This window comes from Bacillus aquiflavi (genome assembly GCF_019915265.1).
Classification (GTDB): domain Bacteria; phylum Bacillota; class Bacilli; order Bacillales; family Cytobacillaceae; genus Bacillus_BT; species Bacillus_BT aquiflavi.
The window spans coordinates 3,344,940-3,402,610 of record NZ_CP082780.1 but is presented as its reverse complement, the minus strand read 5'-3'; the positions used below and the strand labels follow the sequence as shown (position 1 = coordinate 3,402,610).

The window sequence follows — 57,671 nt, the reverse complement described above, 5'->3', positions numbered from 1 at the left end:
AAAAGCACCCAATTTACATGAAGCACGTTATTTAGCACGACAAAACAACATCAATCTTACAGTTAAACCGTTATTAGACCCTTTTGATGAATGGTAAATCTATCAAAATATCACCTAATGGGTGTTTAATATAAATCATGCAATCATTTAGGAGGTAGTATTTCAATGCCGAGAAAATCACGGAAACAAATGCTTAAACCTAAACCAAGAAAACGTAAAAAACGAAAGGAGAATAAAAATGACCCAAAAAGAAATGCTCGCTGATATTATCGTTAAAACACTTAAACCATATTTTGAACGATTAGAAAAGATTGAACATGAATTGGCACAATTAAAAGCTTCAAAAGGAGGTGATTAATAAATGCCAAGACAGCTGAAAAATGCAGACATTGATTTTATATCATATGTTGACCGACCAGCTAACAAACGGAAATTTTTTATGACTAAATCAAGGGAGGAATTTCAAATGGATATTAAACAATTACAAAAGGTATTGGAAGATGCTATTAAACCATTGGAACAAAGAATTGCACAAGTTGAAAAGGCTCATGGATTAAATCAATCTCAATCAATCGTAAAATCACAAAAACAATCAAATGAAGGTGGTGTATTTGATGACCTTTTCGAACCACGAAAAGACAACATTAAAAAATCCAACGAAGAAACACAAATTTTCCAATCATTAGATGACCGCCTTGGACTTCCAGAAGTTGTTGAAAAAGAAGAAGATGGAGACTTTGTAGCAGGACGTGATTTTACAGATGTTCACGGGGAACGAGCAGAACAAAAATTCAATAATGGGGAAGTTAATTTCTTAGATTGGGATCCAAACCATAAAGACGAAAATGATACTACAAAAAATATGTATTAAGGTGGGGATAACATGAATAACCACCAAACGCTTCAAAAAATGAAAACATTAAAGCATAATCATTCGTTCCAATTAAAACATCAATTAGACCGTGGAAAATACAATCCACGAACTCGGTCTTGGGAAAAAACATTGCCGAAGGATAAAATCGAAAAGGGAAATGCTTTTTAATCATGCCCATGATGGTTAAAAAATAAAGTTATTATTGCTTAGGGCCCAATAATAATGATATTTCAAACAAAGGAAGTGGCAATAACAGCCGCTTCTTTTTTAGTTTTCAAATGTAACAAAACATGAAAATTGATACATTACCTATTAGAAATCGCATAGGAACAACATTCTTGATAATGATTGATTTATAAGATGTAACAAAATGAATGTTTAATCTACATATGAAGTAATAAAAAATCAAAAAAAAAAGAATTTTCTGCAAAGTAACCTTCACTTCCATTTTTAGATGATTTAGTATCTAACCAACGATAAATATTACCTGATAATAACCAATCAAAAACTAAATGGGAGATGATTTAAAATGATGAAAACAAAATTAACTGTGGTATCTAAAAATGCCAAAAACAAAAAGGAAATCACTATCATTGTGGACAACGAAAACAAAACTGCTTTCAACGAAACTACCCAAAAGGAAATCAAACTCGACTCAATCCGCAAAAATTATGAAATTATCGCAGAAGAACCTGTAATTGAAGAAAATGCTGTTGAAACAATCGAAGAAACAACACCAGAACAAAATACTGACGATACTAACGAAGTTAAAAATGATGATGAAGTAAAACACGTTGAAAACGAAAAATCAAATGCTGACGAAACTAACAACGAAGAACAAAATGAAGCTGAAGCTGAAATGGAACCTTTTCCATTCGATAATGTAACTGTGGAAGATGATGTTCATAAAAAACATGGCGAAATCAAAATTGTTTCATTTACTTACAATGGATATTCTGTCAGCCTCCACTTTTTCGCTGACAAAAACAACTGCCTAAAATTAATCAAACGTGGCGCTAAAGTTTGGGTAACGGGTGAAAAGAAAATGGCGGTTAATACAACATCAATGAAAAAGGCATTAACTGAAATTGGTATTTTAGACGAAGATATGCAACGTGCAAAACAAACAATATTGGAAATCAAAAAGGCGGGCTAATTGCTCGCTTTTCCATATTAATCTATTAAAACGGGAGGAAATCACAATGAAACATATTTTATCTTTAATGATTGAAAAGAAACAATTAGAAAATCAATATGGTTGGAGGTCATGTTTTGATGTTCCAGAACAATACGACAAGATGGAAAATCTATCAGTTGAAATCATGAACAATCTAAAAGAATACGAGAAACACCATACAGATATTTTTGCAACTAATTTATATGATGTTTTGGACACGATTGCTTTTGAAATCGTAAATGGAAACATATCAGAAGAAGCGGAAGTTATGTTTTATACCCAAGATGATTATTTGGAAACTTATGTATTAGGCAATTTCAACGAAGAACAAATGGAAGTATTTGATAAATTATTTTATTACATGAACTCAGACGACCGAGCTGGGTGGTTGAAATCAAATTACATTAACAACGATCCAAACGAATACACAGATAACCTCGTGAACTTTGTTGTAGTTGTCATTGAATAACATTAGGAACGGTGTAGCTCGTTTGCTACGCCGTTTTCTTCATCAATCAATATAAATACATTCAAAACAATTAAAAACCGATAGCAACGAAATCTATTAAATTCTAAAATGGGAGATGATATATTATGGCAGTACAACCAATCAGAGAAAAGGATAAAATCGAACAAATGAAAACCGTATTAATGCACTCATCATATAGGGATTATTTTCTGTTTTGTTTTGGCATTAATACTGGGTTAAGGATAAGTGATATTTTGCCAATGAAAGTGAAAGATATTAAAGGTAAAACCCATATCATTTTAAAAGAAACGAAAACACGAAAATCCAAACGATTGAAGCTTACTCCAGTTGCTCAACGATTGGTAGAAGATTATGTTGAAGGATTGCATGATGAAGATTACCTATTTCCATCTAAAAAAGGCGGAAAACCAATTTCACGGGTACAAGCATATCGTGTTTTAAATGCAGCTGCTGAAAAAGTCGGAATAGGTGAAATTGGAACTCATACATTGAGGAAAACATTTGGTTTCCATTTTTATCAACAATATAAAGACGTTGTACTGCTCCAAGAAATATTCAATCATTCAGCACCTTCCGTAACATTACGATATATTGGAATAAATGATGATATTATGGATAAAGCCATTGATGGTTTTGGATTATAGAAATTTGATTGAGTATCGGGTAATATTAACATATAATGAACTCGAGGTGGAAATACATTATTAATACAATTTGCTAAAAGTTCGTCATTTACAGCAGAACACTCCTTTTTCTTATGGTTCGTCTTTTTCTTTACGGTTTGTTTCAACGGTTATTCTCGAGAAATGTGTCCATCATTATTGATGGGCTATTTTTTTTTTATGCAAAAGAAAAAAGCACTTCCCAATATGGAAAGTGCAATTCAATGAGGAGTTGAAATAAAAGCCCAACATAATGTTGGTTGTTAGCAGAAGCATCCAAAAGAACAAGTTATTTTGTTCAATTAGATTATATAATATTTATTTGCCAATTGTTAGAGATTAATTTGTATCATTTTATGAAAATCTACCATTTGAAATGTTACATATAAAACACGACAAAACAGCGAGAACTGTTAGAAACATTGAGCTAATCAAGTTTTTTAAAAGGCTAATCATGTATCAATTCTATCATTTTGTTACATTAAAAAAATATCTGCCATGTAAATATGCCCATTTTATAGTACAATAAAATGAAGTATAATAATGGGGGAATAAAAATATGACATTAACAATCGAGCAAGAATTGCGAGAATTGGCAGACAGATATGCAACTCAATTAGAATTAAAAGTAAAAGAACGTGTAGAAGATATGAACCAAGATGATAAATCGCATTATTTGATTTATCGAGTGTTAAAAGTAACCCTTGAAGAAGGGGAAATGATTGACGTTTACCAAAATAAAGGACGTTTCCTTTATAAATATGCTGGTTCATTCCTCGAAGAAGCGGCTACATTGTGTTTTGTTCATAAATTTGGAGAAAAGGCTCAAAAGGTCAAAATACCTAATACAATCGGACAAAGACCAAAAACATTTGAAATTGATTGTTTAGTAGATGAAGATGCCCACGAAATTAAGTGGAGAGATGCAACAACTGATGGAGACCATATCACTAAAGAACATACAAGAATCCAAGTTATAAAAGATGCTGGTTTTGTTCCTATTCGTGTTATGTTCTATTACCCAAACAGAAAAAAAGCTATTAAAATTCAACAAACACTGGAAACATTATATGAAGGCGTAAACGGACAATATTATTACGGGGACGCTGCTTGGGACTATATCAAGAAAACTACTGAAGTGGATTTAAAGGGTATCCTTCAAAAAATAGCTGATGAAAATACCCAATGAAAAAAGGAGTAATGTATAAATGACTGTATTATTAGGCGACTGCTTAGAACAACTACAGAACATACCAGAGGAAAGTGTTGACCTAATTTATTTAGACCCACCGTTTTTTACACAACGGAAACAAAAATTAAAAACACGGGATAATTCCAAAGAATATTCATTTGATGATAGTTGGGAGTCAATCGAAGATTATAAGCAATTCATTAAAGACCGTTTGGAAGCTTGTAAAAAAGTATTAAAAAAGACGGGTTCTATATTTTTGCATTGTGATAAATCTGCTTCTCATTATTTAAGAGTGGCATTGGATGAAGTTTTCGGCATGAATAACTTCCAAAGCGAAAACATATGGACATATAAACGGTGGTCTAATTCTAAAAAAGGCTTATTGAATAATCATCAAAACATATATTTTTATAGCAAATCGAAATCATTCAAATTTAACACGATTTATACCGATTATTCAGCAACAACTAACATAGACCAAATATTGCAAGAACGTGTTAGAGATGAAAATTCAAAATCCAGATATAAAGTTGATGAAAACGGACAGGTTGTATTGGGCAAAGAGAAAAAAGGAGTTCCTTTATCAGACGTTTGGAACATACCATTTTTAAATCCAAAAGCAAAGGAACGAACTGGCTATCCAACTCAAAAACCTATTTTATTGTTAGAACAAATAATAAAAATTGTAACTGATGAAGGAGATACCGTTTTAGATCCTTTTTGTGGTAGTGGAACAACATTAGTAGCGGCTGATTTATTGGGCAGAAATTATATTGGAATTGATACTTCAGAAGATGCAATCGAACTAACAAAGGAACGATTAAATAACCCAATCAAAACATCATCTCATTTGTTGGAAAAAGGGGAAAAAGAATACCTAACAAAAGATGAAACAGAATTGGCAATCCTTAATAGTTTAAATGCTCTTCCAGTCCAAAGAAACAAAGGTATTGATGGATTTTTGCGAGAATATTATAAAGAAAAACCTGTACCAATTAAAATTCAAAAACCAAACGAAACATTTGAGGAAGCATTGGACAGTTTATTGTTTGCCAGCCAAAAACGTAGCTGTGTTTTAAAAGTATTGATTAAAACAAAACATGAAGATAATTTATTAGATTTCATTACACAAGAACAACCAGATGAAAACCTCATAGTAATTGATAGTTACGATTTAATAATTAAAAATTGGATAAAAAGTCATGGTAATGTAGAGGAATTTGTTACCCAATAAAAAGGAGACGCCCATTTTGATATGAGCGTCTCTTATAATTTTACCGTTTACGTTTAAATGATTGGTTTTTTGTCATGTTTTCTACTATTGATATATCGCTAAAAACATTTTTTAAATCATTTGAATACAATCGGACATATTTCTGGGTTATATTCAAAGTTGAATGGTGCAATAATTTTTGGAGTACTAACGGATTACCGCCTTTTGAAATATAATTTTTAGCAAAAGTATGCCTAAATCGGTGTATTCCAGTTTTAGTTACCCCTCTGGAATGGTTATATTTACTGATTGATGATTGAACAGCCCGAGTTTTCATTTTTTCTCCCGTTTCAGATGGAAATAAATAATCATCTTCTTGTAAGCCCCAAGTTTCAATAAATCTTTGAATGTTTTTAATCATGACATTTGATAAAGGCGAATAATTGATCTGTCGGTTTTTATTGGATGTTAAAATGATTAATCCATTATCGAAATCAATATTTTCTATTTTTAAATTGATAACAGTATTTAATCTGTTACCAGTTTCAAGCATATAAGCAACCATCAACCAATTTCTCCATTCTACAAAACCACATTTTCTGAAATTGGGGGAACTTAAAAGACGTTTTATTTCATCTTCCGTATAAGGTGCTTTTTGTTCTTCATTTGTCTTAATCAGATGAATTTTAAATGAATTTATATATTCTTCATTCATGCAATAATACAAAAAGGCACGAACATGGCGAAGGTAAGTATTGATTGAAACATCTTTTATATTTAATTCGTGTAAGTACAAAATGAAATCATTAACAACATCTTTATCCAATTCGGAACAATAATTGATATTTTGTTTTTCCAAAAAGTTAAAAAAGTGGATTGTGTTTTTATCATATGAACTAATCGTTCTGGGTGCTAAGTTTTTTAATTTGTTATGAAATTGAAAGTCCTCAAATACCTCCTTTATTGTTTTTTTGTTGTTTGAACGTGTAAACCTTTTTCTCATACTACATCTCCTTCCCAAAAAATAAGAAAATCGGGGGAGGAAATATCAGAAGATTATACAATAAACTTTTAGTATTGACGTTGGAGAAAATATTTAGTAAGATATAGAAGTCGCGATTGGAGCGACAAAACTTTTGAGAGCCATTAGCTCAGTCGGTAGAGCATCTGACTTTTAATCAGAGGGTCACAGGTTCGAATCCTGTATGGCTCACCATTTTGACGGCCCGTTGGTCAAGTGGTTAAGACACCGCCCTTTCACGGCGGTAACACGGGTTCGAATCCCGTACGGGTCATTCTATTAGTTTAATATAAAAAACTTTAGGCTCGGTAGCTCAGTCGGTAGAGCAAAGGACTGAAAATCCTTGTGTCGGCGGTTCGATTCCGTCCCGAGCCATCAATTAGTCTAAAAGAGCACAGCTATTGTGCTTTTTTTCTTTTTCTATCAGATTGAAATTTCAGATTGAAATTGTTTTGTAATAGAACAGAAATAAAAGAGGAAATGTTAACTAATCCTTTGGATGTAGTTTTACTTTTTTTTTTTGAATGCTCTACACCGCAAATTAAACCTTTCCGCAATAGTATTTAACTCCTATGTTTGTTATCTTTCAAAGTTTTCATCGTCATTCCATAACCTTCTATTAATGATACATTTGTATTACATTACGGATACGAATCATTTTTATTACTAGTTTTATGGTAGAGTAGTTTAGTGTAAAAACTAGTTATAAAGTTCTATATGGGTAACCTTTTTTAGGAGGATAGTTATGAATGCTTTGAAAGAAAGCTTGTCTAAAATAAAAGACAAGACATCTATAGCAGTTGCCACTGGCTTAGCAGTGTTTTCTCTAACATTTGCTTCTGAGGCTGCTATTGCAAGTGAGGAAAACTTGAAGACAGTTTATCACGTCTATGTTGATCACGAGTATGCCGGAGTTACTTCAGATAAAAAAGTAGTGGAATCGTTAATTCAAGACAAAAAGAATGAGCTTAAAAAAACATATGAACAATACGAATTTGTTGTCGGAAACGACATAACTTACATACCTGAACAGGTCTTTAGATCGACTTCACAAAATGAAGAAGTCGTTGAAAAGGTAAATGAACAAGTGAAGCTTCTAGTAAAAGCTGCGGCAGTCGAAATTGATGGTAATCGTGTTGTTTATGTAGAGGATGAACAAGCAGCTCAAGATGTAATCAGAAGACTTAAGCTATATTACGTATCTGCAGATGAATTAAATGGAGTCGAAGCAAGTAAAGCTTCAGATCAGCCTTTACCACCGCTCAAGCAAAATGAATCACGGCTATTGGACATTTCATTTTCAAAAAATGTGTCAGTATCTGATGGAGAAACATCATTAGATCAAATCATGACTGTGGACGAGGCGGTAAATTTACTGCAAAAAGGAACTTTACAAGAAAAAACATATGAAGTGAAAGCAGGCGATGCTTTAGAAAGTATTGCCGCTCTTCATCAGTTAACTACAGCTGAGCTTGTTAGTTTAAACCCAGGTTTGACAGAGGAAGCGGTTATAGAAATTGGGCAGCAACTTAAAGTGAAAGCACACGAGCCTTACTTTCACGTGATGATGACGAGAGAGGTAAATGAGCAAGAAGCAATTCCTTTCCAAACAGAAGTCATTGAAGATTCTTCGATGTATACAGGCGATACAAAAGTAAAGCAACAAGGTCAAGAAGGTATACGGGCTGTGACGTATACAATTACTCAACAAAATGGAGAAATAGTAAATAAAGAAATAACAAAAGAAAAAGTAATAAAAGATGCAGTTAATCATATTACAATAAAGGGTACAAAATCAGTTCCATCTCGTGGTAACGGTCAGTTCATTTGGCCGACAAATGGAGGCTATATTTCTAGTTACCAAGGTCAGCGTTGGGGTAAACTTCATAAAGGAATAGATATAGCTAGACCAAGCAATCGGACGATTAAAGCCGCAGATAATGGTGTTGTTGTTTCTGCAGGCTGGCATGGCGGATATGGAAATAAAGTCGAAATTGATCATAAAAATGGTTTTCGTACTGTTTATGCTCACCTTGCCTCAATTAATGTAAAAGCGGGACAAACTGTTTCAGCTGGGGCGAATCTAGGAGTGATGGGTTCAACGGGAAATTCAACAGGAGTGCACTTGCATTTTGAAGTCTACAAAAATGGAAAGCTTCAAAATCCAATGTCCTATTTACGTTAACAACTTCAAAGAAAAAGGTGAAAGTCTCTAGGTACAACTCTAGGGACTTTTTTCCTTTTTTTATAAAATTTTATGGTAACTTGTCTTAATAGATGAATTCAAAAAATTCTCATGGTAAAGTAAAATAAGTGAAACCTTTCATTAACTTTAAAATGATTTTACGAATTTCCGTTATAATAGATAAAAATAGACGTGTATAAATAAACAAAAAAAGGAGAAGAGGAGAAAACGGTATGGATAAAAAGATACTCGTAGTTGACGATGAAAAGCCAATCGCTGATATATTGCAATTCAATTTGAAAAAGGAAGGGTACGATGTTCATTGTGCCTATGATGGAAATGAAGCATTGAAAATGGTAGAAGAACTTCGACCTGATTTAATTCTGCTAGATATTATGCTTCCACAAAGAGACGGAATGGAAGTTTGTCGCGAAGTACGAAAAAAACATGAAATGCCAATTATTATGTTAACAGCAAAAGACTCGGAAATTGATAAAGTTCTTGGACTTGAACTCGGGGCTGATGACTATGTCACAAAGCCTTTCAGTACTCGAGAGCTGATCGCTCGTGTAAAGGCTAACTTACGTCGTCATCAACAAATTACTTCAATGAAGCAAGAAGAGAATGAGTCAAATGAAATTACAGTCGGCTCTTTAGTCATTCATCCAGACGCTTACATCGTGTCTAAACGGGGTGAAACAATTGAGCTTACTCATAGAGAGTTTGAACTTTTACATTATTTAGCGAAACATATCGGACAAGTGATGACAAGAGAGCACTTGCTGCAAACTGTCTGGGGTTATGACTATTATGGAGATGTTCGCACTGTCGATGTAACAGTAAGACGACTGCGGGAAAAAATTGAAGATAATCCAAGTCATCCTAGTTGGATTGTTACAAGAAGAGGAGTAGGCTATTATTTACGAAACCCTGAACAGGAGTAAAGACAATAATGAAAAAAAAAAAGTTTTTTTTCCCGCTCAATTCATTTAAAGTTTGTTTTAATTTATGTACTGCTTATATTAATTGCGATGCAAATAATCGGAGTTTACTTTGTACAACAGCTGGAAGATACACTTGTCACTAACTTTAAAACATCATTGCACCAGCGGGTAAACTTACTTGCATATAGCTTGAAAGAAGAAATGATTAAAGAACGGGATGAAGAGTCACCTTCGTTAGAAGAAGATGTGCGCAAGCTTTTAAAAGACTTTAAAGCAGCTGATATTTCAGAAGTTCGTGTAGTTGATAGCCGCAGCCGTATTATCGGTACATCTTCCCAAAATAAACAAGATATTATCGGGCAACGAACAACAGAAATATTAGTAAAAAGAGCTCTTGCGGTAGGTCAAGATTATGATCGTGTTTTTATCGATCCAAACACAGGCCATAGAATATGGGTTCTTTCAAGTCCCATTAAGTCAAATAAGGAAGTCATCGGTTCGATCTACTTAATTGCTAAAATCGAAACCGTATTTGAACAAATGAAAGTAGTCAACAGCATCTTAGCGAGTGGAACGGCGATAGCACTTGTTATTACTGCGATTTTAGGCGTGCTGTTAGCGCAAACGATTACAAGGCCAATTAGTGATATGCGCAAGCAAGCTCTTGCAATGTCTAAAGGGAATTTTTCTAGGAAAGTTAAAGTATACGGTTATGATGAAATTGGCCAATTAGCGCAAACGTTTAATAATTTAACGAAAAAGCTTCAAGAAGCACAAGCAACGACAGAAGGGGAACGTCGTAAGCTTTCATCTGTTCTTTCTTATATGACAGATGGCGTTATTGCTACAGATCGAAAAGGTCGGGTTATTTTAATTAATGAGCCTGCTTTAGAGATGTTGAATGTTTCACGTGAAACTGTGCTGTCTAAACCGCTGATTGAGTTATTGGGATTAAGTGAAGATTATACTTTTGAAGATTTAATACAAGAACAGGATTCTGTTATTTTAGATTACAGTACGAATAATGAGCCTTATATTTTACGGGCAAATTGCTCTGTCATTCAAAAGGAAACAGGATTTGTGAACGGATTGATCACTGTGCTTCATGATATTACCGAACAAGAAAAAATTGAAATGGAGCGGCGTGAGTTTGTTGCGAACGTGTCCCACGAACTGCGAACACCGTTAACGACGATGCGAAGTTATTTAGATGCGCTTGCTGACGGAGCATGGAAAGATCAAGAAATTGCACCGAAATTTTTAGAGGTGACTCAAAATGAAACAGAACGGATGATTCGACTTGTAAATGATCTTCTGAAATTATCGAAAATGGATAGTAAAGATGAGGCATTAACAACAAGCTGGATTGATATTGTCTCTTTTTTCAATCGAATTATTGATCGTTTTGAATTAACGAAAAACGAGACGATTACTTTTAAGCGGCTGTTGCCTAAACATTCAATTGTCATTGAAATTGATGAAGATAAGATGACCCAAGTAGTAGATAATATTATTTCTAATGCACTTAAATATTCGCCTGAAGGTGGACAAGTTACGTTTCGGATTATTGAACAGGAAGAGCAAATTGTGCTTTGTGTGACAGATCAAGGAGTGGGCATACCGAAAGAAAATATTAATAAAATTTTCGATCGATTTTACCGTGTAGATAAAGCACGTACGCGAAAGCTTGGAGGAACAGGATTAGGTTTAGCGATTGCTAAGGAAATGGTGTTGGCACACGGTGGAGATATATGGGCGACTAGTAAAGAAGGGAGAGGGACGACTATTTCTCTTAGTTTGCCGTATGATCGTTCAAAAGAGGATGATTGGTCATGACATATGAAAAAATTAAATCAATCATTTTGGCGCTATTAGTTCTCGCCAGTATTTTTTTAACGTGGAGCCTTTGGACGTATCAGCCGAACTATGAAACAATGAAAAAGACAAATTATATTGAAGAAGTTTCCTTTGGCGATAAACGAGAAATTGCAGATATTATCAAACCAGAAAAGGTCCTTTACCATAAAGAAGAGTCAGACTTTGGAACATATGATGAAGGCGAGATTGATAAAATTACGACTGAATTATCAGAGTGGCTTTTCTATAAATTAAAGGATATTTCAATGTCTATTAAGAAAGAGGACTTTTCTGAATTAGTTCATGGCGCCGGAAAAGTTGAGATCGTTTTTCCTGATCTTGTCCCGATCGATCAATATAAACATCTACTTAACTTTTATGATCGCAAGCTACCGAATTTTGAGTTTGATCGAATTGTAATTGATATCGAAAATTCCCAAAAAGAAGAAGGGACTGTTTATTTCATTGCCGAAAACAAAAAAAAGGTCTATGCAAGTGATGTCAGTTCTTCTTTAATCAGAGGATTTGAAAGAAATTTTTATCGTGGAGCAGATAGACACCCGCAGTATATGGCATACGAAACCGAAAATAAAACGATTTTTTTTCCTAAAGAAGAACCAGTCCTGCCTCAATTTAAGTATGTACCTGAAATTCTTGAGCCGGAGTTATTAAAAGATGCGCTATTTACAGATCCAAGCTTTGTTCAGAAGACATTTTTAACATCAGGAGAAGAGTTTACTGATGGTTCAAGCATGATGACTGTTAGTTATGAAAATCGCTTGCTTTCCTATGTGAATCCAGCGGAAGAGAGTGATGATCCGTTCACTTCAAGTGAAATTATTCAACGAAGTATCAAGTTTGTGAATGAACACGGGGGATGGACTGATCATTATCGATTTGTTGATTCTAGTGGGCAGTCGGTTACTTTCAGATTATATGTAAAAGGTGTTCCTGTCTTTAATGATTGGGGGACGTCGGAAATTATTCAAGTATGGGGGAAAAATCAAATTTACAAGTACATTCGCCCGTACCTTACCCTTGATATTTTGCTTCCTGCTGAAGTGTTAGATGTAACATTGCCGCCGGGGAGTAAAGTAATTGAACATTTAGAAGCGATTGAAGGCTTCAATCCTGCCTCCTTAGATGACCTTGTACCCGGATATAGAATGATCAAGGACGCTCAACAGCCAAGATTAATCATTTTAGAACCATCATGGTATTACCGATACAATCATACTTGGGAGCGGGTCTCGATGGAAGATCTGGGAGGGTTGAAGTATGGATTGGAATAAAATAAAAACGATTTTTATCATTACCTTTTTAATTTTAGACATCTATTTAATCTATCAATATTTTGAAAGTCGAAATGCCAATCAATATGAAATTATGACGCAAACATCTTTTGAAGAAAAATTGCAGGCTGATGACATTAAATATGTTGATTTGCCTAAAGAAAAAATAAAAGCAAAATACATTAGCGCAACGCCAAAAGTGTTTAAAAATGAGGAACTGATCAATTTGGATGAAGGCGAGATTACGATTCATGACGGAACAACGTTACATGTCACTTTAAAAGAACCCATCAAAATCAATAAATTTGACTCCGCCGAATTAACGACTTTTGTTAAGGGAAAGATCATTAACGGTGATCAATATAAATTTTGGAAAAAGAGTGAAACGGAAAAAACAAACACTTATTACCAGTTTTATAAAGACCGGCTATTTTATAAAAATAAAAAAGGACGCCTTACCTTTTTTTTAAATGATGAAAACGAAATTATTTCATATGAACAAACATTGTTAGTCGATATCGAAGAGATTAGTGGCAATGAAGAAATTGTTCCGCCATTACAGGCAATAGAGACACTTTACGAACAACAAAAGCTCAAACCGAAAAGTAAAATTACAAAAGTAGAGCTTGGATACTATACGTTTGTTCAATTAACAGGTTCACAAGTGTTAACACCGACTTGGCGTTTTGTGATCAATCATGATGAGGATGTATTTGTTAATGCTTTTGAAGGGCAAATATTTCAAGTAAATTCAGATACTACTGTACTGGAGTGAATAGTATTGTCTTTGCATTTTAGTGTTCTCGCAAGCGGAAGTACCGGGAACGCCATTTACGTAGAAACAGATAAGCATTCGTTTTTAGTTGATGCTGGATTAAGCGGCAAGAAAATCGATGGATTATTCCAACAAATTGATCGTGATCCTAAAAAGTTATCAGGTATTTTAGTCACTCATGAACATAGTGATCATGTGAAAGGGATCGGAATTGTAGCAAGAAAATATCGCCTGCCCATTTATGCTAATGAAAAAACATGGAAGGCAATGGAAGGCGCAATCGGTGAAATTCCGTTAGAGCAAAAGTTCATTTTTGGGATGGAAACAGTTCAATCATTTGGAGCACTTAACATTGAGTCATTTGGCGTCTCACATGATGCTGCTGAGCCAATGTTTTATACCTTTCATTATAATGAGAAAAAGCTTGTGATTATTACTGATACCGGTTATGTAAGCGATCGGATGAAAGGCACAATTTCTAATGCAGATACATATGTATTCGAAAGTAATCATGATGTACAAATGTTACGTATGGGCCGATATCCATGGAGTATAAAACGGCGTATTTTAAGTGATGTCGGCCATGTTTCTAATGAAGATGCGGCGATTGCGATGAGTGAGGTTATCGGAGATCGAACGAAACGAATTTATTTAGCTCATTTAAGCCAAGATAACAACATGAAAGAATTAGCACGAATGTCTGTCAGTCAAACATTAAAAAGTCAAGGGATCGTTGTTGGAGAACAAGTGAACTTGTATGACACAGACCCGCTCATTCCAACGTCGTTAACGGCGGTCTAGGCAATATTTTTTCATTTATTTTTCAAAAAAAAAGTAATGAATTGAAATGTTTTTATTTAGAATTTTTGAATTGAAGGAGTATAATATTGTTGTGTAAGGAAGAATAACTCTTAGCTATCGTTCTTGTAAGGAAAGGATTGGTGCATTGTGGGTTATTATGATCAAAATGACGAAAATCGTTATAAGGTTCAAAAGGGAAATCGAGGAGGCTATTTTCTTGTCGGAATAGTTGGTGCATTACTCGGTGCGATCTTAGTCGTTGTCGCTATTTCAAACTTTGATATTTTACCGTATGATGTGAAACCAAATGAAAATTTACAAGCAGCTGATGAAAGGGCTGACCAACGAAAAAATCAAGGGAATCAAAAAACAATCGCTGTAAATGTTGTCTCTGAAATTACGAAGGCTGTTGATAAAGCCGGAGATGCTGTCGTAGGGATTACTAATATTCAATCGGTTGGATTTTGGAACGAACGTGACGCACAACAACAGGCTGGCACAGGCTCAGGGGTTATTTACAAAAAAGAAGGAGATAAAGCTTATATCGTCACAAACCACCATGTGGTTGAAGGGGCAAGCGAGATTGAAGTGACGTTAACTGATGGGACGAAGGAGCCAGCAACGCTTAAAGGCAGCGATATTTGGACAGACTTAGCCGTCCTTGAGATTAATGGAAAAGCAGTTCAAAAGGTCGCAGAGTTTGGCGATTCCGACACGCTGAAAACTGGAGAGCCGGTCATAGCGATAGGAAATCCTCTTGGAGCGATGTTTTCCGGTTCAGTTACCCAAGGAATTATCTCTGGTCTAGAGCGGACAATCCCTGTCGATATTAATCAAGATGGTATCGTAGACTGGCATGCGGAAGTTTTACAAACAGATGCAGCTATTAACCCTGGTAACAGCGGTGGAGCTCTCGTTAACCTTGATGGTCAAGTGATCGGGATTAACTCAATGAAAATTGCACAGCAAGCTGTTGAAGGAATCGGCTTATCTATTCCAATTAATTACGCACTACCAGTTATTGAAGATCTAGAGCAACATGGAGAAGTAAAGCGTCCATATATGGGAATCGAATTAGAATCAGTAAACAATATTCCTGGATATTATCAACAGGAAGGATTAAAGCTTCCGAAAGACATCAACTCTGGAGTTGCGATTATGAAAGTTGTGCCAAATTCACCTGCCTCTAAAGCAGGCTTAAAGGAATTTGATGTTATTGTTGAGTTAGATGGCGAGAAAGTAGAAGACGTGATCGACTTACGGAAACATCTTTACAATCGCAAGCAAGTTGGAGATAAAATGTCAGTGAAGTTTTATCGAAGCGGCGAGCTAAAAGAAACAACGATGCAGTTAAGCGGAGAAAGCTTCTAGCTTTCCTCTGTGGATTGTGGATAAATAAAAGCAGGAGCGCAAAAAAATTGCTTTCCTGCTTTTTCTTTTTTTGATAAGCTTAGTTGTGGATAAAAAGCTCATTATTGAAATGAAAGGAGATCTCCATGATTTACTGCTGTGAAGAACATATAGAACTAGCGTTAGATATAATTGTCGATGAATACGAAACAGCTCCGAAAATGACAAAACTCTCTGAAGAAGAAAAGTTATCAACAGGGTGTGAATATTGTAAAAACCAGGCTATATATCTTGTAGGGAACGAATGATCTCATACAAGATGTGGACAGTTGTTGTGGATATGTGGATAACCCCTGTTGATAAGCTGTTTGTAAATTGTTTGTAAAGTGAGGATAACTAATGAACATCTCAATCATCTCAGTTGGGAAAATAAAAGAAAAGTACTTAAAGCTTGGAATGGAAGAATATAAAAAAAGGCTTTCAGCCTATGCAAAGGTAGATATAATCGAAGTACCTGATGAAAAAGCCCCAGAAAACTTAAGTAAAACCGAAATGGAACAAGTAAAGAAAAAAGAAGGCGACCGCATCCTAGCCAAAATCGATCAAGATTCATATATAATCGCCTTAGCGATAGACGGGAAAATGAAATCTTCCGAACAACTAGCAGACAGCCTAGACAAACTCGCGACATACGGCAAAAGCAAACTCACCTTCGTCATCGGCGGATCACTAGGACTAAGCAACGACGTCCTCAAACAAGCCGACGAAAAACTATCTTTTTCAAAAATGACCTTCCCCCACCAGCTCATGCGACTCATCCTCCTCGAACAAATCTACCGTGCATTTCGGATTATGAGGGGGGAACCGTATCATAAATAGAGACAAAAAAAGTTGAAGATAAGGTGGTATTTTGTTGTCGGGAGCGGGTATGGGTTCTGTATAACCAGCCTCATTATCCGTTTCACGATACAGCAGATGAATAAGTGTAAAAGTCTTTGATATATTAACCTCTGTAAAATCGAAATCCAGTTCAACCTGATGAATAGTTCTTGAACGATTCTCCAGTTGTCGTATTGAAATTTTACCTACGAGTAGCTGGAGCAACTGCTTTTTTTCTCCTCTTGAGGAGCGTTGGTAGACTTCTACGCACTGACCATTTCTGAAGAAGCATTGAAAGAACTGCATAGTTTAAATCAACTGTATAAACTTGATGTATATAACAAGATGCCCGTTTTAAATGACATAGACAATCTTTTGCAGGTGGAATATAAACTGATAAATTTACACAAAACCCATTGCGGAAGCGTATCAATTGAACCTCCAACTTATGATTTCTCCAGATCAGATGATGTTAAGAAAATGCTTTTGTCCGTACTGAATAAGAGGATGCCGTATTACTTAAATTTCCACTATCGGAAAAAAGCAAATCTCCATGATCATGTGCTGACGGTCGGTTCAGGTCGGAGCAATATCTCTTATCGCACTTCAGTCAAAAATGCAAAATCATTAGCATTTGTAGAGCTGTATTTTGATTCATCGAGAGAAGATGATTATGAGGAATTTACGAAGATGGAACAAACCATTCGTCAGAAAGTGCATCCGCAAATTCAGTTTAAAAATCGGAGAATCGGTGTTTATTTTCAACCATTGGAAACGTATGAGGAAACGTTTGAAAAAATTGCTGAGATATTTGAGCAATTTATACAATTCTTTAGTCCATACACTTATGGAAGGGAAGAAATAAGAATTGTAGATAAAAAAGCAGGTGATAAAATAATTGTGGATTTAATGTTTTTCCCTGAACAAATGTACCCAGAAGAACCATATGAATCGGAAGATAGCTATCGTATTAAGATGGAAGAACTGAGCGAAATGATGTGTAGACACTAACATATTAGAAATAATGAAAATGGCTACTTATTCTTAATTGATAAGTAGCCATTTTGCCTTTATGGTGCGCCCGGCATGCGCATGAACTATAGGGTGCAAGTCCCGAACCCCGAAGACAGAAGTAGAGGTTAGCCAAGAGCAAGGGTGTCCGTGGTGACATGGAATCTGAAGGAAGCTGGAGGCAAAACACCGATCCGAGGAACACGAATCTCATACAAGGCTAGATATGATTGAGTGAGTTTGCCAAACAAAATAAAGCTCTTTCTGTCGAAGGTCATATCAAGTAAATGAGGCGGATAGATGGTGTGAAAGTGGATGCGCTTACCCGGGGAGGTCTGACAGAAACGTGAAGTTCCCTTCATAACCTACTTGGTGACAAGTAACTGAACTGTCAGAAGTCAGCAGAGGTCATAGTACGAGTTGGTCTAGAACAACTTGGAAGGACTGAACAATTAAGAAAGAATAGCCCTTGGCTTTCCAGTTTGGATGAATGAACACAGAAAACAGAGAAACCTCACGCTTAGAAAGTAGTGGTGAATCCCACGAGGGTATTTGCGGAGGGTGTAGTCCAACTGGGCAAAAGAAGATAAGCTATTCACGGGAAGGAACGAAATGGTAATGTTGAATCAAATTCTGGAACGGCAGAACATGATACGAGCATTAAAGCGAGTAGAAGCGAATAAGGGAAGCCATGGAGTAGACATGATGCCCGTACAAACCTTACGTCAGCACATCCTCGAAAATTGGGCAACCATTAAATCGCAGATTCTAACGGGAACCTATGAACCGCAACCAGTACGTCGAGTCGAAATCCCGAAACCAGATGGCGGTGTGCGCTTATTAGGCATCCCTACCGTGACAGACCGTTTAATTCAACAAGCCATATCGCAGATATTATCAAAGGAATATGACAAAACATTTTCGGATAACAGTTATGGATTCCGACCAAATCGGAACGCCCACGACGCTGTCCGAAAGGCAAAAGGGTATATAAAAGAGGGGTATCGCTGGGTAGTAGATATGGATTTAGAAAAAATTCTTTGATAAAGTCAATCATGACCGACTAATGGCAACATTAGCGAAAAGAATTCAAGATAAACCACTCTTAAAACTGATCCGCAAATATCTCCAAGCTGGTGTCATGATAAACGGAGTCGTTTCGAGTACAGATAAAGGAACACCTCAAGGTGGACCTTTAAGTCCACTTCTTTCAAACATCGTATTAGATGAGCTTGATAAAGAGTTAGAGAAACGTGGACATAAATTCGTTCGTTATGCAGATGACTGCAATATTTATGTAAAAAGTGAACGTTCAGGAAAGCGAACAATGGCAAGTGTGCAGCGATTCATTGAAGGAAAACTACGATTAAAAGTAAATGAAACAAAATCGTCAGTAGACCGACCATGGAAACGAAAGTTCCTGGGTTTTAGCTTTACATTTCATAAAGAACCTAAGGTTCGCATTGCGAAAACAAGTCTCCAACGAATGAAGAAGAAAAATACGAGAAATTACCTCTAGAAAGTGCCATACTCTATGGAATACAGAATCAAGCAATTAAACCAATATTTAATTGGATGGTGTGGTTATTTTTTGCGCTAGCAGATACACCAAGTATCTTCAAGCTGTTAGATAGTTGGATTAAACGAAGATTGAGAATGTGTCTATGGAAGAATTGGAAGAAACCTCGGACAAGAATCAGAAACCTCACTCGCTTAAACATCCCATACGGAAAAGCATATGAGTGGGGGAATACCCGGAAAGGATACTAGCGCATTTCAAAAAGCCCCATATTACACAGAACCATTGACAATTCCTACCGGGAAAGCCAAGGGCTGGAGAGTCTGTAAATTCGTTACGAAACTTTGCGTTATTCATCTTAATTGAACCGCCGTATACGGAACCGTATGTACGGTGGTGTGAGAGGTCGGGGGCTAATCACCCCCCTCCTACTCGATTGTTATTTTTCATAGTACTTCGAACACTGAGAAAAATTGAATTAAGAGTCGAATAAGAGTAAAATAAGAGTTAAGTGAAATTCGAATATACGAGGTGAACTTCGTGGAAGTAAGACTTTTTTATCGTACACAGCGAGATTTAGCAACTGCGTTAAATCAATTGGTTGATGCGTACTGGCAAGAAGAAATAAAAGAAGATGAGCTGATTGATGGCATTAAAAGTATGTATGAACATAATCAAGAGAAGCTGATAAAGAATAATGAATTTACGAAAGTAATTCAACAGCAAAGTGGAAAAAGACGATTAGCTGTAGTAGGAAAAATTTTAGAAAAAGAAATAGGTTAATAGTCTTGTGTGAAAGGTATGATTAGATGACGATAGATTTAGAATATTCTTCAAGTTTAAATGGTGCGTCCTCTTTATTATTTGAACTGAAACAGGTTGTAAAATTAAAGCGAATGGGTTTAACATCACCAGAAATAAGAGCAAAAGTGATTGAAGAAAACCTTTTCCAATTTGAGAATATGGGAAGAATTAATCGGACATTACCCTCCATTATGAGGAGATTGGAAGTAATAGACCCTGTATTAACAGATCTTATGTTAGAGGGTTCAATTGAAATGAGTAAAGTGATTAATTTGTACGCCATTATGAAAACAGATTTACTGTTCTTTGAATTTATGAACGAAGTCATAAGCGAGAAATTTCGTCATAATGATTACCTCATTGAGAAAAAAGATATGAACGTATTTTTCACTGCAAAAGCTGAACAAAGTGAAAAGGTTGCAAGTTGGAGTGCCATTAATACGGAAAAATTGAAACGGGCATATATGCAAGTGCTTTATGAAAGCGGGATATTGAAGGAACGACGTGGTAACGAGTTAGATCGCCTTATCATTGATCAGCAATTAAGAGAGCATCTAATCCATATTGGTGATGCACAGTATGTCCATGCGATGGGAGAGTAGAATATGACAAACATCAATGCCAGACTGGATAAAATTATTCCTAAAATAAGAGAGGACAAGTTCATTGAAGGAAGAGGACTTGGCAATGAAATAAGCTTCTATGTTTTTGACTATGAACCTGAACATGAATTAAAAGTCAGAGATTATGTGAAGCACATAAAAAAAGAATTTTCTTATGAAGGTACGAACAGACGAATAATTGAGTTTGATCTATACAAAATGCTCATTGAAATAACAAAAGAAAAGAGAATTTTTGATCGGATATTTGAGATGGAGAAAAGGCAAGGAAAAGATGCACTGTTCAAAGCAATGACAACCTTTGCAAAGCCAGATGTTTTTCTGCAAAAAATTAAGGAGCAGATTGAAGACCATAATGTTGTCCTCTTGACAGGAGTAGGGAAAGTATACCCGTTCGTACGGTCACACAATATTTTGAATAACCTTCAAGAGGTATTGGATAAAACACCCGTCATCATGTTTTTTCCAGGTCAATATGACGGTCAATCACTTCAATTATTTAGCAAAATTAAAGACGATAACTACTATCGTGCATTCCGCTTAGTAGATTAATGGAAGAGGGGGAAATTGGATGCTACTTAAAGAGATGTTTTTAAAAGATATTGAACGTGATATTCGTGGGGTTATTAAAGTTGCCCAAACAAGCGATGCGGATATTTATCAAGAATTAGACGAGTATGTTGTCACACAGGAATTACATAAACATTTTTCTAAGTTCTATGAAAACTATTTAAAAGGAGTCCAAGGTAATACGGATAAGATGGGGGTCTGGATCAGCGGATTCTTCGGTTCAGGTAAATCGCACTTCCTTAAAATCCTTGCGTACCTTTTAGAAAACAGAGCAGTGCAAGGAAAGAAGCCTGTTGCTTTCTTTGAAGAAAAAATAAAAGACGCCCTTGTGTATGCCAATATGAAGCGAACAGCAGACGTCGATACAGAAGTCATCCTATTTAACATTGATTCCAAAAGTTCATTAGATAACAAATCAAAAAAAGATGCCATTTTACGTGTGTTCATGAAGGTATTTTACGAGCATCGTGGCTACTACGGCGATATTCCTGGTGTTGCTGAGATGGAAAAGTATTTAGATAAGCAGGGAATTTACGAAACATTTAAAACCGAATTCCATGCTCTTGCAGGTGAATCATGGGAAGAACGCCGAAATAGCTTCTATTTTGATGCAGATTATGTTATTGGAGCATTAGTAAAAGCGACAAATATGACAGAAGAATCTGCACGTAATTGGTTTGAAAGTGGAGTTAATAATTTTGAAATTAGCATTGAGAAATTCGCAAAAGATGTAAAGGAATACATTGATAGTAAAGGTCCAAATTTTCATCTGGTGTTTTTAGTTGACGAGATTGGACAGTACATTGGGGATAACCGTAACTTGATGCTGAACTTACAAACATTAACGGAAGATTTAGGGACATATGCACAAGGTAAAGTATGGATTATGGTCACTTCTCAAGAAAGTATTGACTCAATTATTAAAGTCAAAGGGGATGACTTTTCACGTATCCAAGGTCGTTTTGACACACGATTATCCCTATCATCTATCTCGGTTGATGAAGTTATTAAAAAGCGTATTTTAGAAAAATATCCACATGTGTTGGACAAGTTAAGAGCCGATTATCCGAATAAAAGTGCTATCTTGAAAAATTTAATTAGCTTTAAAGAAAGTACAGCAGATCTTCGTGGTTATGAAGATGATATGGAATTTGCCGAAGTGTATCCGTTCGTACCGTATCAATTTAAGCTACTACAAAACGTGTTCGAACAAGTACGAAAGCATGGTTCTTCTGGAAAGCACTTATCTGAAGGGGAACGTTCGATGTTATCCGCATTTAAGGAAGCGGGACTTCAATATAAGGATGCAGAAGAAGGTTCTCTCATTCCGTTCTATGCATTTTACGATACGATCAAAGAATTTTTAAATCCTTCTATTTCAAGGGTAATCGAAGGGGCAAGCATGAATCCTGCTTTAAAAGATGATCCGTTTAACATTGATTTGTTAAAAGTGCTGTTCATGATCAAGTACATTAAAGAACTTCCAGCAAACATTGATAATATCGCTACTCTTATGGTCACACATATTGACGAAGATAAATTGGAGTTAAAAGAAAAAATCAAAGTGGCACTACGGAAGTTAATGTCACAAACATTGATCGGAAAGAACGGGGACAACTACCTATTCTTAACTGACGATGAACAAGATATTAACCGAGAAATCAAGCAGTTGAATGTTGATGAAAATTTGGTAAAACGTGAATTAGCCCAATATATCTTTAATGACCTATACGAAGAAAAACGTTTCACTTATTCAAAACAATATTCTTTCTCTTACAATCAAGTAATGGATGAAAAGCCTTATGGCAATCAAACGTCAAACATCGGCATTCAAATCTTGTCACCACTATCAGACCATTATGCTAAGTCTGACCAAGAGTTAATGATGATGTCATCAGGCAATGGGGAAACGATATTGAAACTGGGTGGCAACGAAGCGTATGTTGAGGAAATGGAAGAAGCGTTACGTATTGAAGAATATCGCAAGAAAAAGAACATCACACAATTACCTGAAAACATCCAAAATATATTAAATAACAAACAAGCTGAAGCACGTGAAAGAAGACGACGAGTGCGAGAATTGTTAGAAGAAGCGATCAAAGACGGTGCATTCTTCGTTAACGGCGACAAAATGGATATTAAAGGCTCTTCCGTAAAAGAAAAAATAAATACGGCATTTAAGCATTTAGTCGATAACGTCTACACGAAATTAGGCTATGTGAAAGATCATTTGGAAAATGAACGAGAACTCATTTCTATGTTAGCTTCGGATGAGCAACAAATTTCCTTTGACGAACAAATGATTCAAAGTCCGAATGCCCTTGCGAAAAGTGAAGTTTATGAATATATCGACTTGCAGGAGCAATTGAACAAACAAGTCCGAGTGAAACTTGTGTATGATCGTTTTGTAGACAAACCTTATGGCTGGAAACAGCTTGATATAGCAGGTCTCCTTGCACAATTGCTAAAAGAGCAACGCATTCGCATTCGTTATAATTCGGAGTATTTAGAGCCAGAAATCGACACAAACAAATTATTGACGGTTTTCGGAAAAACAACAGAAGCGGATAAAGGGATCATTACAAAACGAGTGAAAGTGGATGAAGCCCTTCTTCGTACTGCGAGAAGAATTTGCAAAGAAGTATTTAATACAACGGATTTAGCAGATGATGAAGACGGTCTGGCGAAGGATATTCGTTCGCTTATTGCCAAGCAAGTAGATGAAATCAACTCGTTCAAAGCACGTTATGAAGGACGAAGATATCCTGGTTTAAGTCTTTTAAACAAAGGGTTAGAATACTTTGGAGAATTTAACAAACAGCTTGATAACGCATCTTTCTTCTTAAAACTAAAAGAAATGGAAGATGACTTAGCTGACTGGGAAGAAGACATTGTGTATGTAAAGAGCTTCTTCGGATCGAATCAAAAGGATATTTTTGATCGAGGATTAGCAGGACTTGTAAAGTACGAAGAAAATAAATCGTACTTATCAGGTGACGAAATAGAAAAAGCAATGCATCAACTACGTAATATTGTGGAAGATCCAATTCCTTATAAAAACATTAAAGACATCCCTGATTTACTTCACGAATTAGAGCAACAAATAGAGGCTGTATTAGTAGAGAAAATAGCAAATGCCAATGAAAAACTACAAGCCGATTATAATGAATTAGTTCTACAGGCTACGCAGTATGGTGTTTCAAATGAAACGAAACAACGAGTGGAACAATACTATCAAGGATTAAAAGGAAGCCTTGAGCAGTTTACGGATATTTTTAAAGTGGATGCAACAATTTCGCAAAGTAACAGTTATAAAGAAAAGACACTGAAAGAAATACGACAAGAAATTATTGAATGGCAACGAAAAAAAGCGGAAGAACAAAAGAAAATTGCAGGCACAGTTGTAGAGCCACCAATTGAACCAGTAGTTCAAAAACAGACGGTGAAAGTAAAAGAACTTGTGACGGTGAAAACATTGTCAACAGAAGAAGAGGTCGATTTATACATCAATACGCTTTCCCACAAGCTAAAGCAAATCATTAAAGCAAATAAACAGATTGAGTTTATTGAATAAGGGTGATACAGATGAATAAAAGTGCATTGAAAAAGTTTGCAACAGAAGCTCGAAAAGAGTTGCTGGAACGAGTAGAGCTACAAGCAAGAAAAATCGGGATTACTGCTGAATCTATCCAAAAAGCAAATGTAGAAAGCTCCGATGCCGTCTTTATTGACGGCAGACAGCTTTCGGATGTAGAAAGACGACAACGTAACAAGCTTATTGCTCGTATAAACGATATTGGTTTTGATCAAGTTATGGAAGAAACAGCATACACATGGTTCAACCGTTTTATTGCATTACGCTATATGGAAGTGAATGATTATCTTCCAACAAAGGTACGTGTTTTATCGTCAACAAATGACGACAGTGCAGAGCCAGACATGATGAAGGAGGCACTATCTCTTGATTTAGAATTGGATAAAGAATACGTATATGAACTAAAAATGAACAACAAGACAGACGAATTGTTCAAGTACCTTATTAAAATGCACTGTAATGGCTTGAACCGCTATATGCCATTTATGTTTGAAACACTGGAAGATTATAAGGAAATCTTATTCCCAGAAGGCTTACTTGGTACAGATTCGTTTGTACGCCAAATGACAAACACCGATGTGATTGCAGAAAGTGACTGGCAAAGTGTCGAAATTATTGGATGGTTGTATCAATTTTATATCTCCGAGGAAAAAGATGAAGTTTTCGCTAACCTTAAAAAGAATATTAAAATTACAAAAGATAAGCTCCCAGCGGCAACACAGCTTTTTACTCCAAATTGGATTGTTCGTTACATGGTAGAGAATTCATTGGGGCGTATTTGGCATGATAGCTACCCTGAAAGTCAACTGAAAACAGAATGGAAATATTATTTAGATGAAGCAGAACAAGAAAAAGAGGTAATTAACCAAATTGAAGAAATTCGATACAAGAATGTAAATCCTGAAGAAATTACATTCCTTGATCCTTGTTGCGGTAGTGGACATATTCTTGTGTATGCATTTGATGTGTTCTATGATATGTATCTTGAAAAAGGTTACATGGAAAATGAAATTCCTCAATTAATATTGGAAAAAAACTTATTTGGAATAGACGTTGATGATCGTGCAGTTCAATTAGCCTCCTTTGCACTAATGATGAAAGCAAGAGAGAAATCGCGAAGAGTATTTAGAAATGCAATTCATCCAAATATTTGTGCTGTGCAAGAAAGTAATTGGCTTACTATTGAGATGATTGCAAATATTTCAGGTAATAATATTCAGGTAAAAGAGCAACTACATTTACTTGGGGAAACTTTTATTGATGCGAAAGAATATGGCTCAATAATAAGGATAGGACCATTAAATAATAAAATTCTTGAGCAAAGATTCTCTGAATATAAATTAGAACAAGTTGATTTAATAGATATGATCCACAAAAAAATAATTGAAGAAAAACTTCCATTGTTACTGAAACAAGCGAAGTTTTTAAGCCAGAGTTACGATGTAGTTTGTACTAATCCGCCTTATATGGGACAAGGTGGAATGAATTCAAATCTATCGAATTACGTTAAAGAAAATTTCTCGGATTCTAAAAGTGATCTGTATGCAGTATTTATGGAAGTTTGTTTAAACTTATCAAAACAGGATGGATATGTTTCGATGATAAACATACCATCATGGATGTTCTTGAGTAGCTTTGAGAAATTAAGAATAAATTTACTATCTAATACACTTATTATTAACTTACTTCATCTGGGTAGAGGGATATTCGGGGCAGACTTCGGAACTACTGCTTTCGTTTTAAGAAAATCAATAATTGAGAATTATTTAGGATCGTATAAAAGACTTTTTGAAAGTCAATCTATTGTTGATAGTTTAGAAAGAAAAGAAAAAAGGTTCTTCAATGAGCCGACCTTTGTGAATAATCAAAAAAAATTCATGCATATCAATGGTTCTCCTATTACCTATTGGGCAAAGGATATTGATTTAAAAAACTTCACTGAAAACCCTAAACTGGGGGATTTATCAGAACCTAAACAAGGATTGGCTACCGCCGATAATAACCGCTTTTTAAGATTTTGGCATGAAGTTTCAATTAATAATATAGGCTTTAGTTTTGGAAATAGTGAGGATGCCTTGAAAAGTAAACTAAAGTGGTTTCCCTATAATAAAGGTGGAGCTTTTAGAAAATGGTATGGGAATAACGATTATGTAGTAAATTGGGAAAATGATGGATTTGAAATTAAAAATTTCAAAGATAGTAATGGGAAAATTAGATCAAGACCCCAAAATCTTCAGTACTTTTTTAATAAATCTCTAACTTGGTCCAAAGTAACGATAGGAGGGTTTTCAGTTAGATTTATTCCCGAAGGATTTATATTTGATGTTGCAGGTTGTTCTATTTTCTTTGAAAATGATTCCGAAAATAATATGTATTACAATTTAGGCTTATTAAATAGCAAAGTAGCAAAACGAATTTTAGGCTTTTTAAGCCCTACCGTTAATTATGAGGTAGGCCATATATCAAGCATTCCAATAAAAAAAGATAATGATATCGAACTTGAACTGATAAAGATAGTTAAGAGTTGTTTAGACATTTCAAAATCCGATTGGGATTCGAAAGAAACGTCGTGGGAATTTGAAAGACATCCATTGTTGGAATTCTCCTCAATAGCTTTGAATATAGCATTTAGAAGTTGGGAGGAGTATACTTTATCCCAATTTAATCAACTTAAATTCAATGAAGAAGAACTTAACCGTTTATTTATTAATATTTATGGATTGCAAGATGAACTCGATTCGGAAATTGATGTAAAAGATGTTACCATTCATAAGGCAAACTCAGATCAAGATATAAAAAGTTTTATCTCGTACGCTATTGGTTGTTCTTTCGGTCGTTATTCACTCGATGAAAAAGGTTTAATTTACGCAGGTGGAGAATTTGATGCCTCACGTTATCAAACATTCCCAGCGGATGAAGATAACATCTTGCCAATATTGCCTGGTGCGTATTTCGAAGATGATATTGTAACAAGATTTGTAGATTTTGTGCGAGTAACGTATAGTGAGGAAACGCTTGAGGAGAATCTTGATTTTATTGCAGATGCAATTGGGCGTAAAGCAAATGAAACGTCAAGGGAAGCGTTGCGTCGTTATTTCTTGAATGATTTCTATAAGGATCATGTCCAAGTTTATAAGAAACGACCGATTTATTGGTTATTTACTTCTGGTAAGGAGAAGGCATTTAATTGTCTTATCTATATGCATCGTTACGATAAAACAACTCTTTCTCGTATTCGTACCGATTATTTACATGAAGTGCAAATACGGATGGATGCTGAGAAGAAAGATTTACTGACAATTATTGAAGGAGACTATACAGCAAAAGAAATCAGCAATGCAAAGAAAGAGCTAAAGTCACTTGATAAGAAAATTGACGAGTTGAGAGCTTATGATGAGCTGTTGCACCACATGGCAGATATGCAAATTGAAATTGATTTGGATGATGGTGTGAAAGTAAATTATGAGAAGTTTAAGGGGTTAGTAGCAAAGATTTAGCTTTTTTGAGGAGCAGATTGATTTGGTTTGCTCCTCTTCTAATATACGGGGGAAAAGCGATTTACAGTAGAGTGTTTATTCACTAAAAAATTCAGGTGAGAGAATGAAGATAAACATAGAGGAGCAATTGGTTAAATATGGTTATTTGCCAGAGCAACTACCACCAATATTTAGTTCTGAAAAGTTTTTCGAAAACTATAGAAACTTACTGGATATACCTCAAAAGAATGCTTGTGAGTGTGTAACTTTTACTATTTCTAAAAATGATCAGTCGAGAAGAAATATAAAAATACCGAATCCAGCTAAACAAATTCATTTATTTAATTATGTGTTATCTATGCATAAAGAGTTAGAGAGTAGATTCTCCAATAACAGACATACATTATCCAATCCATTTTATTATTTTGGGGAGAGATATGAGGATATTTCGATGTTCAACGTTCCCTTATTTAGAGAAAAGAAACCTAAAATTGTGAAGTCGACCTATATTAAGAATCTAAAAGACAAAATGAATGAATCAATGGGATATAAATATTGTTACAAGATTGATTTGGCAAATTTCTACGATAGTATTTATACACATTCCATCGAGTGGTCTGTCATAGGAAGGGAAGAAGCAAAGAGAAATATCAGGGTAAAAAATGATAATTTGGGAAAGAGCTTGGATGAATTAGTGAGAGGAACTAATTCTAATGAAACCTCTGGCATTCCAACAGGTCCCTTCACCTCAAGAATTATTTCCGAATTGCTATTGGTTAAAATTAATGAGGAACTTGAAGATTTATCTAAGATTCATAGTATCGACTTTAAGTTTATGCATTATGTAGATGATTATGAGTTTTATTTTAGAAGTGAATATGATGTACACAAGTTGAAGAATAAAATTATTGAAATATTTGAGTCTTACAGATTGAAAATAAACGAAAATAAATCTCAGTTATTGCTTTATCCATATCACTCAATAAGGGATATTAAAAGTGAATATGATTATTATATTGAAAAGTACAATACGAAAAAGGATGAGCATTCATTAAGGTTGTTATTTTTTAAAGCGGATGAACTTACAAATTTGGGAGAAAAGGGAGCATACAAATATCTGTATAAAATGCTTTATAACAGAGTTGACCTGAGGAATTGTTGGACTGCTATTGAACCCTTCCTGATAGGACATTTGTTGATTCGACCTTCGATAAGTCAAAATATTGTTGAGTTAATTTTAAAATATATGGACTTAGTCTCTGAAAGGTTAAGCAAGGAAATATTCAGGAATTTGGAAATCAGTATGAATAACCAACTACATAATGAGTCCCAATGGTTATTATGGTCACTAATAAAAATTAATTATGACTTTACTGTTTTTGAGTTAGAACATCTATATAAGAAATGTGATGATGATATTACTAAAATCATTTTACTAAGCATCATCTATAAATCAGGGAAGGATAGCGAAGAAAAGTTATCAAGTCTCTTAAAAGAAGAAATAGAACATCTTACTACATTTAATTTTGAATCTGACAAATGGCTTATACTACATGAATGGTACATGAATAAATGGCTGTGCTATAAAAAGTTAGAACCCCACTACAATAGAAAAAAATTTTTTCAAGCATTGAAGAAAAATAAGGTATCATTTTTACTTACTTGATTTTCCGTATTCAGTAAAAAATAAACAAGAACAAATCCAACATATGTAATAACCTTATGTTACCTTTAATGCAATAATGTTGGCATATCATTTGGAATCAACATGGCCTGACCGCTACCTTCACCATCTTATAGAACAATTAAAGTATACAAAAATAACTGGAATAAGAAGGAGTAAATGGTGATTAAAATAAGTAATAGTTGAGGCATTAGAAAGCAGGTGAGTAGGATGAATATGACTCAAATCGTCTCCGCCCTTCAAGATATTTTTAGCGAACCGTTAAAAGACGGGGAAGAGCGAAAAATTGTCTTTTGGGTGGATAAGGATCAAGAGTTTATTGAGGAAATTGATCAATTGACAATGGATGGAGTTAAAATCCAAACATTATCGGAAAACAATCAATTTTATATGAAACATTTGTTAGAGGAAGAAGATCCATCTTCTCATTATTTGATATATACAACGTTAGAATTAGGTTTAGAAGATAACTGGTTAGCGGATACAGTGTTCTATTCGAAAACATTTTATGCAGATCGGATTTCGCTTATTTTAAGTGAGCTTCAAATAGATCCATCTCTACGTGGAGTGATAAAAAAATATGAACGTTTCTTCAATAACAAAGAGCGTTACCGTAAGTTTCAGGGATTAGGTATTGAATCATTCAGTGAAGAGATGATTGAACTTGCGATTATGAGTGTGCTTTGTAACGTAAAGGTTCCTGATTTTGAAGAAGTGTTAAAGACGGTATTAATGGATACGCTGGAGGATAGCGATAATAAGTTATTAACTCAGATGGACAAGTTTTTCGATGTAGAAGTATTTTGGAAATATGTATTCAAACAGTATGGCTATGAACGTGACACTAAGACATTAAAAACATTGTTTATACATATGGCTGTTACCGCATTTAGCCATTCTGTCAATGAGCAATATTTGACGAGTATAAAAGACTTTATTGCTCTCCGTAATCGAACAAACTGTCTTGTATTCATCGACCATTGGATGCATCATAAAACCGATGGTGAAGTATTTGATGAATACGTAGAAATGGCAGAGAGAGAAATACAGCTTTCTCATATACTACAAACTATTCCAATGGAAGAGTTAAAAAAAGCAGAAACATTTCCCTATATCGACAGAGCGATCATCATTTACATTGCCAATAGTTTACTTGAGAAGCTCGAAGATTTTGAGGAGTACACTAAATTAATTAAGCTAAGACGGGCAAAACACTTTTACGAACGCTATGCAAATGTTTATGAGGCACTTTTTTATACCGTTAAAATGCAGGAATTCTATAAAGAATACCAACAAGGAATACCAACAGGGCGGGCTATTGACATTTACGAAGCATATCAGAGCCAGTATTATCTGATGGATACGTATTATCGTAAGTTTTATGTGGCCTATGATGAAGAAAGCAATCATGAAATACTCAAGAAATTAAAAGAAGTGGTGGAGCATTTATATACGCATTGGTTTATGGGCGAATTAAGTGCGAACTGGTCGCAAGCTGTAAAGGCAGAAATGACTGAAAAATGGTCACTACCAGGTGTGTTAAACCAACAGCAGTTTTATTCTTCAATTGTAGCTCCACACATTCGAAAAGGTGAGCGAGTATTCGTCATTATTTCCGATGCATTTCGATATGAAATTGGAGTAGAGCTGACAGAACGATTAAACGCTGAGACGATTGGTACATGTGATATACAATCCATGCTTGGAGTCATCCCTTCTGTTACAAAATTGGGTATGGCATCGTTGCTCCCACATAAATCTATTGATATTGATTCGAAGGGGCAAGTGTATGTAAATGACAAGGATTCATCTGGGCTGGAAAACCGAAAAGCTATTATTGAATCCACTGTTGAAGATAGCATGGCAGTCTATTTCCAAGATATTGTAAATATGAACAAAGCAGGAAGACGTGAAACATTTAAAGGTAAGAAACTCATTTATATCTACCATGACAGCATTGATGCAATGGGTGATAAAGCATCAACGGAAATTTATACGTTTAATGCAGTTGAAAAGGCACTGGATGAAATTTCTAACCTAATAAAAATTATTCGTGACGACCTTTCTGGAACGAACATTTTAATTACTGCTGATCATGGCTTCCTTTTTCAAAGAGAACCTTTAGAGGAAAGCGATAAAATCGAGAAAGTACAGTTGGAAACAATTGAGGTGAAACGTCGTTACGCTTTATCTAAAGAAAATCAGGACATTCCAGGACAATTAATGATTGATTTGGCTTCCGTTATTAAAAATGAACAGCAATTACACGTTTATGTGCCAAATGGAACGCTACGTAATCGTATGCAAGGATCTGGGATGAATTTCAATCATGGTGGAGCAAGTTTACAAGAAATTGTAGTACCTTTACTTTCCTTCAAAAATAAGCGAGCTGGTCAAAAAGGAGTTCAAGCTATTTCGAAAGTCGATATTAAACTGACAAGTACGACGCAAAAAATTACAAATAGCATCTTTAACTTAAACTTCTTCCAAACCGAAAAAGTAGAGGAGAAAACAAAACCTCGTACAGTTATCATTTATATGGCTGATGAAGAAGGTAACGTACTCTCAAATGAAGAAACCATTATTGGTGATCGTTCATTTGATAATCCAGCCGACCGTACATTCAAGCTACAATTTGTGTTAAAAAGTATTCCGTACGATCGAAATAAAACATATTACTTAATCATTAAAGATACGGAGACAGGCGTAATTACAGAAAAAGTTCCGTTTACGATTAACTTAGGAATTGTCAGTGATTTTGACTTCTAAGCTGTGATGATTGGAGGGATGAGAATGGATGAAAAAGTAGAGGAGAATATGACACTTGATCTTGATAAAAAGTTAAATAGTGTCTTTGCAGGTCGAGTTGTTCGTAAAGATTTGACGAAGCTCATTAAAGAAGGGGCAAACGTTCCTGTCTATGTTCTTGAATACTTGCTTGGGATGTACTGTGCAACTGATGATGAAGAAAGTATTCGAGAAGGTGTTGAGCGGGTTAAAAAAATCCTTTCTGATAATTTTGTCCGCCCAGATGAAGCGGAAAAGATTAAATCACGTATTCGAGAGCTTGGGCAGTATTCAATAATAGATAAAGTGACGGTTACGCTGAATCCGAAAATTGACACTTATGAGGCTGAATTTTCAAACTTAGGGTTAAAGGGAGTGCCAATCGCTTCAAACTTCGTAAAAGAATATGACAAGCTTTTGGTGGGCGGAATTTGGTGTATGGTCAAAATTGATTATTTTTACGATGAAGAAGTAAGGGTTATGAACCCATTCAGTGTAAGTAGCCTACAGCCGATTCAAATGCCGAACATGGACATCAATGAGGTCTTTGAAGGCAGAAAGAAATTTACAAAGGATGAGTGGATTGACGTTCTTATCCGTTCTACAGGGATGGAGCCTACGCAATTAGAAGAAAGAGTAAAGTGGCATCTACTTCTACGTCTCGTTCCACTTGTTGAAAATAATTACAATATGTGTGAATTGGGACCAAGAGGAACGGGAAAATCGCATGTATACAAGGAAATCTCGCCAAATTCCATCCTTGTGTCAGGCGGTCAATCAACGGTGGCGAACCTTTTCTATAATATGTCCACCCGTAAAATCGGCCTTGTTGGACTATGGGATTGTGTGGCGTTTGATGAAGTAGCAGGTATTCGCTTTAAAGATAAAGATGGCATTCAAATTATGAAGGACTACATGGCATCAGGATCCTTTGCCAGAGGGAAGGAAGAGAAGAACGCCTCGGCATCTATGGTATTTGTCGGGAATATTAACCAGAGTGTCGATGTATTGCTGAAGACGTCTCATCTTTTCGCTCCATTTCCCGAAGAAATGGCGAATGATACCGCATTTTTTGATCGGATGCATTACTACATGCCAGGTTGGGAAATTCCCAAAATGCGGCCCGACTTCTTTACAGATAAATACGGGTTTATTGTAGATTATATCGCTGAATTCTTTAGGGAAATGCGAAAACGCTCATTCGCCGATTCCATTGATCGCTTTTACAAACTTGGCAATAATTTGAATCAACGGGATACGGTTGCTGTGCGGAAAACGGTATCGGGTATGGTGAAACTGATTTATCCTCATGGTGAATACACGAAAGAAGATATCGAGGAAATTTTACAATATGCTCTTGAAGGTCGCCGTCGTGTAAAGGAACAGCTCAAGAAAATAGGGGGCATGGAGTTCTATGATGTCATGTTCTCGTATCTTGATAAAGAAACGATGGCTGAGGAATATGTCTCTGTACCCGAACAAGGGGGCGGTAAGCTGATTCCTGAGGGAATGGGTAAGCCTGGGCATGTGTATGTCGTCGGTCAAAGTGATTCGGGCATGATCGGCGTTTACAAGCTTGAAAACCAAGTCGTGAGCGGAATAGGTAAGTTTGATAAATCAGGACTTGGCTCCCATCGAGGTGCAAAGGAAAGTTTAGATACGGCCTTTCGCTTCTTTACGGCAAATAGTAAGGCTATAAGCAATACGATTAGCACGAAAACGAAAGATTACTTAATGCATGTTAGCGATTTGCAAGGGATTGGCTTATCAGGGGAGCTTGCGATAGCGGAGTTGATTGGGCTTTGCTCAGGAGCTTTAGACAAGCCTGTACAAGAAAGCACCGTTGTTATTGGCAACATGACCGTAGGAGGCACAATTGCAAAAGTAGAAGAATTTGCGAACGTCTTGCAAGTATGTGTCGATGCAGGAGCGAAGAAGGTGTTGATACCAGCATCATCAGTCATGGATTTGCAAACTGTTCCCCCAGATTTATTAGTCAAAGTACAGCCAGTGTTTTTTGCGGATCCGATTGATGCGGTATTTAAGGCTTTGGGGGTAAGTTAAAAAAGGTTTTGAACGTAACCATAATTAAAGGAAAGAGTCGGTAATGCCGATTCTTTTTCTATAATATCGAAAGAAAAGTTGGATGGGGAATGTGATGTGAAAATTTATTCAAGAGATTTTACAGTTCTAACAAAAGAAGAATTGAAAGAATGGGAATTTTTAAAGGAAAAAGAGGTTGTTCATAGATCGGGGAATCTTTTCGTTAGGAGAAGCAAGTATAGAGAATATCCTGCCGCAGTAAGACACTATGAAAGTTTGTTTCCCAATAATCATTTGGATATAGTCGATCTACAAAAGATAGAACAGCTTACGAAGTTAACTGAAAAATTTCATCGATTAATAGACAATCCTAACTCAAATAAAGATCTATTCTCAATTGGATTCGTGAAAAGGCAGTTTCCATAAGCATTGAACTTTTGGAACTGCCTTTATATATTTCAATCATTGTTTTTGGAGTATTTTTCATTGAAGTTGAAAAGTAACTGGGCGATTATATCTTGTAGCTTGTATTGAGGAAAATGCTCTTCGCAAGTTTTGACAAATTGTTTATACAACTCGTCCGACATACGGAAGTTCTTCGTGGAAAATTTAGGAGATTGGAAAATTCGCTTGTCCAAAATGAAGTCATTGTTATTTTTAAATTGCTCAATTAATGATTTTAGGGCTAAGAAGTTTTGCTTAATATAGTCCAATTCGGGCTCCTGGGGGTTAGTAACACTTATAATTTGGTTTTCATCCTGAACAAATTTGTAATACTGGTTATCTCGTTTAATAAATACATAATCATCTTCCTGCATTAGTTTTGTAAAGGTAGAGTAATTCATTTCAAGTGTTTCTGCCACCTTTTGTAAATCAAAGCCATCCTTACTTAGAAGATCATTTACGATTGCAACCCGTTCCTTGCTATTCATTGTAGTGAAGCTGTCTTTCTTCAAGTGTACACCTCTTGTCTGTTTCGATGTTATATTATAGATAAAGAATACAGAATAATTCCTGTAGGGTTTGAATGATAAGCAAATAATAAAAGGGAGCATTCCTGTAATAAAGAAATTTGCGATTTGAACAAAAAAAGTCCCCTTGGTATGATACGAGGTGTCCAAAGCTTCGAAGCAAAAAATGGACCCTTAATTTAAGTAACCAAGGAGGACTCAAAATGAATTATACTCAAAATCAAAAAATCTCGCAAATCACACCATCAACATTAGTTATTGGCATTGATATTGCCAAAGACAAACACGTAGCACGAGCTCAAGATGATCGTGGCATTGAGTTTGGAAAACGTTTAATCTTTGAAAATCGTATCCATGGCTTCCAAACATTATTAGAATGGGTAGAACGTCATCAGAAACAAAATGAAAAAAATCATGTGATATTTGGCGTTGAGCCAACTGGACATTATTGGCTTAATTTAGCTTATTTCCTTACTGCTAAAGGCTATGATTTTGTATTGGTCAATCCAATGCATGTCAAGAAATCCAAAGAGCTTGATGACAACTCACCAACGAAGAACGATACAAAGGACGCCAAAGTAATTGCACAGCTGATAAAGGATGGGCGATACTCCGTACCAAATCTTTTAGATGGCATTTATGCCGAACTAAGAGAGGGCGTCAAAGTAAGAGATCAACTCATCCGGCAGCTTATGATTACTGAAGGACGAATTCAAAATGTAATTCAGCGTTATTTTCCAGAGTTCTTTGATGTTTTTGGAGACTGGGAAGGGAAAGCTGCCTTATGCACACTTAAACTATTTCCGTTTCCTTCTCAAATAATTGAAATGGAGCCTGATGAAGTTCTTTTGAAATGGAAACCTTTTGTTCAACGTGGAGTTGGAATCAAACGAGCGACTAAGCTAGTAGAAACAGCCAAAAAGAGTATTGGTATTCAGATTGGTATTGAGTTTGCCAAACGTGAACTGGATTTTCTAATCCGCCAATATGAGCTTTATAAAGAGCAACTAGAACAGTTAGACAATCAAATAGAAGCTCTTCTAACTACAATACCAGGCACCAAGCAAATGATTGATATAAATGGTTTAGGTGTAGCAACAGTTGCACAATTATTTGCCGAGGTTGGAGATATAAGCAAGTATAGCCATCCACAGCAATTAGTTAACTAGTTAACCTAGCAGGGCTTTCGTTACGTGAACATAGTTCCGGAAAATTCAAAGGGCAAACTAGAATCACTAAACGAGGACGAAGTGGGCTCCGAAGAGCCTTATACTTAGCCATTCGGCCACTCGTCGCTCATAATGAAACCTTTAAGGCTTTGCATCACTATTATACTAATCGTCCCGAACGCCCTTTAAAAAAACAACAATCACTCATTGCCTTGTGTTGTAAGTTATTACGTGTATTATTTGTCATTGGTCAAAAACAATGCGAATTTGATGGCTCGAAGCTGTTACAGGGATTACCACAAATCAATGCATTACAGGCTGCTTAAAGTCGATTTAAATAAATAATTACTTCGAATACTTTATGAAATCTCAAGAACAAATACCAATAGTGCAGAGTCGGAGTTTATTTTTCCATTCGGGCTTTTGACCCTGCAAGGGAGCATATCCGACCTCCACCTCAAGGATACGCAGGACGAAGGAATGTATGGAACCCAATCCGGTGAGACATAGGAGGGTTAGCGGCCGTGAGTTGTGTGGAGACTTCTACGCACGGTTATATTTAAACATCCAATTTAAACCAAATTGGATGTTAGGATAGTCTACTTTCTGTAAAATATTTATAAATTTTCAATATATATTCTCAATCCCCCAATGGGATCAAAGGTGTCAACTATTAGGTATATGTGAAAACATGAGAAAAATGGAGTATTCGATAGATATTACTAACTTTATTGAAGGAGGATATTAATGTATGCTAATCTAGTAGAAAAAATAAAATTGCATGATTTATTTTTAAAAACCATAGGAAGTGCTGGCCAAAAATTAGTATTAGATGAAATAGATTTAACAAAAGTTAATTTTTCAAACTTAGATTTAACTGAGAGTACACTAATTGAGTGTAATTTTAGTGGTGTGAAACTGATAAAAACTGATTTTTTTAGAGCAGAACTATATTCGTCAAATTTTAAAAATACGAGTATACAAGAAGTCACTTTTACAAAATCAAAAGCTGATTATGCCTCTTTTAAAAGTGCAAGAATACTGATGTCTAATTTTTCTAAAGCAGATTTATATGAAACAGATTTTTCCTGCTCAACTATCTCTAGTAGTAAATTTATTTCCAGTGGATTGCAAAAAACGAATTTTACTGGTTCAAAATTAGATAATATAGATTTTGAGTTATCAGTTATAGATGAAACGATCTTTTCCGATTCAAAATTAAATAATTTAAAAAAATATAGAAAAAAGCAATCGTTATCTCAATTAACATTGGGACTGCTGAACAGCCAATCATCTTAGAGAAAAATCAGGCTATTGAATGGTTAATACAGCATAATAATGTTTAATTTTGGAAAAAAAATTATTAAATGATATGTTTTTTCTTTAATTTTATATATGAATTAGCAACCTGTAATTTATAGGAATGCCTGTACCAGTAGTGAATTCTTCTCCTATGGTTTAACAAGTGTCGGGCTTAGTTTAGATAGTGCACCAATAAAAATGGATAGAATTTTTTGAAGAAAATAATATTACTTTTTGAACTAAAAATTAGGATTAAAATAGGTAAGAAAATCTTATCGGATTTAGATATTTCTACTTTTGAAATTAAAAATAAACATTTTAGTAGTTCAACTGCTAAAAAGATCTAGGAAATTTTTAGCTGACACTCAAGAAGAAGTATCTCAATTGGTTTCTAACGCTTTGAAAAACGTAAAGTTATTGATGCAATTGATAATGGATTAGGTACTCGAGGACAGAATTCTTTTAGCAATAATAGAAACTGGAGAAATTGTGGGAACAAAAAATGAAACGAAAATAAAAATAGTTTATGATGAATGAAAAAAAACGGTGATTTTGCTAAATAAATTAAAGGATTTTCTATTATCTGAAATTAATAAGGATACCTTGGAAGATACAAATAAATTCTCTTCTGTATGGTAGTGATTTCTAGTCAATCTCACTATACCAAAGATTGAAAAATAGATTAGATAATTAGCCACTAACATTGTAAAACCTGTTCATAATTGAACAGGCTTATTTTTACTCAATCTTAACTCGCTAGCCATGGAGGATAACATCTGGATTTTTAATTTGATGATTTAAGCGCTTTAATTTTCTCGCCGATGTATTATATTGGCGCAATGGCTTCTGAATCTGTTTTAAATTCATTAGGAAAAATAGAAAAGCAGGAGTGAAGAAAATAAAGTGAGAGATAATCTTAAAAATATAACTTATTTCAAAAAGTATTTAGAAAATGAAAATCGTAAAATAATGAAGTATAAAGCAATGGCGGATAAAGTAAGAATACAACGAGGAGAAGAGGATGCTGGACTGAAAAGAGCATATATTGTCATTCAGAATAGTTACTTTAATAAATTAAATTGTTTATACTCTATGGGAGCTCCAATTGATGAAATTAAATTATTATATCCTGAGATTATTGAAGTAATGGGTAAAATTTGGAATAAAGAAAGTGGTTATGTTAGATTAGTATGGATGTTATCTATTGGAGTTATGATTAACGTTTCACAAAACAATATTCATCAACTACAAAAGCTAGTTCAAAATGCTAATTTAAATGATTATTTAGTTCATTTTTTATTTAATTCTATAGATAAAAATTGGAGGAAAACAGCAAAAGAGTTTTTATTTACAGACCGTATAGCGTACTCTATGATGTAACTAATGCAAAAGACAAAGATGAGGCATTAAAACTATTAACATATTATTTAAAGGAGAAATGGTATCAAGGTCATAATGATACTGGGTGGTACGATTCACATCTAAATAAAAATGATATTTATAATGGCTATTGGAGTTATGAGAGTGGTGCATAGCGAAGATACTACAGCTTGATGATAGTGATTTAAAAGACATTCCATTTTATCCTTATGAAATGGTTCATTATCAATAAAGCATTAAAAGATAGATATTGTATGAAAGGAGTAAAAATTAAATCAGGAACATTAAGAAATACGTGTACCGAAAAAAATATATAGGAATAACTTCTTCACCATTTTCGATAGAAAAAATAGATAATGAAAAATAATTTAGCGTATTCAAAAAAATGATGTTGGCTATTGGATGACTCAAAACGGTCAATTGCCAATTTCTCATGACAGCGTATCAAAAATGATGACAAGCGAGGCTTATCGCAAGCTTTTAGGTAGCTTAGTGCAAAAGGTCGGACTTGAGCCAATCAATACAGTCGAAAGAGAGGCATATGGAAACGACAACAGTATCAAATATCATGTATATGCAGACGGCTTGATTGTGATGGAAGCCGACAGATCTGGTAAAGTTCATTATGAAGTTGTTCCAGCAATCCCCGAAGAAATAAGGGATGGTGTCATTACTTCACCCGTTGATCGTGCATTTGAAGGTGTCATTGATGGAATGGGAAAAGCTCTTGGTGATACGATAGACGGTCTCGTTTCTCTATACAAATTTGCCGAGAAAAATTTACAACCGGGTGACATTAATTATATTGAAAAAGCCATCTTCGCTTATCAACTCATCCATGACCCAAAGAAAAGGCTAGAAGAAATGAAGGATAAAGTAATCAATTTCCCAAAATATATGTGGGAAGGGATGAAAAACGCCTGGAATCGAGATGTCATCAACGGTGATGCCCACAGCCGCGCTGAATTCTTCTCCTATGGTTTAACAACAATTGGGATTGGCGTAATCGGAGATAAAGGATTAAGTAGAGCAGGTCAGCTTGGAAACGCTGCAAAACTCGGTCATGTTGGAAAAGTAGGAAATGTTGCAAATAAGATCCCCCCACCAATACCGATTAATAAAGGCTTAACTCCGGCTTTTGTTACAGGCACAGCTAATCCGATTCCATACAACGTCATGGATGACTTGTACAATCGAATCCACCAAGCGAGTAAGGAAGCGTTTGGAGACAGTCGTGGTGGGAAAGTGTCCATAGAAGTTGGAGGAACTAGTAAGAAAGCCAGTGAAGTGAACAAATTTAAATTTGAAGAAATAACTGCTCCATCTAGTGGAAAAAAAATAAAGGTCTATACAAACGGTGAAACTATAATACCTGTTGATAAAATAGAGAAATATATGCGAGGCAAAGTTAATGGAGATTTAGAAACTATTAAAAGAGAGTTATTTGATTTGAAACAATTTAAACAAAATCAAAGAAAAGTTTTTGATAAAAACCCTGAAAACCAAAAGAGAATAAAAAAGCTGGAAAATATGAAACATAATGTCCAAAGATCTCAAGATATGTCGGAAAAATTAACATCTATAGGATTAAATGATACTACAGTTAATAATAAAATGATTATGGATAACATCATGGAGGTAGGGAAAAAGGTTACAGCAAATAATAGGGTAGATGTGCCTAGTGTTTTAGAAGGACCAAATGGAAAGTTAAAAGTTTTAACTACTTGGAGCTTGGTAGACGGAAAGCCATATTTATCAACTATTAAATTGATTCCAATAAAGTAAGGAGAAAAATCAATGAAAGAAGATAATATATCTAATTATGAAGTAGACAGATTAGTAAATTTTGAAGATTATGCAGAAAGAATGTCTGATGGTGAGTTAATAAATATTGTAGAGAAAATGGAAAATTATGATGAAGTAGGAACAGCGCTGAGTGAATTATCCATAAGAGAACATAAATGTGCTAGTAAATTATGCAACAATATTATTGAAAATAGGTTAGGGGATAAATACCTTCAGGCAACAGCTATGAGTCTTCTTTTTAGTTCTGATAAAGATAAAGCTTTAGAATTAACCAAAAAATATTTAGATATTTTCCCATCAGTCGTTCTTGGAGAAATAATGGATGGTTTATCAATGGAGAGTAATCGAAAATTTGGTAAATTAATAGAAAAAGAAACATTAAAGTTAATTAATGAGAAATACCATGGATTGGATAATGAGGAGAAAAAGGGAATTGAGACCAATTACGAATGGTTTACTAAATCGTATAAAATATAAGTAATCCTATAATTAAGAGAACTTTGGAAAAATTGTTTATCATATTTTTTGATAACATATGTAAAACTATTCATTATATGGGTAATTATAGTAAGTGTTGGTGTAGAATTTTTTACGAAGGGAACTTTTAAAAAAACAAGTGAATGTCAAGTAAAGTGATATAATGCTCTTCTCAAGGTGACAAGGAAAAAAATCTGATTACTTTGGGGAGCTTTTTTATGTCATTAAGCGTACCGATAAAAAGCAAATTAAGCAGTAAAACTCGAAAAGACAACTTCACCAAATAAGATCCCCCACCGATACCGATTACTAAAGGATTAACTCCCGCTTTTGCCACAGGCACAGCTAATCCGATTCCATACAATGTCATGGATGACTTGTACAATCGAATCCACCAAGCGAGTAAGGAAGCGTTTGGAGACAGTCGTGGTGGGAAAGTGTCGGTAAGTGTTGGGGATGTTAGTAAGAAAGCCAGCGGAGCTAACCTACATGTAGGAATAGTACAATCTAGAATTAATGTTACAAATGGTCCTACTAGATTTACTCCGCTTAGGAAATCAGGAGAACCTGTGTCAGCTGGATTTAAGCATATTTATGAAGGTCATTTTAATAGGCCTTTAGCAAATAGCCGCTCTATTTTTTTAGTGACTCCTGAAAGATTAAAACAAATACTTCAATCTAAAAAAGTTGTGAGCTCAAAAGTAACAGAAATACCAGGAGGACAATATAAACGTGTTGTTGATACTGGCGAAATTGTTGGAAACACCGCACTAAAATATGGTGGAAAACCCACGAGTTATATAGAAATATATACTGATAGAGCGGGAAATTTAATTACTGCGTATCCTGTTCCTAAACTTAAATAATAGTAGCATTTCTGGTCTCTACCGCAGGATACATAGGATAAGGAGTTCATGGACTCCAATCTGGGGAGATATAGAAGGGTGAGGGACCATGAACATGTGAAATGTAAAGCCCTTGAGCTCGATCATACATTTCTTATCAGAATATACTAGGATGGTCGTTAGGGCGGATAATTGCTTGTAAGAATACTCTGTATAGATCCTTGTAAGATGTTACTACTATAAGATGTAGATGAATACCCAAGAGATAATTTAACTTTATTGAAGGAGAATATTATGAAAAAAAATGGTTTGCTTGATAAAGACCTACTAAAACAATATTATTCTATATTTTCAAATAAAAATAATTTAAAGGATTTTAAAAGTTATTATTTAGCATTTGTGAGATTTATAAATCAAAATAGAGAGTTTTTCACGGATACTATTTTAGAAAAATGGGATTTAAACGTATTGATAACTCTTAATCCAGATAACTATTTAGTTAAAAATCCTGATATATCTTTACCATTAGAGGAAAAAAGATTGAGGGGAGATTATGATGATATAGATACATTAGTGATGTCTATTCGAGATACCTTGTGGGATATGATAACAATATATTCGGGAAAAGATTGTCCAATAACTCCAAACGATGAGTTAAGATATATATTGTTAAAAAATAATGATGGAAAAGAAAAGCTGTTATTAGAATGTGCAGCTTGTGGATGGACTGAAAATATTGATGGAAATGAATATAATGATCCTACAGGAACGGTTTATCCAGTTAATAAAAAAGATTTAGAGAGGTATTTTTTGTCATAAAGGAGTTGTCTAGATGGAGAAAAAATGTTTTTCTTCACTTTTTTTTGTATTTTGAACGATTATATCAAATATATTTAAGTTGGAATGTCAACACTCTTTAAAACAATCATTATAAGGGTTGTGATCCGTTTTGGGATACTTCCTTTTCAATGTGTTTCTTATGTCTAAGATGGTTTGAAACAGAGCCTCTGCGGGCATATATTCTTGAGCCATGAAACCAGCATTATGGGGCTGGCTCTGACAAACAAGGTCACTCCATGTAAAACCAACACAAAAGCCCTAATCTATTTGCTAGATTCATATTGTTGCTTAAATTCTATGGGGTTTGAAATATGGCCAAAATAAAAAGGAGATAAAGTATGGATGACAAATTAAAACAAAATAAGAAAACATTTATTATGGAATGAGAGTTTGTCTGAAGATAAAGGAGAACAACTTTTTTAAAAAGACGATGCTTTTATAAATTTAAAATTAAATGATTTAGATTTATCTAATTCGGGAATCATTAACGTTATTTAACAAATGTAAAATTAGAAAAAATTGATTTAAGTTCTAATAACTTATCCTATTCCAAATTCCTTAGTTCTGAAATCTTAGGCTCATCTTCTATTAAATCTGAGCTAAACCATACCAATTTTAATGAAACGCTTATTAAGGACTGTAACTTTTTCAGGGGAATTTTTATAGGTTCAATATTTAAAAATTCACAAATAAAATCAACTAAGTTTGAAAGTGGATATTTTAAAAAAGTAACTTTCGAAAATGTTATTTTTGAAAATATAGATTTAAAGGATGTTTCCTATGAGAAGTGTAAATTTATTAACGTTATTTTTAAGGAACTTAAAAATATAGATAGTATAAAAGATTCTGTAATTATAATCGATGGGAAAAAAATCTGTGGTAAAGACGTTAAAAATTACTTTTTGGAAATATTAACCTAAAATTTAGAGAATGAAAAAAATAATCCTGTGAGCTGTTACAGAATAGAGGTCAAATTTTTTGCGCTTTCGTTTCTTTTAACAAATTAAAATAAAATAATCAAGATAAAAATGTTATGATACCAATGTTTTTATAGAGACTAAAAGGAAAAAATTTTGCCCTTTCAAGTGTGAATCATCATATAGCAATTTATTGTATAGCTTTTGCTTCTACATGCACCCCTAAAATGAAGGCTAATGTGTAAGTGCTTTTTCGCTTCTCACTATAAATTTTTAAGAAAAATTTTAAAAACCGAGATAATAATTGGGCGAAAGGGTGACTGAAGAGAGAGTGTTATTGATATTTTAAGCGTAGTTTACTTAAACAGGTTGTAAATTTGTTAAAGACTATAAAAAATTCAATAAAGTTATCTCAGAATAGATTAGATGGAAATACACCTGAGCTACGACATGCTGTCTATCAAAGTATAGAGAAATTACTGGTCCCTAACCGGAACGCACCACCCATTCATACCATTTATCAAAGTAAATTCGATGCAAGCCACGATAATTTTGTCCACGTTTTTTGTAATATTAGCTTAATGCGATAAGCGCTTGCTGTTTCGGGAAAGTTTTTATCGGTGCCAAAACTATAAAGAAGTTTTTTCTTATTTTTTAATCTGTAGGATCACATCAGCACTATACCCAACGTTTTTTCCAGTTTATCTATGAACAAGTAAGTACTCGGAACGACTAATCAAGACATCAGTCGCTCATGAAAAAGCAAGGAAGCTGCTGATTTAGAGGCTAGTAAGCTTTTTTAGCAGTTAAATTCTAACTAAACCAGGACTACATCATTACAGAATAAGACAAACTCCTTGAAAAGAAAGTCGCTTTACTATCAGCCAGATAGTGAAGCGACTTTCACAAAATTAATCGGTTTGTGGGACACTAGTTTATCAATCGTACGGGAAGATCTACACCGATGATTCGCTAAATTAATTTCGGATGAGGTAGTCGACTGCACCTAAAGCCGCATTCGCACCTGATCCCATCGAAATAATAATCTGCTTGTATGGACTATTCGTACAGTCTCCTGCTGCAAACACTCCAGGTATGCTCGTAGCACTACGATTATCGACCACGATTTCACCGACTTTATTACGTTCAATCGTGTCACCTAACCAATCGGTATTTGGTACTAGGCCAATCTGAACAAATACTCCCTGCAATTCAATCTGTTTGACTGCTTCTGTATCACGTTCAATGTAGGTAATGCCGTTTACCTTGTCGGTGCCGGTAATTTCCTTTGTTTCAACGTTCTTTAGAACAGTTACATTTGGCAAGCTGTAAAGCCGTTCTTGTAATACAGCATCAGCTTTTAACTCTTGATTATACTCAAGAACTGTTACATGTTTTACAATGCCTGCAAGATCAATCGCTGCTTCAATGCCAGAATTCCCGCCGCCAATAACCGCTACATGCTTGCCTGCAAATAATGGACCATCACAATGAGGGCAGTATGCTACACCTTTGTTTTTGAATTCTGTTTCGCCTGGTACACCAACATTGCGCCAACGAGCACCTGTTGATAGAATGACAGTCTTACTCTTTAAAACTGCACCGTTTTCTAGTTCAATTTCAATGAAGTCTTTCTTATCTAAACGTTTCGCGCGCTGTAAATTCATCACATCAATTTCATACTCTTTCACATGTTCTTCAAGACTGGCTGCAAGCTTGCGACCTTCGGTATACTTAACACTAATGAAGTTCTCGATACCCATTGTGTCCATGATTTGACCGCCAAAACGTTCAGCAACAATGCCGGTACGAATGCCTTTGCGTGCTGCGTAGATCGCTGCACTTGCACCGGCTGGACCGCCCCCAACAACAAGAACATCGTATGGGTCTTTATTCGCAAGCTCTGCTGCGTCCGGAGCATTTCCCATTTTGGCAAGAATCTCTTCAAGTGTCATACGTCCGCTGTTAAAGAATTCTCCATTTAGGTAAACTGCTGGTACTGCCATAATGTTTTTGTTTTCTACTTCTTCTTTAAATGCCGCACCATCAATCATCGTATGTGTAATGCCAGGATTGAAGATGCTCATTAAGTTCAATGCTTGCACAACATCAGGACAGTTGTTACAGCTTAGGCTAATATAAGACTCAAAATGATACGTACCGCTAATGCTTTTAATTTGATCAATTACGTTTTGATCGACTTTTGGGGCTCTTCCGCTAACTTGTAACAGAGCTAATACGAATGAAGTAAACTCATGCCCTAAAGGGACACCGGCGAAAGTGATTCCGGTGTCTTCCCCTACCCGATTTACACTAAAGCTTGGTGTTCTTGGCAGCTCAGTGTGTTCTACAGTAATTTTCGATGACATTGTTGTTATTTCATCCAAAAGCTCTAACATGTTTTTAGATATCTCATCGGATCCTGCACTAACTTTGATCAGTACATCATCTTCCATCAGTTGAAGATATTGATTTAATTGTGCTTTTATCTCTGCATTTAGCATAATATGTTGTCACCCCTTAAATTTTTCCTACTAGGTCAAGGCTTGGTTTTAGTGTTTCAGAACCTTCTTTCCATTTTGCTGGGCAAACTTCACCCGGATGGTTTCGAACGTATTGTGCTGCTTTAATCTTGTTAATAAGAGTGCTGGCGTCACGCCCAATGCCATCTGCATTAATTTCAACAGCTTGAATGATACCGTCGGGATCGATTATAAAAGTACCGCGGTCGGCATGACCCTCTTCCTCAACTAGAACGTCAAAGTTCCGAGAAATTGTATGTGAAGGATCACCGATCATCGGATAAGTAATTTTGCCGATTGTTTCTGATGAATCATGCCAAGCTTTATGTGTAAAATGAGTATCTGTTGAAACGGAGTACACTTCAACCTCAAGTTCTTTTAAGGCTTCGTAATGATCTTGTAGATCTTCTAGCTCAGTTGGACACACGAATGTAAAATCTGCTGGATAAAAGCAAACTACACTCCATTTCCCTTTTAAGTTTTCTTCAGTAACCTCAATAAATTCCCCATTTTGATAAGCAGTTGCTTTGAATGGTTTTACTTCTGTTCCAATTAAAGACATAATTTATTTCCTCCTACATGTTTTTTTAATAAATTATAATAATTCTAATTCAATAATAATTATCATATAGGATTTATTATTTGTCAATATTAAATTAGAATTATTTTAAATAAATAATAGTTATTATAAAAAAATACCTTTGAAATTGATTTGAATCATAAAATATTTTTTAAATTATGTAAAAAACTAGAAAAATATAAATGAGGAAGAATTGTACTTAATAGTAATGAAGCAGTTTAGCTTAAAAAGGTAAAAGCCTAGAGGAATAAATAGATTGATTGTTGAATACCCAATAAATCATCGTACGAGGGGGAATTATATGTATGATTACATCAGTATTCATTCAGATAAATTTGCTTCAACTATAAAAACGGATGTTATTGAAGAATTCTTAATGTTTAAACTGAATTGTTCTAAACTAAGCACATTAGTGTTTACTAAAGAATTAAGTGGCAACAGAATCATCATGAGAGGAATTAAAGCTAATGAACAGGGTCATTATGCGTATGATTCTCCAACTGAATTTGTAGAGATAAATTTAATTGAGATTGACATACCAGAGAACATTAATGCCATATTAAAGGCTGAAATATTAAATATTGCACAAAAAATTTCAAAAGCGTTTTTATGGAAAATTGACCTCCGTGAATAATCAAACTGGATGTTGATATTCATTAAGTTAAGAGGGAAATTTCTTTAATGGAAATATTTAAGCTTTGCTTTATAGATTCGTTTAAACGGTAACGTAAGATTTCAATCGCGATATAATAAATGTTTCACGTGAGAATGATTTTTAGAAATATCCCCATTAATAAATGAAATAGGGAGAATTAGCAATATATGATGATCGTTATCAGTTTGCTAATACCAAAATAAATGTTTATCTTAAATTAAAGGATGATGAACCATACAAAGACTCATTGGATACTGTTGTAAATATAGCAGATGTTTATATTTTAATTAATGGTGAAACGAAACATGTGCTGAGAAATTATCCTGTAAGAATAGAACTTGGATTTGAAGGTTTATATAAATATGAGTATTATGTTTCTGATTGGATTGTTGAAAATAAAGAAACTAGTAAGCAATCTTTCGTCATTGTTCTACAAAAGAACGGAGCTAAAGTGAAGAAGCTCCCCAATGGAGACCTTGAAGGGCATGTTCTAGTTGAAAAACTTAAGTTTTTGTCATTTACGATCCAAGAAGATGGGACTGTAACGAAAGATAGTTTCACTTATAAAAACAAAAATAAGTTACAGACAAAACTTGTTCCGCCTATTTATGGAGGAGCAGGATATTACACGGATGGTTGGTTAGGATATCCTGTTTTAGGCTATCCGTTTTTCACTGCATTTTTAGGTCTAGTATTAATATTAGTGTGTTTTTCATACAAATTTCTTTTTAAGAAAAGGACTTCTTAATATTTACGATTAAAATTTCAAATCGCACTTATAAATTTGATGATCAATCCTACTGTTTGGTTTTATAAACACTTCCTCTTTGAATGTTGCAATTATTGTATGTGTAATGCCATGATTGAAAATGCTCTTTTGGAGTTCAATGCGTGTACGACATGAGGACAGTTGTTACAGCTTTAGGTTGATGCAAGATTTAATATAATACTCGGCCGTTAATATTTATACTGAAAAATAGCCCGAAATTCTAAGTTGGATAGAGTTACGGGCTTTTCTTTATCATGGTTTTGTTGATAGAAATAACACGGAAAAATAACGATAACCCCTAAAAAAACTTCACGTACTACAAAACCAACTCTACCACAAAAACAGCTAAACAAGCCAAAAGCGAAACGGTTATCAAGCTGGCCCCGCGATAGGCAAAAAGAATAGCTACCGCAAAGCCAACTAATGCGGACCAAGGTGTAGCCGTTGCTTCTAATATAGCTGGGAAAATCATGACCGCTAACGTTACGTATGGGACGTAGTATAGAAATGATTTAATATAGATATTTGTAATTTCTTTACGGACAAGGGTGAGCGGCAGCACTCTGATGAGATAGGTTACACCTGCCATCACTAATATATAGACATACACATTATTCATGAGAATGCTCCTTTATGGGAAATAGAAAGGCTGCAATGCCGGCGATAAGAAACGTTAAGACGATGATTTTCACTCCAGATGAAATGGTCTGAAGGAATGGGAGTACGGCAAATAAAAGGCTTAGCCCCATCGAAATCACAATCAATCCTGACAAGATTTTATTTCCTTTGGCAGGAGGGATAATTACGGCAAGCAACATTCCGTACAAGGCAATACTTAAAGCACTCATCAATCTTTCTGGCAAGACATTTCCAGAAATAATCCCCAAAAGTGTGCCAAGCACCCATCCAGGTAATGCCACGCTCATCACTCCATAAGTATAAAAGGGGTTCAACTTCCCAGGAGCGGCCACGGATACCCCGAAAACTTCATCCGTTATTCCAAACGCCAAAATAAGTCGATGGAAAAAAGGCGTGTTTGGATCAATCTTTTGCGATAAGGCAAAAGACATCAGAAAATATCTGGAGTTAATAATCAATTGTGTCAATGTAATTTCCAATATTGTTGCAACAGTGGCAATTAACGTAAGTCCCGCAAATTGGCCAGCTGACGTGAAGTTCGTCGCAGACATAATACCTGCTTCAAACGGGTTGAGTCCTGCTTGTTTTGCAATAATTCCAAAGGTAAAGGAAACCGCAAAATAACCAAGTCCAATTGGAATGCCGACCTTTATCCCGCTTCTCCATGCTCTCCGGTTAGTTTTCATCTATACTTCCTCCAATGGTGCCACCTTCTAAGGGATTTTTTAATCAACATTGTGAATTTTGAAATTATTTATATAGATTACCATACAAATTTACATTAATAAAATTAATATGTATGATTTATATATTAGAATTTCTAATGCAAGGGGGAGCTTAATGAATCGTTATGAAGTCTTTATGAAGGTCGTTGAAAAAGGAAGTTTTACAAAAGCAGCGGAAGAATTGGGATATTCGCAATCGGCTGTTAGCCAGATGATTCAAACTTTAGAGGATGAACTTTCTACAATGTTAATCTCTCGGTCCCGCAAAGGGGTCACACTAACCCCTGATGGGAGGGAATTTTTTCCCCTTTATCACAAATATTCATCATTCATATAGAGAGAACTAATGGAGAAAAGTAAGGAGATGCTCGGGCTTGAAAGCGGAAATATTCGAATAGGGACTTTTTCTAGCGTTTCTTGTCATTGGCTGCCAAGTTTAATGAAGGATTTTAAACAAATTTATCCGTCTGTTCATTTTCAATTACAGCAAGGTGATTACACAAGTATCGTGCAGTACATTAAAGAGGGAAGTGTAGATTTTGGTTTCGTAAATCCAAAAGCAGCGGGGGGATTGCAAACCGTTCCTTTAAAAGAAGATGAAATGTTGGCAGTGCTTCCTGTTCATCATTCGCTTGCGGATCATAGGATCGTCACTTTGGAGGATATTTCAAAGGAACCCTTTATCCTTTTAGAGGAAGGCGAATTAAGTGAGCCATTGGAAATTTTTAAAGAGAATGATTTACATCCAAATATTCAATATCGCGTACATGATGATTATACAATTATGTCCATGGTCGAAAATGATCTAGGAATTTCTATTTTGCCACAGCTCATCCTTAATAAAGTCAGCTATCGCCTTGTAACAAAGGAAATCACTCCTCCCATTGTCCGTACGATCGGGATTGCGTATAAAAATAAAAAAAAATTACCAATTGCTAGCAGGTATTTTATTGATTTTATGATCGATAAGTTTGGTCAAACGCCTTGATAACAAACATAGCAATACATTTTTCATTGGTAATTATTATAATAGTATCTATATATTAAACTATAAATAATTGTGATATAATATATAGGAAATATGTTATAATATATAAGGATTTAATTGATGTAGTAAAAACATTTGTTCATAGTATTTTAAGATATAAGGAAGGTAGAAAAATGAGCGTCAAACAAACTAAAACAGACGTTATCTTAATTGGTGCAGGAACTATGAGTGCGACTTTAGGATCCTTATTAAAAGAATTGGCACCAGAATGGGAAATCAAAGTGTTTGAGAAACTCGCGGGCCCAGGAGAAGAAAGTTCTAACGAATGGAACAATGCGGGTACAGGCCATTCTGCACTGTGCGAGCTTAACTATACACCCGAAAAATCTGACGGATCCATAGATATTAGAAAAGCTGTAAAAGTGAATGAACAGTTTCAGCTTTCTAGACAGTTCTGGTCTTATCTTGTAAACAACAATCTAATTCAAAACCCGCAAGAATTTATTATGCCTTTACCACATATGAGTTTAGTAGAAGGGGAAAAGAATGTAACGTTTTTGAAAAAACGCTTTGAGGCATTATCAAACAATCCCCTGTTTCAAGGAATGGAATTTTCCGATGATCCTGGAAAATTGAAAGAATGGGTTCCGCTTATTATGGAAGGGCGTACATCGAACGAACCGATAGCGGCAACAAAAATTGACTCTGGAACGGATGTCAACTTTGGTGCTTTAACACGTGCGTTGTTTGACCACTTAAAGAGAAAAAATGTTGAAGTTCACTACAAACATAGTGTACAAAGTATCAAACGTACAAGCGAAGGTTCTTGGAAAGTGAAAGTAAAAGATATTAAAAGCGGAGAAATTCAATACCATATTGCAAAATTCGTTTTTATCGGTGCTGGGGGCGGAAGTTTACCTTTACTGCAAAAAACGGGTATTCCTGAATCAAAACATATTGGGGGCTTCCCTGTGAGCGGACTATTCATGGTCTGTAAAAATCCGGAGGTTATAGCACAGCACGAGGCAAAAGTGTACGGTAAAGCCAAGGTAGGTGCTCCTCCAATGTCTGTCCCTCATTTGGATACAAGATTTATTGACAATAAGAAAACTTTGTTGTTTGGACCGTTTGCCGGTTTCTCACCAAAGTTTTTAAAAACGGGTTCAAATCTTGATCTGATCAGTTCTGTAAAACCAAATAATGTCCTCACAATGTTGGCAGCAGGTGTAAAAGAGATGAAATTGACAAAATACCTGATCCAGCAAGTGATGTTATCGAATGAAAAGCGCATGGAAGAATTACGCGAATTTATTCCGAATGCCAAAATTGAGGATTGGGATACAGTGGTAGCAGGACAGCGTGTACAAGTCATCAAAGATACGGATGCAGGCAAAGGCACTCTTCAGTTTGGTACAGAAGTTGTTAGTGCTGCTGATGGCTCAATCGCTGCATTGCTTGGGGCTTCTCCAGGTGCTTCAACCGCTGTTCACGTTATGCTTGAAGTATTAGAAAAATGCTTCCCGCAACATATGAAAGAGTGGGAACCAAAAATAAAGGAAATGATTCCTTCTTATGGCGTATCACTTATGGAAAATCCTGAGCTTTTCGAGGAGATTCATACTTCAACATCACGGATACTTGGTCTAAGCAGAGAGTTACAATTACAGCTATCATAGGTAAATTAAATTTTGATTTAAGAAAAAGGACGGGCCTTGCACTTCCTCTGAGGAAGAGAGCCGTCCTTCTTCTTATTCCTTAATAAACAACAACCGGATCGTAAGTGTTGAGATGATCATACACGCTTTTCATTTCACTTGGGGGCGTGTTGACGCATCCGGCCGAACCATCCGAAAGATAGGCATCATTTGCCCAGTTTGTTCGCCAACTGGCATCATGGAATCCTTGCCCGTCGTTTGTAAATGGCGCCCAGTAGTTTACGTCAGCGGAGTAATTAGGATTCCCTACTGCACTGCCCCTAAGTGTGTATGGTGTTCGTTTATATAGGATATACCAAACTCCAGGAGATGTTCCTTCATTCGTGCTCTGTTTCCCGGTCACTACATTCGTTGTGACTACCAGTTCCCCATTTTTATAAATCCAAATACGCTGTTCCGCAAGTGATACTTCAGCATACGTATCACCAATGCCATTATTCGTTGTCGTTTCATAGCCGACCCCTTCATTGTTCCAACCATTTCCGTAAATATTAGAAGCAGAAATCGATTCTTTTCCGTTTTCAAAAGCTTCATGAATCATCGCCGTTTCTTTCTCAACATTTATTGCCCACCCATAACCTTGTCCTTTAACTGAAATGACCTTGCCTGAATGCGTCTTAAATGTAAAATCTTTATTTAATGTTGATTGTGAATCATTAATTTCAGCTATTTTGTTCTTCATGTCACTTTCGATAATTGTTACCTTCCCGTCTTTTGAAATGGAGGCACTTTTAATGAGTTCACTTGCTTTTAAAAGATGCACTTTGTCCTGCACCTTATATTCAAGTGTTTGTTGCATGAAATTCTCCAATTTTTTTGTATTTTCTTTAATAATCGGATCGTCTGCTTTGATTGGCTGAATAAATACGGGTTTTAGATGGATATCACTAGAATATATTTGTTTTTGATAATCTTTTAATAAAGCGGCGACATCATACTGCTCCCCATTTATACTTTCCGAGATGACAATTTTGTCCTGTTCCCATTTTACCACTGCATCTTGTGGTCCTTTTAAGCTCTCATTCATGGATAGCAGCTTTTCTTCAACTTGCTTTTTCATCGTTTGACTTCGAAATTGATCCGCCTTTTTAGGTGTCAACGAATAATTTCTCACTTTTGAGGAAGGGAAAAACGTCCGTTGTTTTTTCAATAATTTCTTAACCTCAGATCTATCTTGATCCGTAAAAGGCATTGGTGTATCTTTTTCATCTAAGATGAGTTGCTCTTCTATAAAGACTCTGTTTTTTAATTTTGAGGCTTTTAATTTATTTATTGCCTCTTCAGCCGTCAGTCCGCCGACTTTTATGCCATTAATCATGACGTTCGAATTGAATCGGGTTGTTTGATAATAACTCATTCCCGCAAATATTAGGACAATAATAATGATCATGCCAGAAATAAAAAACCACCGATTTGCAAGCAGTTTGAATTGATTACCTTGTTCTTTATCTGTCTTTTTTACTAAACCCATTCACTTTACCCCCACACTTTGGTAATGAATATCAACGCCTTCCAAGTTTACTATAATATTACCAGATTTAAGGTAGGTAGTTTAGCGCATTTTTTTATTAGATGTTAACTTATTGTTACATTATACGTCTGCATTTTAAAACTATTAATCGAAAAGTGATATTTTTTTTAACATGACACAAATCGGAATGGCAACAGCGGTTCTAATCACATTCTGAACGAACCCTCCAGGGATTGAAGCAAACGGCACAATCCAATCTGCCATATAAAACGTAATAGCCGGCGATCATAGGAGGAAAATTGAAAAGATGGGTTCCGACAAATTGAAGACGATGTTTTTTCTATATCCTTTGAACCGGGTGATTTTTCCTAACCAAGCAATTCGAAATCTTTACAGATAAAAGAGGTTTGTAGAAGTGTGAGTGATCATACGAAAAAATGAAAATACGCTTTTAATGACATGGAAACAACAGATTAAAAGGATTTTATTGCATAAATAAGGTCATTAATTGCACTGAATCATGTTACTAAAGATTCGAAAGAGGCTGGCGGACAAAAAAATCGCATTTTTTAATCATGATCCTGAACTTTGAGAAGTATATTCAAGCTCAGTTTAAATGATGTTGGTTTGATTAAAACATGATTGGGTGTGCTTAAAAGTGGAAATATCAGATTCTTTTTGGAATGCCTCACTGTCAGAGCTTAAGCGCGGATATATTGAGGAAAAAGAGTCATATGTACGTCTTCTGTTTGGTAAAGAATTGGGGAATGGGAATTGTTTATCTTTACGATAATATGTTAGATGAAGCTGAACGATATATGCGTGTTCATATTGAAAATATTCATCAATCAGTTTTTAATTACTTGATCGGAATGGATAGGAAATTCACTGGTACTACTGAACATCAAAACAACCTTCTTCGTCTTTTTTATCAAGGAAAAAGAGATAAGGAAATACAAGAAGAATTAGGAATTGGAAGTGCATTTACTATCCGTCATCACCGTTTTGCCTTAAAAGAGAAAGAACGGCAGGCTAAAGTATTTTTGGCAATGGTAGAGCTGTTAAAAAGAAAAGGAATTAAATCAATTGTTAATAGGCGTTTATGAAGATTATGTCTTGATCAGAAGATACTTCATTAAGTACGGATTTATGGATAGAAAATCAGATGGAAGTCAATATTGGTTAAAGTAAAATTTGAAGTCAACATAGGAGACTTTGATTTTTTGCTGTAAGCATACTGTTAATAAAGATAAAGACCAACCTTAGAGAACACGAAAAGTATAGATATAATGAAAATAAACAAAAATTGAGAACTAAAAATAGTTGCAATGTTAAAATAATCAATTTATGATTGTATTCTAAAAGCCCTATTAGAAAAGGAGGCATGTTATGTCAGAATCAACAGGTAATCAAAAATTACATATAGGATCATTGTTCCAAAATCAGGTCATAAGGACCATTTTACTGTCCGTGCTATTTCTTCAGATTGGGATTTGGGTGAGAAACTATTCCATCTTGTTATATGTAGTTGAAAAAACGAATGAAAATCCAGTTGCGGTATCGTTAATATCTGTTGCTGAATTTTCTCCGATTTTTCTGTTCTCTTTTATAGGAGGAGCTTTTGCCGACAGGTGGAGACCAAAGAGGACAATGATTTGGTGTGATGTGTTAAGTGCTATTTCTGTCTTTGTAGTCCTTCTCACTTTAATTTTTGCAGGTTGGAAAGTCATTTTCTTTGCTACTTTAGTTTCATCTATTCTTTCCCAGTTTTCGCAGCCATCCGGTATGAAGCTGTTTAAGTTGCACGTGCCAACCGAATTAGTTCAGATGGGGATGTCTATGTATCAAACCGTCTTTGCCTTATTTATGATTTTAGGTCCGGTTTTGGGAACTTTTGTATATCACCGTTTTGGTATTCTGGTTGCTATTGCTATCATGGGTATTGCTTTTCTATGCTCGGCAGCCGTTCTGCTTATGCTGCCGCCAGATCCAGCAACAGTGGAGGAAAAACCGAAAACAACTTTGATACAAGAAATAAAGGAAGGCTTCCGTTATGTAAAGAACAGCAGGATATTATCACTTCTTGGAGGTTGTTTTTTCGCTGCGGGGCTGGCAATCGGATTGACGCAGCCGCTAGGAGTATTTTTGATTACAGAAAGGCTTGGTCTCCCAAAAGAAGACTTACAATGGCTAATGGCAGCTTTTGGAGTTGGGATGATCCTTGGAGGCGGAATCACTGTAGGGATGTCAAGGAAAGTACAGCCGCAAATCCTATTGGCAATCGGCTTGACAGCAAGCGCTATTGGAACAATTGGAATGGGCTTGTCGACAATATTTTGGCTAACTTTAACTGCGCAATTTTTGTCCGGTTTGTTTATGCCTTGTATCCATATAGGAATTAATACGATGATTTTGCAAAACACGGAGGAAACTTTTATAGGCAGAGTGAATGGCATATTGAATCCTCTATTTATGGGGGCTATGGTTATCACAATGTCAGCTTCCGGGTGGCTGAAAACCCATTTTTCAATGATTTATTTATACGAAACATCGGCATTACTCCTAGTTGTTGGGATCGTGATCCTTCTGCCATTAATGAAAAAAGAGGCAGTTAGCAAGGGGTTAAATAAAGGATTATAAATGAAGAAGCGTACAGATTTACAATCTATTACTTGGTTCATATTTTCTAATCCGCTGGTGGAATAAATGATATTGACCATATTATAGGAATTTGTCATATTAAAGTATACAATTTGTTTTATTAAGAGAAAAATGTGAATTACTTTTTATTAAATAGAATGGGGGGAAAATTGAAAAGAACGAATCTTTTTACCATGGGATAATAAGGGTAATCTCAAAGAAACAGGAATTAAATAAATTATTTGTTCGTTAATGCCCCTGAAAAAAGTAACAGAAATCACTCAAGGATGTATGTATTTACTGCCGGTTTGCTCGTAGAAATAGATGTTAACACTCCAATTAGTACTCGTGAAAGAAGTTATTATTTGATACTTTCATCATTTGAAAAATCCCTATCGAAATCCATATAGAACTAATATTACCCGCAGTATCTTCAAAC

At 35.2% G+C, this 57,671-nt stretch carries 47 protein-coding genes, 3 tRNA genes and 4 pseudogenes (1 of these 54 only partly in view); 46 read left to right on the top strand and 8 right to left on the bottom strand.

What is annotated here, in order from left to right:
• The 8 genes from K6959_RS16470 to K6959_RS16435 all read left to right on the top strand — a co-directional run.
• Positions 1 to 97: the 3' end of a hypothetical protein gene (locus K6959_RS16470; RefSeq protein ID WP_163243005.1), read on the top strand. 209 nt of this gene lie to the left of the window's left edge; only the last 97 of its 306 coding nucleotides appear in the window; its start codon lies off the left edge, out of view; it ends in the stop codon at positions 95 to 97.
• A 264-nt stretch (positions 98 to 361) separates the two neighbouring features.
• Positions 362 to 871, top strand: a complete 510-nt coding sequence (locus K6959_RS16465) for a hypothetical protein (protein ID WP_223087065.1) — start codon at positions 362 to 364, stop codon at positions 869 to 871.
• Between the two features lie 12 nt (positions 872 to 883).
• On the top strand, positions 884 to 1,042 hold the full coding sequence (locus tag K6959_RS16460) for a hypothetical protein (protein ID WP_223087063.1): 159 nt from the start codon (positions 884 to 886) through the stop codon (positions 1,040 to 1,042).
• A gap of 361 nt (positions 1,043 to 1,403) precedes the next feature.
• On the top strand, positions 1,404 to 2,030 hold the full coding sequence (locus tag K6959_RS16455; RefSeq protein ID WP_163243007.1) for a hypothetical protein: 627 nt from the start codon (positions 1,404 to 1,406) through the stop codon (positions 2,028 to 2,030).
• A gap of 46 nt (positions 2,031 to 2,076) precedes the next feature.
• Complete coding sequence (locus K6959_RS16450; RefSeq protein ID WP_223087062.1) at positions 2,077 to 2,520, top strand: hypothetical protein; 444 nt, start codon at positions 2,077 to 2,079, stop codon at positions 2,518 to 2,520.
• Positions 2,521 to 2,642: 122 nt separating this feature from the next.
• Positions 2,643 to 3,185 carry a site-specific integrase gene (locus K6959_RS16445; protein WP_163243021.1) on the top strand — a complete coding sequence of 181 codons (543 nt, stop codon included), beginning with the start codon at positions 2,643 to 2,645 and terminating at the stop codon, positions 3,183 to 3,185.
• Between the two features lie 577 nt (positions 3,186 to 3,762).
• The gene (locus K6959_RS16440) at positions 3,763 to 4,392 is read left to right on the top strand and encodes an ApaLI family restriction endonuclease (RefSeq protein WP_223087060.1); all 630 of its coding nucleotides are present in this window, start codon (positions 3,763 to 3,765) and stop codon (positions 4,390 to 4,392) included.
• A gap of 19 nt (positions 4,393 to 4,411) precedes the next feature.
• Positions 4,412 to 5,629, top strand: coding sequence for a DNA-methyltransferase (locus K6959_RS16435; protein ID WP_223087059.1), 1,218 nt, complete (start codon positions 4,412 to 4,414; stop codon positions 5,627 to 5,629).
• 40 nt (positions 5,630 to 5,669) lie between these two features.
• Here K6959_RS16435 and K6959_RS16430 read toward each other — a convergent pair whose 3' ends face one another.
• A complete protein-coding gene (locus K6959_RS16430; protein WP_223087058.1) occupies positions 5,670 to 6,611 on the bottom strand; it encodes a tyrosine-type recombinase/integrase in 942 nt (313 codons plus the stop codon).
• A gap of 137 nt (positions 6,612 to 6,748) precedes the next feature.
• On the opposite strand from K6959_RS16430, the gene K6959_RS16425 reads away from it, so the two are divergent.
• From K6959_RS16425 to K6959_RS16315, 23 genes and pseudogenes are all read left to right on the top strand, one after another.
• Positions 6,749 to 6,824: transfer RNA gene (locus K6959_RS16425), tRNA-Lys, on the top strand.
• A 7-nt stretch (positions 6,825 to 6,831) separates the two neighbouring features.
• Positions 6,832 to 6,903 (top strand) — tRNA-Glu (locus K6959_RS16420).
• 28 nt (positions 6,904 to 6,931) lie between these two features.
• Positions 6,932 to 7,004, top strand: a tRNA-Phe gene (locus K6959_RS16415).
• A gap of 370 nt (positions 7,005 to 7,374) precedes the next feature.
• Positions 7,375 to 8,814: a peptidoglycan DD-metalloendopeptidase family protein gene (locus K6959_RS16410; protein ID WP_223087057.1), complete on the top strand. Its 1,440-nt coding sequence runs from the start codon at positions 7,375 to 7,377 to the stop codon at positions 8,812 to 8,814.
• A 233-nt stretch (positions 8,815 to 9,047) separates the two neighbouring features.
• A complete protein-coding gene (gene yycF / locus K6959_RS16405; RefSeq protein WP_163243013.1) occupies positions 9,048 to 9,758 on the top strand; it encodes a response regulator YycF in 711 nt (236 codons plus the stop codon).
• 87 nt (positions 9,759 to 9,845) lie between these two features.
• The gene (walK, locus tag K6959_RS16400) at positions 9,846 to 11,594 is read left to right on the top strand and encodes a cell wall metabolism sensor histidine kinase WalK (protein ID WP_262421816.1); all 1,749 of its coding nucleotides are present in this window, start codon (positions 9,846 to 9,848) and stop codon (positions 11,592 to 11,594) included.
• Positions 11,591 to 12,907 (top strand): YycH family regulatory protein, encoded by a 1,317-nt coding sequence (locus tag K6959_RS16395; protein WP_223087056.1) that lies wholly within the window; start codon positions 11,591 to 11,593, stop codon positions 12,905 to 12,907. The genes walK and K6959_RS16395 overlap by 4 nt, the downstream gene beginning before the upstream one ends.
• A complete protein-coding gene (locus K6959_RS16390) occupies positions 12,894 to 13,682 on the top strand; it encodes a two-component system regulatory protein YycI (protein ID WP_223087054.1) in 789 nt (262 codons plus the stop codon). The genes K6959_RS16395 and K6959_RS16390 overlap by 14 nt, the downstream gene beginning before the upstream one ends.
• Before the next feature lie 6 nt (positions 13,683 to 13,688).
• Positions 13,689 to 14,483 (top strand): MBL fold metallo-hydrolase, encoded by a 795-nt coding sequence (locus K6959_RS16385; protein ID WP_163243017.1) that lies wholly within the window; start codon positions 13,689 to 13,691, stop codon positions 14,481 to 14,483.
• A 147-nt stretch (positions 14,484 to 14,630) separates the two neighbouring features.
• The gene (locus K6959_RS16380) at positions 14,631 to 15,854 is read left to right on the top strand and encodes a S1C family serine protease (RefSeq protein ID WP_163243018.1); all 1,224 of its coding nucleotides are present in this window, start codon (positions 14,631 to 14,633) and stop codon (positions 15,852 to 15,854) included.
• A gap of 125 nt (positions 15,855 to 15,979) precedes the next feature.
• Positions 15,980 to 16,141, top strand: coding sequence for a CxxH/CxxC protein (locus K6959_RS16375; RefSeq protein WP_163243019.1), 162 nt, complete (start codon positions 15,980 to 15,982; stop codon positions 16,139 to 16,141).
• Positions 16,142 to 16,232: 91 nt separating this feature from the next.
• Complete coding sequence (rlmH, locus tag K6959_RS16370) at positions 16,233 to 16,712, top strand: 23S rRNA (pseudouridine(1915)-N(3))-methyltransferase RlmH (protein WP_163243020.1); 480 nt, start codon at positions 16,233 to 16,235, stop codon at positions 16,710 to 16,712.
• 252 nt (positions 16,713 to 16,964) lie between these two features.
• Entirely contained in the window at positions 16,965 to 17,723 is a 759-nt protein-coding gene (locus tag K6959_RS16365) for a DUF4268 domain-containing protein (RefSeq protein ID WP_246234850.1), read from the top strand.
• A gap of 618 nt (positions 17,724 to 18,341) precedes the next feature.
• Positions 18,342 to 19,571: pseudogene (ltrA, locus tag K6959_RS16360) on the top strand (group II intron reverse transcriptase/maturase).
• Positions 19,572 to 19,782: 211 nt separating this feature from the next.
• Positions 19,783 to 20,025 (top strand): TIGR04540 family protein, encoded by a 243-nt coding sequence (locus K6959_RS16355; protein ID WP_262421815.1) that lies wholly within the window; start codon positions 19,783 to 19,785, stop codon positions 20,023 to 20,025.
• 26 nt (positions 20,026 to 20,051) lie between these two features.
• Entirely contained in the window at positions 20,052 to 20,648 is a 597-nt protein-coding gene (locus K6959_RS16350) for a DUF1819 family protein (protein ID WP_163243255.1), read from the top strand.
• A gap of 3 nt (positions 20,649 to 20,651) precedes the next feature.
• A complete protein-coding gene (locus tag K6959_RS16345; RefSeq protein ID WP_163243256.1) occupies positions 20,652 to 21,218 on the top strand; it encodes a DUF1788 domain-containing protein in 567 nt (188 codons plus the stop codon).
• 19 nt (positions 21,219 to 21,237) lie between these two features.
• Positions 21,238 to 24,810 (top strand): BREX system P-loop protein BrxC, encoded by a 3,573-nt coding sequence (brxC, locus tag K6959_RS16340; protein WP_223087052.1) that lies wholly within the window; start codon positions 21,238 to 21,240, stop codon positions 24,808 to 24,810.
• An 11-nt stretch (positions 24,811 to 24,821) separates the two neighbouring features.
• The gene (gene pglX / locus K6959_RS16335) at positions 24,822 to 28,328 is read left to right on the top strand and encodes a BREX-1 system adenine-specific DNA-methyltransferase PglX (protein WP_163243258.1); all 3,507 of its coding nucleotides are present in this window, start codon (positions 24,822 to 24,824) and stop codon (positions 28,326 to 28,328) included.
• 103 nt (positions 28,329 to 28,431) lie between these two features.
• A complete protein-coding gene (locus K6959_RS16330) occupies positions 28,432 to 29,973 on the top strand; it encodes an RNA-directed DNA polymerase (RefSeq protein WP_223087051.1) in 1,542 nt (513 codons plus the stop codon).
• Positions 29,974 to 30,201: 228 nt separating this feature from the next.
• A complete protein-coding gene (pglZ, locus tag K6959_RS16325; RefSeq protein ID WP_223087049.1) occupies positions 30,202 to 32,760 on the top strand; it encodes a BREX-1 system phosphatase PglZ type A in 2,559 nt (852 codons plus the stop codon).
• 24 nt (positions 32,761 to 32,784) lie between these two features.
• On the top strand, positions 32,785 to 34,842 hold the full coding sequence (gene brxL / locus K6959_RS16320; protein WP_223087048.1) for a protease Lon-related BREX system protein BrxL: 2,058 nt from the start codon (positions 32,785 to 32,787) through the stop codon (positions 34,840 to 34,842).
• A gap of 96 nt (positions 34,843 to 34,938) precedes the next feature.
• Positions 34,939 to 35,247 (top strand): hypothetical protein, encoded by a 309-nt coding sequence (locus K6959_RS16315; RefSeq protein ID WP_163243261.1) that lies wholly within the window; start codon positions 34,939 to 34,941, stop codon positions 35,245 to 35,247.
• Between the two features lie 32 nt (positions 35,248 to 35,279).
• On the opposite strand, the gene K6959_RS16310 is transcribed toward K6959_RS16315, so the two are convergent.
• Positions 35,280 to 35,777, bottom strand: coding sequence for a hypothetical protein (locus K6959_RS16310; RefSeq protein WP_163243262.1), 498 nt, complete (start codon positions 35,775 to 35,777; stop codon positions 35,280 to 35,282).
• A gap of 218 nt (positions 35,778 to 35,995) precedes the next feature.
• Here K6959_RS16310 and K6959_RS16305 point away from each other — a divergent pair.
• From K6959_RS16305 to K6959_RS16285, 6 genes and pseudogenes are all read left to right on the top strand, one after another.
• Positions 35,996 to 37,287, top strand: a pseudogene (locus tag K6959_RS16305) (IS110 family RNA-guided transposase).
• 421 nt (positions 37,288 to 37,708) lie between these two features.
• Complete coding sequence (locus tag K6959_RS16300; protein ID WP_223087047.1) at positions 37,709 to 38,260, top strand: pentapeptide repeat-containing protein; 552 nt, start codon at positions 37,709 to 37,711, stop codon at positions 38,258 to 38,260.
• Between the two features lie 906 nt (positions 38,261 to 39,166).
• Positions 39,167 to 39,643: a DUF1910 domain-containing protein gene (locus tag K6959_RS16295; RefSeq protein ID WP_262421814.1), complete on the top strand. Its 477-nt coding sequence runs from the start codon at positions 39,167 to 39,169 to the stop codon at positions 39,641 to 39,643.
• Positions 39,583 to 39,875, top strand: a pseudogene (locus K6959_RS19400) (PoNe immunity protein domain-containing protein). The gene K6959_RS16295 and the pseudogene K6959_RS19400 overlap by 61 nt, the downstream one beginning before the upstream one ends.
• Positions 39,876 to 40,045: 170 nt before the next feature.
• Complete coding sequence (locus K6959_RS16290) at positions 40,046 to 41,428, top strand: hypothetical protein (protein ID WP_163243264.1); 1,383 nt, start codon at positions 40,046 to 40,048, stop codon at positions 41,426 to 41,428.
• A 12-nt stretch (positions 41,429 to 41,440) separates the two neighbouring features.
• Positions 41,441 to 41,926 carry a hypothetical protein gene (locus K6959_RS16285; RefSeq protein WP_163243265.1) on the top strand — a complete coding sequence of 162 codons (486 nt, stop codon included), beginning with the start codon at positions 41,441 to 41,443 and terminating at the stop codon, positions 41,924 to 41,926.
• A 172-nt stretch (positions 41,927 to 42,098) separates the two neighbouring features.
• Here the strand turns inward: K6959_RS16285 and K6959_RS16280 are convergent, their stop codons facing one another.
• On the bottom strand, positions 42,099 to 42,311 hold the full coding sequence (locus K6959_RS16280; protein ID WP_223087046.1) for a hypothetical protein: 213 nt from the start codon (positions 42,309 to 42,311) through the stop codon (positions 42,099 to 42,101).
• Here K6959_RS16280 and K6959_RS16275 point away from each other — a divergent pair.
• Together K6959_RS16275 and K6959_RS16270 are read left to right on the top strand one after the other, a co-directional pair.
• The gene (locus tag K6959_RS16275; protein ID WP_223087044.1) at positions 42,304 to 42,792 is read left to right on the top strand and encodes a hypothetical protein; all 489 of its coding nucleotides are present in this window, start codon (positions 42,304 to 42,306) and stop codon (positions 42,790 to 42,792) included. The genes K6959_RS16280 and K6959_RS16275 overlap by 8 nt on opposite strands.
• Positions 42,793 to 43,065: 273 nt before the next feature.
• A complete protein-coding gene (locus K6959_RS16270) occupies positions 43,066 to 43,590 on the top strand; it encodes a hypothetical protein (RefSeq protein ID WP_223087042.1) in 525 nt (174 codons plus the stop codon).
• A gap of 1,915 nt (positions 43,591 to 45,505) precedes the next feature.
• Here K6959_RS16270 and ahpF read toward each other — a convergent pair.
• Positions 45,506 to 47,035, bottom strand: coding sequence for an alkyl hydroperoxide reductase subunit F (ahpF, locus tag K6959_RS16260; protein ID WP_163242913.1), 1,530 nt, complete (start codon positions 47,033 to 47,035; stop codon positions 45,506 to 45,508).
• 13 nt (positions 47,036 to 47,048) lie between these two features.
• Positions 47,049 to 47,612 carry an alkyl hydroperoxide reductase subunit C gene (ahpC, locus tag K6959_RS16255; protein ID WP_163242886.1) on the bottom strand — a complete coding sequence of 188 codons (564 nt, stop codon included), beginning with the start codon at positions 47,610 to 47,612 and terminating at the stop codon, positions 47,049 to 47,051.
• Positions 47,613 to 47,931: 319 nt separating this feature from the next.
• Here ahpC and K6959_RS16250 point away from each other — a divergent pair, with 319 nt between their 5' ends.
• Positions 47,932 to 48,264 (top strand): hypothetical protein, encoded by a 333-nt coding sequence (locus K6959_RS16250; RefSeq protein WP_223087040.1) that lies wholly within the window; start codon positions 47,932 to 47,934, stop codon positions 48,262 to 48,264.
• A 268-nt stretch (positions 48,265 to 48,532) separates the two neighbouring features.
• Positions 48,533 to 49,033 (top strand): hypothetical protein, encoded by a 501-nt coding sequence (locus K6959_RS16245; RefSeq protein WP_223087039.1) that lies wholly within the window; start codon positions 48,533 to 48,535, stop codon positions 49,031 to 49,033.
• Positions 49,034 to 49,370: 337 nt separating this feature from the next.
• Here K6959_RS16245 and K6959_RS16240 read toward each other — a convergent pair whose 3' ends face one another.
• A complete protein-coding gene (locus tag K6959_RS16240; protein WP_163242889.1) occupies positions 49,371 to 49,673 on the bottom strand; it encodes an AzlD domain-containing protein in 303 nt (100 codons plus the stop codon).
• Positions 49,666 to 50,379 carry an AzlC family ABC transporter permease gene (locus K6959_RS16235; RefSeq protein WP_163242890.1) on the bottom strand — a complete coding sequence of 238 codons (714 nt, stop codon included), beginning with the start codon at positions 50,377 to 50,379 and terminating at the stop codon, positions 49,666 to 49,668. Before K6959_RS16235 ends, K6959_RS16240 begins: the two co-directional genes overlap by 8 nt.
• 154 nt (positions 50,380 to 50,533) lie before the next feature.
• On the opposite strand from K6959_RS16235, the gene K6959_RS19395 reads away from it, so the two are divergent.
• The 3 genes from K6959_RS19395 (at position 50,534) to K6959_RS16225 (ending at position 53,082) form a co-directional block, all read left to right on the top strand.
• Complete coding sequence (locus tag K6959_RS19395) at positions 50,534 to 50,755, top strand: LysR family transcriptional regulator (RefSeq protein WP_262421813.1); 222 nt, start codon at positions 50,534 to 50,536, stop codon at positions 50,753 to 50,755.
• Between the two features lie 9 nt (positions 50,756 to 50,764).
• Complete coding sequence (locus K6959_RS16230) at positions 50,765 to 51,406, top strand: LysR family transcriptional regulator substrate-binding protein (RefSeq protein WP_262421812.1); 642 nt, start codon at positions 50,765 to 50,767, stop codon at positions 51,404 to 51,406.
• A 173-nt stretch (positions 51,407 to 51,579) separates the two neighbouring features.
• Positions 51,580 to 53,082, top strand: coding sequence for a malate:quinone oxidoreductase (locus tag K6959_RS16225; RefSeq protein ID WP_163242892.1), 1,503 nt, complete (start codon positions 51,580 to 51,582; stop codon positions 53,080 to 53,082).
• 79 nt (positions 53,083 to 53,161) lie between these two features.
• On the opposite strand, the gene K6959_RS16220 is transcribed toward K6959_RS16225, so the two are convergent.
• Entirely contained in the window at positions 53,162 to 54,592 is a 1,431-nt protein-coding gene (locus K6959_RS16220; protein WP_163242893.1) for a L,D-transpeptidase family protein, read from the bottom strand.
• Positions 54,593 to 55,250: 658 nt separating this feature from the next.
• Between K6959_RS16220 and K6959_RS16215 the strand changes: the two are divergent.
• Positions 55,251 to 55,783 (top strand): annotated as a pseudogene (locus K6959_RS16215) (DUF2087 domain-containing protein).
• A 198-nt stretch (positions 55,784 to 55,981) separates the two neighbouring features.
• Positions 55,982 to 57,232 (top strand): MFS transporter, encoded by a 1,251-nt coding sequence (locus tag K6959_RS16210; RefSeq protein ID WP_163242894.1) that lies wholly within the window; start codon positions 55,982 to 55,984, stop codon positions 57,230 to 57,232.
• Positions 57,233 to 57,671: the final 439 nt, after the last annotated feature.

Excerpts from the sequence above, each read along its gene's own strand:
- K6959_RS16465 (WP_223087065.1), top strand. The coding sequence starts at position 362 with ATGCCAAGACAGCTGAAAAATGCAGACATTGATTTTATATCATATGTT.
- K6959_RS16460 (WP_223087063.1), top strand. The coding sequence starts at position 884 with ATGAATAACCACCAAACGCTTCAAAAAATGAAAACATTAAAGCATAAT.
- K6959_RS16455 (WP_163243007.1), top strand. The coding sequence starts at position 1,404 with ATGATGAAAACAAAATTAACTGTGGTATCTAAAAATGCCAAAAACAAA.
- K6959_RS16450 (WP_223087062.1), top strand. The coding sequence starts at position 2,077 with ATGAAACATATTTTATCTTTAATGATTGAAAAGAAACAATTAGAAAAT.
- K6959_RS16440 (WP_223087060.1), top strand. The coding sequence starts at position 3,763 with ATGACATTAACAATCGAGCAAGAATTGCGAGAATTGGCAGACAGATAT.
- K6959_RS16435 (WP_223087059.1), top strand. The coding sequence starts at position 4,412 with ATGACTGTATTATTAGGCGACTGCTTAGAACAACTACAGAACATACCA.
- K6959_RS16430 (WP_223087058.1), bottom strand. The coding sequence starts at position 6,611 with ATGAGAAAAAGGTTTACACGTTCAAACAACAAAAAAACAATAAAGGAG.
- K6959_RS16410 (WP_223087057.1), top strand. The coding sequence starts at position 7,375 with ATGAATGCTTTGAAAGAAAGCTTGTCTAAAATAAAAGACAAGACATCT.
- yycF (WP_163243013.1), top strand. The coding sequence starts at position 9,048 with ATGGATAAAAAGATACTCGTAGTTGACGATGAAAAGCCAATCGCTGAT.
- walK (WP_262421816.1), top strand. The coding sequence starts at position 9,846 with ATGCAAATAATCGGAGTTTACTTTGTACAACAGCTGGAAGATACACTT.
- K6959_RS16395 (WP_223087056.1), top strand. The coding sequence starts at position 11,591 with ATGACATATGAAAAAATTAAATCAATCATTTTGGCGCTATTAGTTCTC.
- K6959_RS16390 (WP_223087054.1), top strand. The coding sequence starts at position 12,894 with ATGGATTGGAATAAAATAAAAACGATTTTTATCATTACCTTTTTAATT.
- K6959_RS16375 (WP_163243019.1), top strand. The coding sequence starts at position 15,980 with ATGATTTACTGCTGTGAAGAACATATAGAACTAGCGTTAGATATAATT.
- rlmH (WP_163243020.1), top strand. The coding sequence starts at position 16,233 with ATGAACATCTCAATCATCTCAGTTGGGAAAATAAAAGAAAAGTACTTA.
- K6959_RS16350 (WP_163243255.1), top strand. The coding sequence starts at position 20,052 with ATGACGATAGATTTAGAATATTCTTCAAGTTTAAATGGTGCGTCCTCT.
- K6959_RS16345 (WP_163243256.1), top strand. The coding sequence starts at position 20,652 with ATGACAAACATCAATGCCAGACTGGATAAAATTATTCCTAAAATAAGA.
- brxC (WP_223087052.1), top strand. The coding sequence starts at position 21,238 with ATGCTACTTAAAGAGATGTTTTTAAAAGATATTGAACGTGATATTCGT.
- pglX (WP_163243258.1), top strand. The coding sequence starts at position 24,822 with ATGAATAAAAGTGCATTGAAAAAGTTTGCAACAGAAGCTCGAAAAGAG.
- K6959_RS16330 (WP_223087051.1), top strand. The coding sequence starts at position 28,432 with ATGAAGATAAACATAGAGGAGCAATTGGTTAAATATGGTTATTTGCCA.
- pglZ (WP_223087049.1), top strand. The coding sequence starts at position 30,202 with ATGAATATGACTCAAATCGTCTCCGCCCTTCAAGATATTTTTAGCGAA.
- brxL (WP_223087048.1), top strand. The coding sequence starts at position 32,785 with ATGGATGAAAAAGTAGAGGAGAATATGACACTTGATCTTGATAAAAAG.
- K6959_RS16300 (WP_223087047.1), top strand. The coding sequence starts at position 37,709 with ATGTATGCTAATCTAGTAGAAAAAATAAAATTGCATGATTTATTTTTA.
- K6959_RS16290 (WP_163243264.1), top strand. The coding sequence starts at position 40,046 with ATGACTCAAAACGGTCAATTGCCAATTTCTCATGACAGCGTATCAAAA.
- K6959_RS16285 (WP_163243265.1), top strand. The coding sequence starts at position 41,441 with ATGAAAGAAGATAATATATCTAATTATGAAGTAGACAGATTAGTAAAT.
- K6959_RS16270 (WP_223087042.1), top strand. The coding sequence starts at position 43,066 with ATGAAAAAAAATGGTTTGCTTGATAAAGACCTACTAAAACAATATTAT.
- ahpC (WP_163242886.1), bottom strand. The coding sequence starts at position 47,612 with ATGTCTTTAATTGGAACAGAAGTAAAACCATTCAAAGCAACTGCTTAT.
- K6959_RS16250 (WP_223087040.1), top strand. The coding sequence starts at position 47,932 with ATGTATGATTACATCAGTATTCATTCAGATAAATTTGCTTCAACTATA.
- K6959_RS16240 (WP_163242889.1), bottom strand. The coding sequence starts at position 49,673 with ATGAATAATGTGTATGTCTATATATTAGTGATGGCAGGTGTAACCTAT.
- K6959_RS16235 (WP_163242890.1), bottom strand. The coding sequence starts at position 50,379 with ATGAAAACTAACCGGAGAGCATGGAGAAGCGGGATAAAGGTCGGCATT.
- K6959_RS19395 (WP_262421813.1), top strand. The coding sequence starts at position 50,534 with ATGAATCGTTATGAAGTCTTTATGAAGGTCGTTGAAAAAGGAAGTTTT.
- K6959_RS16230 (WP_262421812.1), top strand. The coding sequence starts at position 50,765 with ATGGAGAAAAGTAAGGAGATGCTCGGGCTTGAAAGCGGAAATATTCGA.
- K6959_RS16225 (WP_163242892.1), top strand. The coding sequence starts at position 51,580 with ATGAGCGTCAAACAAACTAAAACAGACGTTATCTTAATTGGTGCAGGA.
- K6959_RS16220 (WP_163242893.1), bottom strand. The coding sequence starts at position 54,592 with ATGGGTTTAGTAAAAAAGACAGATAAAGAACAAGGTAATCAATTCAAA.
- K6959_RS16210 (WP_163242894.1), top strand. The coding sequence starts at position 55,982 with ATGTCAGAATCAACAGGTAATCAAAAATTACATATAGGATCATTGTTC.